Genomic DNA, 56,802 nt, shown 5'->3' on the forward strand with positions numbered 1-56,802 from the left:
ATCGTGAGTTTGGTATCCGGTACTGTGCTTGGGTGTGCATGCCAGATACGGGCCCTAGCAATTTCGGATCACATTGTTTTCTATCGTCAACGCTTTGCTCTGCTGTAGTTCGCTTAGAAGGCCCAAGAGCCAGGTGGTGTCTGATTTTCGGTCTGTACCTTTGAATGGCATGGCGGCCTGCAGGTAGGTGGTGTTTGCGCTCCAATCAACCAGTTGATCGAAATCAATCGATTGCCATTCCAACAGCTTGTATTTGATCAAAACCTTTAGACCATGTCTGTGGTGTTTTACAGGATTTTTAACAAAGTAATCGAGCTTGTTTCGCGCTCGCTCCAATGCTTCTTTTGTGTCTTGAAAGATAGGGCCATGTCCAGGAATGACTGTGAGCGGGTTCAGTTCTTCTATGAGGCTGAGTGTTTCAGCCACCTCGTCAAAGGCTGATATCCCTTCTAACTCTGGGAAAACAACGCCGAATCCGTTCTCCCAGAGTGCATCTGCGGAGATGAGAAGCCTGTGGTCTTCTTGGAAGAGGACGATGGAGTGTGGATCGTGCCCCTTGGCGGCGTGGATTTGCCAATCCAATGGCCCGAGCCTGATGGTTGTGCCTGGGGTTAACACGGCGTCGAAGTTAAATTGTGGGCAGTGCTGCCCTGTTGGTTCGTAGGTTAAAGCAACGGGGTTCCAGTCGGCGACATGGCTAGAGTGGCCTGGAGGAATAAGCGTTGTGGCGTTCGGGTACCGTTTCTGGAGCGCTGCATTTCCGCCGCAATGGTCACTGTGCAAGTGTGTATTGAGAATGAGGTCCAAGGGGTGGCCGCTTAATGCGTGATCCACCAACGCCAAGGTTTGCTCAGCATGCGTCCAGTAACCAGTGTCCACCAAGGCGGTGGGTCCATCGCCTTGAACAACGATATTGTTTGCTGACAGCCAGCCTCGCTCAACAACCGAAACGCCAGCAGATGCCAGTTGCTCGGGGATTGAAGGTGAACTTTTATTCAAGAATGTGTCCGCTGAAAGTTGGTGTTGAATATTTTGGTGATTACGATGCTGACCGAAGGGCTCGGCGCAAGATTTTCCCGACGTTCGTCTTGGGTAGTTCGTCGCGGAACTCGATGTGCTTGGGTCGCTTGTAACCGGTGAGGTTGTCGTGGCAATAACGGGCTACGTCCTCTTCACGCAGGGTCGGATCGGAACGGACAACGAACACCTTGACGGCTTCACCCTGCGTTTCGTCTGCGACGCCAATCGCCGCGCATTCGAGCACACCTGGGCACAAAGAGATCACGTTCTCAAGCTCGTTTGGAAACACATTGAACCCGGAGACGAGAATCATGTCCTTTTTGCGGTCGACGATTCGTGTGTACCCGTTTGTATCCATCACGCCGATATCACCTGTGCGCATGTAGCCATCGGAGGTGAAGGCTTGGGCCGTTTCGGCGGATTGGTTGAAGTAACCGGACATGACGTTGGGACCGCGAATACAGATCTCCCCTGCTGTGCCCAGTGTCACATCCAACCCCTGGTCATCTTTGATGGCAATGTCGATGCCCGGAAGGGGTAATCCGATGGTGCCAGTGAAATCTCGGTTGTTGACCGGGTTGTTGGTGCCGATGGCGCAGGTCTCGCTCATGCCCCAGCCTTCCACCATGGTGCTGCCGGTGACAGCCAGCCATTGCCGGGCCGTACCCTCGGATGCCGCCATGCCACCAGCCTGCGACAAAGCCAGGGATGAGAAGTCAAGTTGGCGGAACTGGGGGTTCTGCAGCAGCGCATTGAACAGGGTGTTGACGGCAGGGAGGATGTGAAAAGGCCGTTTCTTCAATGTGTCCACGAGTTTGGGGATGTCCCTTGGATTGGGAATCAGCGTCATGTGGGCGCCCCAGCGCATGTTCAGAAGACTGAGTGTGAGCGCGAAGATGTGGTACAGCGGGAGGGCCGCGATGGCGTTGGTCTTGCGCAGATCGTCCAAACGCTGCAGGGCTGGGTTGAACCAGGCCTCGGCTTGCAAGATTGCTGCGATGACGTTGCGGTGGGTGAGCACGGCGCCTTTGGATAGGCCGGTGGTTCCGCCGGTGTACTGTAAAAACGCTGTCGAATCCAGGGCGGCCTGACTGGGTTTAAGCGCTCGCTCGCCGCCCTCTTTGAGCGCTTGCTTGAAACCCACGATGGTACGGGGGCCAAGCGGGCCGCTCAGCGGCAGTTTGAAGGGGGGGACCATTTTGGCCAGGTGGCGCACTGCAAAACTGATCCATCGGCCGTACCAAAAGCCCAGTAAATCGCCGAGACTTGCCACCACGACATGCTGGATCCCTGTGTGAACGATGATTTCTTCGAGCGTGCCGGCGAAATTCTCCAAAATAACGATCGCTTCAGCGCCGGAGTCTTTGAGCTGGTGCTCCAGCTCACGAGCCGTGTACAGCGGGTTGACGTTCACCACGGTGTAACCCGCACGCAAAATGGCCGCCATGCTGACGAGAAACTGCGGCACGTTGGGCAACATGATGGCGACCCGGGCACCGGCCGACAGCCCTTTGGACTGCAGCCAGGCGCCTAGCGCGGCGCTGTGCGCATCCAGTTCGCCGTAAGACATCCACTGCTCCATGCAGACGGTCACCGGTTGAGCGGCGTTCTTCTTGAACGATTCTTCAAGCAGTGCCGCCAGGGATCGGTACTGCTCGGGATCTACCGTGTGCGGAACGCCGGGTGGGTAATGGGCTAGCCAAGGACGGTTCATAGGGCAGGGCGGGTGCGTTGATAACATCACCATTCTGGCGGGTGATCGTTGCATTCGGCACAGGGACGGCCCTAACACCATGTCACCGAAAGCACAGTTTGGCCTTGGCAGCCACCAGTTGCGGTTTCAGGCGCGCAGGAGTTCTGCTTGAAGCAGTCGTGATGCCGTTGCGGCATCGGCGTCAAACAAGGTGTCGATCCAGCGCCTTTCGCGTTGCTGAATCGCCGTCAGAAAACCCGTGGCGTCGCCCATGGTGGCGAAGGCGTCGAAGCCACGTTCCAGGAACTGCTGAAGGGCGAACAGGCCGGCGGCCTGTGCCGGGCGGCGCATCATCTTCAGGGCCATCCGCAAGGTAACCATGCGGGTGAGGCGCTGCAGCTCGGCGCCCATGTGCAGCACGACGGCCAACTGCCGATCGCGGTCGGCGTGCTGGCCGGTGAGGCGCCAGCATTGGATGTAACGCCGCTCGGCAGGTGTCGCCGGGTCTTGGTCCAGCCAGTGGTTGGCCAGTTGGTGGTCCAGCGTTTCGGTGAGCGCATGGGTTTCGGCCAAATCCACCGCCAGCTGGGCTACGGCTTCCGGGAATAGGCGTTCAATGGCGCTTGCGATGCGGCCAAATTGGCGGTCTCGCTCCCGGAAATCGTGCTCGCCGTACAGCTCTTCCAAAAAAAATCGGGTTGCCGGTGCATGGCGCGTATCGGCCAGGAAGTCGGTGTAAGTGGCGCGAAAGCGCGCAGCCTGCAGCTGCTTGACCTGGTGCACGGCTTGGGCAAGACCTGCCGCGCTGGCCTGTTCGCGCAGCTGCGAGACACGGGCCAGATGCACGCGAATGCGATCGGCGGCTTGGCTTGCTGTGGACATAAGGAGGTCAGTTTAGCCCGGTGCAGCCCGCAGGATTGTGGCAACCCTAGTGTGCGCGCTCTAGCCTGGTCACAAGACAAGCCACAAGAGGTGTCCCGCCAGGCAAAGCGTGGGATAGTCTGCCGATGGCACAGTTTCAGTCTCTTGAGAACTCGCGGTTGGCTAGCTTGCAGCAATGGGCGGTGTGCATGGCGGTGGTGGCGGCGGTCGCGTGGTGCGTGACTGTGTGGCTGCATTCGCCCGCATTGGCTTGGGCAGGGGTTGGGCTGCTGCTGGGCGGCTATGCGTTGGTGCTCGCGCTTGAACTGTTTGCTGTGGCTTGGGTGCACCAAAGCGACCCCGCCCCACGCCCGCGTTGGACCGATCTGGTGGGCGCGTGGTGGCAAGAGGTGCGAATGGCACCGAGGGTATTTGCCTGGCGCCAACCCTTTCGGTGGCGTCAATGGCCCGACACGGTCGCCACTGCGGACGACAAGCCGGCCAGCGAAATGGCTGCCGTGTTGTTTGTGCACGGGTTTGTGTGCAACCGGGGGTTTTGGCACCCCTGGATGCGCGAGCTGCGCCGAATTGGCGTGCCTTACGTGTCGGTCAACCTGGAGCCGGTATTTGGCAGCATTGATGACTATGTGCCCTTGATTGAAGCGGCGGTTCGGCGGGCAGAGGCCTTGAGCGCGCAGGCACCCCGGCTGGTGTGTCACAGCATGGGCGGCTTGGCGGCGCGGGCCTGGCTGGCCGCTGACGCTGCCAACGCAGCGCGGGTGCAACAGGTGCTGACCATCGGCACACCGCACCACGGCACCTGGCTGGGGCAGTTCAGCCACTTGCCCAATGGCCGTCAGATGCGGCTGCACAACCCTTGGCTGCGGGCGCTGGCTAGCACCGAGTCGCAACGGTCGCCTGGCGCCCCTTACCGCCAGTTCATCTGCTGGTATTCCAACACGGACAACATCGTGTTTCCCGCATCCACCGCCACCTTGCCCGGCGCCGACAACCGGCTGGTACCGGGCGCGGCGCATGTGGCCATGGCGTTTCACCCCAGGGTGATGCGCGAGTCGCTGGCCGTGCTGGCGTCGGGCGCCAGCTCGCCTTGCGCAGCAACGGCCTCGTAGAGCGGCGCAAAGTCGGGCGCCGTCAGATCAAACAGCTGGTCAAAGCTGTCGATTACAAAGTAGGTGGCTTGGTAGTCGTCAATTTTGTAGCGCGTGCGCATGCAGCGCAGCAGATCCAGCGCCAGGCGCTGAGGTTGCGCACTGGTGACGCTGTGCCGCAACTCGCCGCTGGAACTCAAAATGCCGGCCCCGTAAGCCCGCAGCCCCTCGGCTTGCTGAATCAGGCCGAACTCAATTGTGTACCAGTACAAGCGCGACAACAGCTCGCCCGCGCCCAGGTCGTGCGCCTTCAATCCGCCGGCACCGTAGCGCTGCACATAGTCGGCAAACACCGGGTTGAACAGCAGCGGCACGTGGCCAAACAGGTCGTGGAACACGTCCGGTTCGACGATGTAGTCGAACTCTTCGGGCTGGCGAATCCAGTCGGTGACGGGAAAGCGCCGGTCTGCCAGGAGCTGGAAAAACGGCCGCTCCGGGATCAGCCCCGGTACCGCTACCAGCTCCCAGCCGGTGGCTGGCTTCAGGCGCGCGTTGATGTCTTCAAAGCGCGGAATCTGGTCGCTGGCACCCAGCGAGGGCAGGGCCTCGATGAACGCATCGCAGGCCAGGCCCGGCAGCAGCGCGCTCTGCCGGGCAAAGAGCCGACGGTAGGTGTCGTGGTCAGCCTCGGTGTAGGCCGCCCAGTTTTGCGCGCAGGTGTAGTCGTCGCTGGCGCGCGCGTAGTCGCCGCGCGGGGGCCGGTCGCTGGCGCCGTACACCACAGGTTCAAAAGCCATCAGAGTCTCCAGGTATTCAAGCGGGGTGCCACACAAGACCTTCGAAAAGGGTGCAGGGCAAGGCGTGGCTGTGCAGACCGTGGCAGCGCCACGGCCAACAGCCGCAACGCGGCCATGCGCCCTTTCTCGAAGGTCAACCTTTCAGCACGCCGCGGCGCATCTGGTCCAGCTCGATGCTCTCAAACAGGGCCTTGAAGTTGCCCTCACCAAACCCCTGGTTGCCTTTGCGTTGAATGAACTCAAAGAAGATTGGGCCCAGCTGGTTTTCGCTGAAGATCTGCAGCAGCAGCTCACCCGGCACCCCGTCCACCAAGATGTTGCGCTGCTGCAGCGCAGCCACGTTTTCGCCGTGCCCGGGAATGCGCTTGTCCAGCAACTCGTAATAGGTGTCGCCGGTGTTGAGCAGCTTCACGCCGCTGAGCTCCAGCGCATCCACCGTGGCATACAGGTCGTTGGAACCCATGGCGATGTGCTGGATGCCTTCGCCGTGGTAGCGGTCCAGATACTCCTGGATCTGGCCCGACTTTTCATTGCCCTCCTCGTTGATCGGGATGCGGATCTTGCCGCAGGGGCTGGTCATGGCCTTGCTTTTGACACCGGTGGCTTGGCCTTCGATGTCGAAATAGCGCACCTCGCGGAAGTTGAACAGGCGCTCATAAAAACCGGCCCATTCGTCCATGCGGCCGCGGTGCACGTTGTGCGTCAGGTGGTCGATGTAGGTCAGGCCGTGGCCCACCGGGTTCAGTTCGGCACCCGGTAGCGGTTCGAAATCCACGTCAAAGAAGCCGATGTTGCCGATGTCGCCGTCTTGCGCGCCGTTCTTGCCGCGCCAGCGGTCAATGAAGTAGATGATCGAGTCGCCAATGCCCTTGATGGCCGGGATGTTCAGCTCGCCGGGGCCGGCGGTGTGGGCGTAGCCCCAGGCGCCCAGCGAAATCGCGCGCTCGTAAGCCGCCTTGGCGTCTTGCACGCGAAACGCAATGGCACACACGCTGGGGCCGTGCAAACGGGCAAAGCGCTGCGCAAAGCTGTCGGGTTCGGCGTTGATGATGAAGTTGATGCCGCCTTGGCGGTACAGCGTCACCGCCTTGTGGCGGTGTTTGGCAATCGGCTTGAAGCCCATGCGTTCAAACAGCGCGCCCATGGCCACCGGGTCGGGCGCGGCGTATTCGATGAACTCGAAACCGTCGGTGCCCATGGGGTTGGCCCATTCCGTGGCGGGGGTGTCGGTTGGGGTGGCGGCTGCGGGCAAGGCTGCGTTCATGCGTGTCTCCGTTATGAATCAAGGTGATCCGCCACTGTATCGGCGCAGGGCATCAAGATTCCAGCGTATGGAGGCGCTTCTTTTGCTCCAAATGCAGGAAACCGGCAAAATGCGGTTGATGCAAGCACTGGACAAGCTCGACCGCCACATTTTGCGCAGCCTGCAGGCCGACGGCCGGGCCACCTACGACCAGATTGCCGAGGTGGTGGGCCTGTCGCCCAGCGCCGTGCTGCGCCGCGTGAAGCGCCTCGAAGACAGTGGCGTGATCGACCGTTATGTGGCCTTGGTGAAGCCCGAAGCCGTGGGGCTGGGGCTCACCGCCTATGTGAACGTGCGGCTGGAGAAACACGCCGAGAGCGCCAAACGCAACCCCATGGACCAGTTTCGCGCCAGTGTGATGGGTTGGCACGAGGTGGTGGAGTGCGCCGCACTCACCGGTGAAATGGACTTTCAGCTGCGCCTGGTGGTGGCCGACATGGCCGCTTATTCGCGTTTCATGATGGACACCTTGCTCAAACACCCCAGCGTGCAGGACTGCAAAACCAGTTTTGTGATGGACCGCGTGAAAAGCACCACCGCTTTGCCGCTGTAAGCCGCATCCAGCGGTCATCAGTCACCCGCCCGTCGGGTTTGTCCGGGTTTAGAGAGGCTGGACCTTGTCGATATAGGGAAAACCCTTATATTTCAGGTCATGTTCAATTCAACCCCCTGGTTCAAGACGGCGTCAGAGGCAGAGGTGCTGGCCGCACCGCCTGCCGCAGCACCCGCCAACGATCCGTCTCCGCGTGCCGCGGGGGCCGCCACATCGGCGGGGGTGCCCATCCGGTCCATAGGCCCTGCTCAGCGGGAGCGCATTGCGGCCCACCTGCTGGCGCTGGAGCCACAAGACCGCTACCTGCGCTTTGGCTACGCCGCCAACGACGAGCAGATTCACCGCTACGTGAACCAGCTGAATTTTGACCGGGACGAGCTGTTTGGCATTTTCAACCGCAAGCTTGAACTGATTGCCATGGCGCACCTGGCCTTTTCGGCCGACCCGAAGTGCATCAGCTGCGCCGAGTTTGGCGTGTCGGTGGCCAAGAGCGCCCGTGGGCGCGGCTACGGTAGCCGCTTGTTTGAGCGGGCCGTGATGCACGCCCGCAACGAGGGTGTGAGCCTGTTGTTTGTGCACGCGCTGTCCGAAAACACCGCCATGCTCAAAATTGCCCGCAACGCCGGTGCGGTGATCGAGCGCGACGGCAGCGAAAGCGAAGCCCACTTGCGGCTCCCACCGGCCGACTTCGATTCGCGGGTGACCGAGCTGCTCAACGAGCACGTGGCACTGGGGGACTACCACCTCAAAGCGCAGGCAAAGCAGTTCTGGTCGGCGCTCGGTTTGCTGCAGGGCATTCGGCAGGGCGTGCGCGACGCGCGCGAACGCTACCGAGGCTGATAGCTTGAGCGGGGAGCCCGATCGCTGGACCTCTGCGTTTTGCATGAAGCCGGGGCCTTGCGGTATCCTTGCGCCCTGTCTTAACACTCTCATACCCTTCAGTGGCCGAATCCCCTCCCAGTAGTGGGCCGCAGCACAGCCTGCGGCATGTCGACAAACGTGGTTTCCTTCAAAAGCTCGCGGAATTCATCCATCCCGGGCCGGACTCCAAGGACGAGCTGATCGAAACCCTCGCCGAGGCCGAGGACAACGACATCATCAACGCCGAATCGCGGGTCATGCTCGAAGGCGTGATCCGCATGGCCGACATGACGGCCGGCGACGTGATGGTGGCCACCCCGCGCATGGATGTGCTCAACATCGAGGCGCCCTACGACGAACTCCTGCATATCGTGATCGACACCGCGCACTCGCGCTTCCCGGTGTTTGAGGGCGAGCGGGAAAACATCATTGGCATTTTGCTGGCCAAAGACCTGCTCAAGCTGCAGCGTGCGCCCGAGCTGAACATCCGCGCCCTGTTGCGCCCGGCCACCTTTGTGCCCGAAACCAAGGGTCTCAACGACCTGCTGCGCGAATTCCGTGGCAACCGCAACCACCTGGCCATCGTCATCGACGAGTTTGGCCGTGTGGCGGGCCTCATCACCATCGAAGACGTGCTGGAAGAAATCGTCGGCGAAATTGAAGACGAGTTCGATGTGGTGGAAGACGAGGGCGATATTTTTTCCCTGGCCGACAGCACCTGGCGCGTCAGTGGCGACACGCCCATTGAGCGCATCAACGAGTCGTTTGGCCTGAAGCTGCCCGAAGAAGACTTTGACACCATCGGCGGCATGATCGCCCACGCCATGGGCCATGTGCCCAAGCGCGGCGAGGTGCACGAGCTCGATGGCCTGCGCTTTGTGGTGTTGCACACCAAAGGCGGCGCGGTGAAGTGGTTCAAGGTCATGCCGGTCTCGGCAGAAGCCTGACCACGACCGTCTGCCCGCCCATGCGCAGCCTGTTCGGATCGCTGCACAACCCTTCGAGTTTTGAGCCGATGAGCCGGCGCCCGCCCGGGCGGCGCGCGCGCAGCGGCGGTGTTGTGTGGGCGCTGCTGTGTCTGGTGGCTGGTGGCCTGCAGGCGGCTGCGCTGGCCTGGCCCTTTCAGGGCTGGAGCCTGCCCGGCACCACAACCGGCCAGCCCAGCGGCTGGTTGCAAATTGCTTCGCTGGCCATGCTGGTGCTGGCCTTGCAGCACAGCGCTCGCCTGGGCAGTGCAGCCTGGCGGGGCTGGCTGTTTGCCACCGCCTGGCTGGTGGGCACTTTCTGGTGGCTGTTTGTGTCCATGCACACCTACGGTGGGCTCTCGGCCTGGCTGGCTGCGCTGGCCGTGCTCGCGTTGGCGGGGGCTCTGGCGCTGTATTACGCGGTGGCTGCTGCGCTCTTGTACCGCTGGGCACCGTTGTCTCGCGGCGCGCAGGCGCTGTTGTTTGCCGCCGTCTGGACGCTGGCTGAGCTCGCCCGTGGCCGCTGGCTCACGGGGTTCCCCTGGGGCGCAGGCGGTTACGCGCAGGTTGACCAGATGGCTGCCTGGGCTCCGCTGGTGGGCGTTTACGGCATGGGGTGGTTGGCGGCTGTGCTGGCCTACGCGCTGGCTTCGGTGGCGTCTGGGGCTTGGGCGGCTCTGGGCGACTGGTTGCTGAAGCCGACCCGCCGTGCGGTGCACCGTTCGGGTGTGCCGCCACTGGTGGCTACGCAAACCGCTTTTCAGTGGGCCCGCGTGGGGCGCGCTGCCCCGGCGGCCGTGCTGCTGCTGGCGCTGGTGTGGAGCGTGCTGGGCGGGGGCGAAGCCTGGCGGGCCCATGGGCAGCGCGATACCGCCAGCGCCGGCACGCTGCGGGTGTGGCTGCTGCAGGGCAACGTGGCGCAAGACGAAAAATTTGAAACGGGCACCGGGGTGGCGCAAGCGCTGGCCTGGTACCCGCAGCAAATGGGTGCCGCGGTGGCGGCGGCCAAGGCCGGCGCAGCCGATGCCCCGCAACTGGTGGTGGCCCCCGAAACCGCGCTGCCCTTGTTGCCGCAGCAACTTGGCCCCGAGTTTTGGCAGCCGCTGCTGGGCGGGTTGGCGCAGCCCGGCGTGGCTTCGCCGGTGCAGGTGCTGCTGGGCTTGCCGCTGGGGAGTTTTTCGCAGGGCTACACCAACTCGGCCTGGGGCTTGTCGCCGGCGTCGGCGGCCGTAGCGCGCGACCAACTGGCCCGCGCCACCGACCCACAAGCCCCGTTGAGCCTGGCGACGGATGGTTTTTACCGCTACGACAAGCACCACCTGGTGCCGTTTGGCGAGTTCATTCCGCCGCTGTTTCGCTGGTTTATTGACCTCATGCACATTCCGCTGGGCGACTTCAGCCGGGGCACGCTGGCACAGGCGCCCTGGGCGGTGGATGGGCAGCGCCTGGCTCCCAATATTTGTTACGAGGACCTGTTTGGTGAAGAGCTGGCCGCGTCGTTCCGCGACCCGGCCCAGGCTCCCACGGTGCTCGTCAACCTGAGCAACATCGCCTGGTTTGGCGACACGGTGGCCATTGACCAGCACCTGCACATTTCGCGGCTGCGCGCCCTGGAGTTGGGTCGGCCCATGCTGCGCGCCACCAACACGGGCGCCACCGCCGTGATCGACCACCGCGGCGTGGTGACCCACCAGTTGCCCCGGCTGACGCGCGACCGCCTCGAAGCCACGGTGCACGGCCGCAGCGGCACCACACCCTACGCCCGCTGGGCCGCCCAGTGGGGCCTGTGGCCGCTGTGGGTAGCGTGCCTGGCCGTGGTGCTGGTGTTTGCCGGCGCCCGCCGCCAGCGCACGCGTCTGCGGCGGGGCTGAGCGCGCGCCATTTGGCCGGGCCGGCGGCCCCGTAAAATCAGCGTTCTGTGCAGCAGGCCCGGCCGGGCCCGCTGTCTCCACACCAAGACCACTTCAGCCCGGGCAACGCCCTGGCCCCACGCGCATGTTGACCTTCCAGCAAATCATTTTGAAACTGCAGTCCTACTGGGACGCCCAGGGCTGCGCACTGCTGCAGCCCTACGACATGGAAGTGGGCGCGGGCACCAGCCACACCGCCACTTTCTTGCGCGCCCTCGGCCCCGAGCCCTGGAAAGCCGCCTATGTGCAGCCCAGCCGCCGCCCCAAAGACGGCCGCTACGGCGAAAACCCCAACCGCTTGCAGCACTACTACCAATACCAGGTGGTGCTCAAGCCAGCGCCGTCCAACATCCTGGAGCTGTACCTTGGCTCGCTGCAAGCGCTGGGCTTCGACTTGAAAAAGAACGACATCCGCTTTGTGGAAGACGACTGGGAAAACCCCACGCTCGGCGCCTGGGGCCTGGGCTGGGAAGTCTGGCTCAACGGCATGGAAGTGACCCAGTTCACCTACTTCCAGCAGGTGGGCGGCATCGACTGCCGGCCCATCACCGGCGAGATCACTTACGGCCTGGAGCGCCTGGCCATGTACTTGCAGGGCGTGGACAACGTGTACGACCTGGTCTGGACGAAAGCCGCCGACGGCACGGTGCTGAGCTACGGCGACGTGTACCTGCAAAACGAAAAAGAGCAGTCGGCCTACAACTTTGAACACGCCGACGCCGACTTTTTGTTCACCGCCTTCACCGCCCATGAAAAGCAGGCCAAGCACCTGATGGAGCAGCAGCTCGCCTTGCCCGCCTACGAGCAGGTGCTCAAGTGCGCGCACAGCTTCAACCTGCTGGACGCCCGCGGCGCCATCAGCGTGACCGAGCGCGCCGCTTACATTGGCCGCATCCGCAACCTGGCGCGTGGCGTGGCGCAAAGCTATTACGAGAGCCGCGAGCGGCTGGGCTTCCCCATGGCGCCGCGCGCCTGGGTGGAGCAAATGCCGAAGAAAGCCGCCTGAGCGCTGGAGAACCCCAAGATGACCACCCAAAACCTGCTCGTAGAACTTTTTGTGGAAGAGTTGCCGCCCAAGGCGCTCAAGAAGCTGGGCGACGCCTTTGCCGGTGTTCTGTTTGACCAGCTCAAGGCCCAAGGCCTGGCCGGCGCCGATTCGGCCGTAACCGCGTTCGCCTCACCGCGCCGCCTGGCCGCGCACGTCACCCATGTGTGGCTCAAAGCCGAAGACAAGGCCGTGCAGCAAAAGCTGATGCCTGCGGCCGTGGGCCTGGACGCCAGCGGCAACGCCACACCCGCACTGCTGAAAAAGCTGGCCGCGCTGGGGGCCGACGTGTCCGACCCGGCCGCCGCCTTGGCCGCGCTCAAGCGCGAAGGCGAAGGCAAGGCCGCCGCGCTGTTTTACGACAGCCTTGTGACCGGCGCCACGCTGGACACCGGCCTGCAAAAAGCGCTGGATGAAGCGCTGGCCAAGCTGCCCATTCCGAAGGTGATGAGCTACCAGCTGGAAAGCGACTGCGAGCTGCCGGGCTGGAGCAGCGTGCACTTTGTGCGCCCCGCCCACGGCCTGGTGGCGCTGCACGGCAGCACCGTGGTGCCGGTGAAAGCGCTGGGGCTCACCGCCGGCAACACCACGCACGGCCACCGCTTTGAAGCCGCGGTGGACCCCGTGGTGCTGGTCGACGCCGACCACTACGCCGAAACCCTGCTGCGCGACGGCGCGGTGCTGGCCAGTTTCAACGACCGCCGCTTCGCCATCGTGCAGCAGCTGGCCCAAGCCGCCGAGCGCCTGGGCCCGGGCTTTGAAGTGCTCATGGACGAAGCCCTGCTGGACGAAGTGACCGCCCTGGTGGAGCGGCCCAACGTGCTCACCTGCGGCTTTGATGCACAGTTTCTGGACGTGCCGCAAGAGTGCCTGATCCTGACCATGAAGGCCAACCAGAAGTACTTTCCGCTGGTGGACACCCAAGGCAAGCTGACCAACCAGTTTCTGGTGGTCAGCAACATCAGCCCCGACGACGCCAGCGCCGTGATTGGCGGCAACGAACGCGTGGTGCGCCCGCGCCTGGCCGACGCCAAGTTTTTCTTTGACCAGGACCGCAAGAAGACGCTGGCTTCGCGCGTGGAAGGCCTGGGCAAGGTGGTGTATCACAACAAGCTGGGCACGCAGGGCGAACGGGTGGAGCGCGTGCGCGCCATTGCCCGCGCCATCGGCCAGCAGCTGGGCGGCGATGCGCTGGCCCACAGCGCCGATGCCGCAGCCAACCTCGCCAAGACCGACCTGTTGACCGACATGGTGGGCGAGTTCCCCGAGCTGCAGGGCATCATGGGTGGCTACTACGCCCGCCACGACGGCCTGGGCGAAGACATTGCCTTCGCCATTGAAGACCACTACAAACCGCGTTTCGCCGGCGACGAACTGCCGCGCAACATGACTGGCGTGGTGGTGGCACTGGCCGACAAGCTGGAAACCCTGGTGGGCATGTTTGGTATTGGCAACCTGCCCACGGGCGACAAGGACCCGTTTGCGCTGCGCCGCCATGCGCTGGGTGTGATCCGTATGTTGGTCGAGAAAGACCTGCCGTTGAGCCTGGGCGCGCTGGTGGCCAGCGCGGTGCCTGCGTTTGGCAACAAGATCACCGACGCTACGTCTGCGCTGACCGATTTCATCTACGACCGCCTCGCCGGCAGCCTGCGCGAGCAAGGCTACAGCGCGCAGGAAGTGGACGCCGTGCTGGCTCTGCGCCCGCAGCGCCTGGCCGACGTGGGCCAGCGCCTGCAGGCCGTGCGCGCTTTCGCGGCGCTGCCTGCTGCAGCCGCGCTGGCGGCGGCCAACAAGCGCATCGGCAACATCCTGAAAAAGTCCGAAGGCGAGGGCGCTGCGGTGCAAGAAAGCCTGCTGGTCGAGGCCGCTGAGCAAGGCCTGTTTGCCGCCATGCAGGCCACCGTGCCCGCCGCCGACGCCGAGTTCGCCAACGGCGACTACACCGCTTCGCTCATGACGCTGGCCGCCCTGCGCGTGCCGGTGGATGCGTTCTTTGACGGTGTCATGGTCAACGCGGAAGACGCGGCCCTGAAGGCCAACCGCCTGGGCCTGCTGAAAAACCTGCACGAAGCCATGAACCGCGTGGCCGACTTGTCGCGTCTCGCCGCCTGACCGGCGGGCGTACCGCCACGTCCCCCTGAAGGAGCACCGTATGAAACTGCTCATCCTCGACCGCGACGGCACGCTCAACCGCAACCGCGACGACTACGTGGCTTCGCCCGACGAGTGGGAAGCACTGCCCGGGGCGCTGGAGGCGGTGGCGCGGCTCAACCAGGGCGGCTGGCGCGTGGTGTTGGCCACCAACCAGAGCGGCATTGGCCGGGGCCTGTTTGACATGGCTTCGCTCAACGCCATCCACACCAAAATGCACCGCCAGCTGGCCGTAGCCGGTGCCCGCGTGGAGGCGGTGTTTTTCTGCCCGCACGCGCCTGAAGACGCCTGCGCTTGCCGCAAGCCCGCGCCGGGGCTGTTTGTGCAAATCGGGGCGCGTTTCGGCGTGGATCTGGCCCGCGTGCCAGCCGCGGGCAACGCGGTGCGCCATGTGCAGGCGGCTGCGGCGGCGGGTTGCCCAACGCATCTGTTGCTCACCGGCCAGTCGGAAGCGCTGCGCCCGCGCAACGGCCTGGCACCCGACGCCAACCTCGTTCCGTCCATCCCCAGCCTCCCGCCCGGTACCCAGGTCCATGCCGATCTGTCCGCTTTTGCCGACTGGCTGCTCTCGCAGCCGACGGATTGACCCCTTGCATTGATGGCCTCCCCATGATCGTGATCAACTTCCTGCGTTCTGTTTTGCACCTGCTTTTCATGGCGGTCACGGTGGTGCCGTGGGCGCTGGCGGTGGTGGCCGTGGCGCCGTTTCTCAAGCCCGATCAGATCTACTGGATGTGCGCCCGCTGGCTCAAGCTGGCGGTCGATGGCGGTACGGTCATTCTGGGCATCCGCAACAAAGTCATTGGTTATGAAAACCTGCCGGTGGGCAGCACCGCGCCCGCCGTGTTGCTGGTCAAGCACCAGTCCACCTGGGAAACCTTTTGCATGCCCGCGCTCATGCCGCACCCGCTGGCCTATGTGTTCAAAAAAGAGCTGCTGCGCGTGCCGTTTTTTGGCTGGGCCATGGCCCGCATGGACATGATCCACATCGACCGCGCCGACGGCGCCCGCGCGTTCGTCAAAGTGGTGCAGCAAGGCCAACGCCTGCTGGACCGGGGCACCTGGGTCATCATGTTTCCCGAGGGAACCCGCATCGACCGGGGCCAGCAAGGCACCTACAAAACCGGCGGCACGCGCCTGGCCATCCGCACCGGCGCCCCGGTGATTCCGATTGCGGTCACGTCCGCCAAATGCTGGCCACGCAAGGCCTTCATCAAGAAGCCGGGTGTGGTGGAGTTTTCCATTGGCAAGCCCATTCCCAGCGCCGGCCGCCAGGCCGACGAGCTGATGGCCGAGGTGGAAGCCTGGATCGAGGCCGAAATGCGGCGCCTGGACCCGAGCGCGTACCCAGCTGAGGCCGCCAAGGTCTGAGCGCCCAGGTGCCATGAAGCGCCTGATGCAGCTCGCGCTGGACTTTCTGGGCGGTCCCGACCCGCTGCCCCCGCCCACCCGCGAAGCCGTGGCGGCCACGCCGTCCGCGGTGTGCCCCAAGCCCGACCCCACCGCGCCACCCGCCGAGCCGCTGAGCCAGGTGTTTCAGCCCGGCACCTGGCACCACCCCCGGGCCAACCGCCTGCTGGTGCTGGGCAGCTGTGAAGTGGCCTACGAATTCAAACGCGGCAAGCGCCGCACCATTGGCCTGTCGGTCGGGCCCGATGGCCTGAGTGTGAGCGCACCGCGCTGGACGCCGGTGGGCGAGGTGGATGCACTGTTGCACACCAAGGCCGCGTGGGTGCTGGAAAAACTGCAGCGCGCCCGCGAGCGTGCTGGCGAGCTGGCGCAGGCGCGCACCGTGTGGGCCAACGGCGCCGAGCTGGACTTTCTGGGCCAGCGCGTGCGCCTGGTGCTCGACCCCGCGCACGGCTTCACCCAGGTGGGCGCGGTGCTGGAGGCGGCCGCCGCCGAGCCGCCCGATGCCCTGGCCACGCTGCGCCTGGGGCTGGCCCACAGCGCCAGCGAAGCGCAGATACGCGACGCCGCCCAAGCCTGGCTCATGCGCCAGGCCAAACGCCTGTTCACCGAGCGGTTGGACCACTTTGCGCCGCTGCTGGGTGTGCGCTACGAAAAACTGCGCCTGTCCAGCGCCGGCACCCGCTGGGGCAGCGCCAGCGCCGACGGCACCATCCGCCTCAACTGGCGGCTCATTCACTTGAAGCTGGAAATGGTGGACTACGTGGTGGTGCACGAACTCAGCCACCTGCGCCACATGGACCACAGCCCCCAGTTCTGGGACGTGGTGGCCAGCATCCTGCCCGACCATCAGCAGCGCCGCCAGGCGCTCAAGCGCGCGGCCGTGCCCTTGGGTGAGTGAGCTCAGGCTGGACGGAATCGAAACACGCCGTCCTCACTCCGGCTGCGCACCAGCTGCCCGCCGTGCCACAGCCGGTGCAAATGCGCCACCGCCTCGCCCATGGCAAAGGTAGTCTGGTGCAGGTCGAGCGGGCGTTTGAACATCACGGGCAAGATGTCGGCGGCGCTGCAGGGCTGGGCCTCGCAGGCTTCGAGCACCTCGGCCAGGCGGTCGGCGTGGTGGTCTATCAGTTGCTGGATGCGTTCGTGCAGGCCGGTGAACGGCTTGCCGTGGGACGGCAGCACCAGTGTGTGGGCGGGCAGGGGCAGGTACTTGTCCAGCGAGTCCAGAAACAGGGTCAGCGCGTCGGCTTCGGGTTCCTGGTCGTACACGCTCACGTTGGTGGAAATGCGGGGCAGCACCATGTCGCCGCTGATCAGCACGCCCAGTGCTGGGCAGTGCAAGGCCATGTGTTCGGGCGCGTGGCCGTAGCCGCTGATGCAGTGCCAGGCGTGGCCGCCAATACTGAGTTGTCCGCCGTCCATGAGGCGGCGGTACTGGCGGGGCACGGCCGGAACCAGGTTGGGGTAGTAGCTGGCACGGCCCCGAATCTGGGCCAGTTGGTCGGCGTCGGTCAGGCCTTGCGAGGCAAAAAACGCGGCCGCTGCGTCGCCGCCAAAACCGGTGGTGCTGTGGCTGCCGATGCTGGCCATGGCGTGGTCGGTGGCGCTGATCCAGAGGCGGCAGTCGTCTTGCTCGGTGGTCCAGCGCTGGCACAGCCAGTGGGCCAGGCCAATGTGGTCGGGGTGCATGTGCGTCACCACCACCCGCAAAATGGGCAGGCCTTCCAGCTCGTGCTCAAACACGCTTTCCCACTGGGCTTTGGAGGCGTCGTGTGCGATGCAGCAGTCCACGGCGGTCCAGCCCTCGCGGCCTCCGTGGGTGTCGCGCAGCAGCCAGAGGTTGATGTGGTCCAGCGCAAACGGCAGCGCCATGCGCAGCCACTTCACGCCGGGTGCCACGGTGAGCGCACGGCCCGGCTCTGGCAGCGCATCCCCTTGGGGGTAGTGCAGGCGTGCTTCAAGTTGCGCTTTGTCTGGCTGCATGGGTGGGTGATTCCGGTAAGATGGCTCAGAGTGACGTTAACGTAAACGTCAAGATTCGGGCCATTCTACGGAGCGGTGCTCCAGCGCCCTGTCTGCAACCCGACACGACCCACCGAGCCCCAACAGCCCCCATGGCGACCCAGACGACTTTCACCATCAGCGACCTCGCGCGCGAGTTTGACCTGACCACGCGCGCCATTCGCTTTTACGAAGACATGGGGCTGCTGCAGCCGCAGCGCGAAGGCCCGGGTGGCCGCAACCGGGTTTACAGCGCGCGCGACCGCACCCGGCTCAAGCTCACGCTGCGCGCCAAACGCCTGGGGCTGTCGCTGAGCGAGGCCAAGGAAATCATCGAGATGTACGACAGCCCGCGCGACACCGGGCCGCAGTTGCGCAAGTTCTTGACGATTCTGGCCGACCACCGGCGCCAGCTGGAAGAGCAAATGGCCGACCTGGTGGCCAACCTGGACGAGGTGAAAGTGCACGAAAAAGAAGCGCGTGTTTTGCTGGCCAAACTGGACAAGGCGGGCAAAGCCGGTTGACCCGTTTGCGGTCTGCGTTCAACCGTCGACGTCTTCCGGCGCACCGAGCCACAGTACTTTGCCTTGCCCCGCGTCGTTGATGCGTTGCACCAGCGCCGCAGCGTGTGACTCGGGCACGCGCAGGGTGGCGCTCACCCCCTCGCCATGGGCCACGTCCAGCAGGCTGGCGCCGTGCGCGTCCAGCTCGCGGCGCAGCCAGCCCTCCAGCGCGTAGGGCAGCACGCAGCGCAGCGTCAGGTGGCGCACCACCGGTATTTTTTCAGCCTTCAGCAGCGCCTGCGCCACGCTGTCGGTGTAAGCCCGCACCAGGCCACCCGTGCCCAGCGGCGTGCCGCCGTAGTAGCGCACCACCGTGGACAGCACGCCTTCCAGGTCTTGGTGGCGCAACACCTCCAGCATGGGGCGCCCAGCGGTGCCGCCGGGTTCGCCGTCGTCGTTGGCTGCTGAATGCCCGCCCGCCATGAGCGCCCAGCACACATGCGTGGCGCTGGGGTGTTCAGTGCGCAATTGCGCCACACGGGCCAGCGCGGCCTGGCGGTCCGGGACCGATTCCACGCAGCCCAGAAAGCGGCTCTTCTTGATGATCAGTTCGCTGTGGACCGGGGCGGGCAGGGTGTAGGGCATGGGGCTTGAAGCATATCCGGCGGGCCGCCCCGTGCCTGTGCTCGCTGGTCATCAGGGTTGCCCCGACTTGCCGACCCGGCGGCGATTCGCGCATAATTGACGTTTACGTAAACGTCAACCAAGCCATGACCTCAGCCTCTACCGAACACGCCGCCCTGCGCCAGCGCGTGCAGTCCAGTCTGGACCGCCAGGGCATGATGCAGCAACTCGGCGTGCGCCTGCTGGCCGTGGCGCCCGGCACGGTGACGCTGGCATTGCCGTATTCGGACCGCGTGACGCAGCAGCAAGGCGGTTTTCATGGCGGTGCCATGGGCGCGCTGGCCGATATTGCGGGCGGTTATGCCGGCTTGACGGTGGCACCCGAGGGCATGGAGGTGACCACGGTGGAATACAAGATCAACTTCCTCGCGGCTTTTCAAGGTGGTGAGCTGCAGGCCACCGGGCGCGTGCTCAAGGGCGGCAAGCGCATCATCGTCACCATGGCCGACGTGGTGCATGTGGCCGCCGACGGCAAGCGCACAGATTGCGCGGTGATGCAGCAGACGCTGGTGCCGGTGCCCAAGACGTATTGATTTTTCTCGCGTGCGCTCTTGTTGAGGGCGCCCATATCCCAAACCCTTCAGGAAACACCCCATGAACAACCTGCCCGGCCTCAATTTTCAGCTTGGTGAAGACATCGACGCGCTGCGCGACGCGGTGCGCGATTTCGCGCAAGCCGAGATCGCACCGCGTGCCACCGAAATCGACCGCAACGATCAGTTCCCCATGGACCTGTGGCGCAAGATGGGCGACCTGGGCGTGCTGGGTATCACTGTGCCCGAAGCCGACGGCGGCGCCGGCATGGGCTACCTGGCGCACATGATTGCCATGGAAGAGATCAGCCGTGCCAGCGCTTCGGTGGGCCTGAGCTACGGTGCACACAGCAACCTGTGTGTGAACCAGATCAACCGCAACGGCACGCCCGAGCAAAAGGCCAAGTACCTGCCCAAGCTCATCAGCGGGGAGCATGTGGGCGCGCTGGCCATGAGCGAACCCGGTGCGGGCTCCGACGTGATCAGCATGAAGCTCAAGGCCGAAGACAAGGGAGGCTACTACCTGCTCAACGGCAACAAGATGTGGATTACCAACGGCCCCGACGCCGACACCCTGGTGGTCTACGCCAAGAGCGAGCCCGAGATGGGCGCGCGTGGCGTCACCGCCTTCCTGATTGAAAAAGGCATGCCCGGTTTCAGCATCGCGCAAAAGCTCGACAAACTCGGCATGCGCGGCAGCCACACCGGCGAGCTGGTGTTCCAGAACGTGGAAGTGCCAGCCGAGAACATCCTGGGCGGCCTGAACATGGGCGCCAAGGTGCTCATGAGCGGCCTGGACTACGAGCGCGCCGTGCTCACCGGCGGGCCGCTGGGCATCATGCAGTCGGTGATGGACAACGTGATTCCCTACATCCACGACCGCAAGCAGTTTGGCCAGAGCATTGGCGAGTTCCAGCTCATTCAGGGCAAGGTGGCCGACATGTACACCGTGCTGCAGGCGGGCCGCTCGTTTGCCTACACCGTGGCCAAAAACCTCGACTTGCTGGGCACCGAACACGTGCGCCAGGTGCGCAAAGACTGCGCTTCCGTCATTTTGTGGACGGCCGAAAAAGCCACCTGGATGGCGGGTGAGGGCGTGCAGATTTTTGGCGGCAACGGCTACATCAACGAGTACCCGCTGGGCCGTCTGTGGCGCGACGCCAAGCTGTACGAGATTGGCGCCGGCACGAGCGAAATCCGCCGCATGCTGATTGGCCGCGAACTGTTTGCCGAAACCTGCTGACCAGCTTCGCTGGCGCGGGCTTGTTCCACAATGGCGGCACCGTTTCAACACCACCTGATATTTCATGAGCGCATCGCTGCAAGACCTGTTTGACCACAACCGCGAATGGGCTGCGGCCATGGTTCGCGAAAAGCCCACGTTTTTCACCGACCTGCTGGCCCAGCAGAGCCCGCAGTACATGTGGATTGGGTGCTCGGACAGCCGCGTGCCGGCCAACCAGATCACCGGCCTGGCGCCGGGCGAGGTGTTCGTGCACCGCAACGTGGCCAACGTGGTGGTGCCGACCGATCTGAACTGCCTGTCCACCATCCAGTTTGCGGTGGACCAGTTGCAGGTGAAACACCTGATGGTGGTGGGCCACTACGGCTGCGGCGGCGTAAAGGCCGCGCTGAACGACACCCGCGTGGGGCTGGCCGACAACTGGTTGCGCCACATCAAGGACGTGCGCGACCGCCACGCTGTGTTGCTGGGCGCCACGCCGGCGGCGCACCGGGTGGAGGTGCTGTGCGAACTCAACGCCATTGAGCAGGTGATGAACGTGGCCCAGACCACCGTGGTGCAAGACGCCTGGAGCCGGGGCCAATCGCTCACGCTGCACGCCTGGGTGTACGCGCTGAGCGACGGCCTGCTGCGCGACATGCTGATGACGGTGGATGGCACCGGCGATCTGGACGCGATCTACCAGACCGCGCTGGCGGGTGTGGCCGCCAAACGCCGCGACGCATCGCTGTAAGACCGCCAGACCAGAAGATCCACAACGGGCGCCACTGCCCAAGCGGCCGACTGCCGCAGCCAAATTGACCTTTTTTTCAAGGAGATTTTCATGACTGTTCACACCGATCCCATCGTTATCGTTGGCGCCGCACGCACCCCCATGGGTTCGTTTCAGAGCGACTTTGCTTCCCAGTCCGCACACGACCTGGGCGGCGTGGCCATCCAGGCTGCGGTGGCGCGCAGCGGCGTGGACAAGGCACTGGTCGACGAAGTGTTGTTCGGCAACTGCCTGATGGCTGGCCAGGGCCAGGCTCCTGCGCGCCAGGCCGCGCTCAAGGGCGGCTTGCCGCTGTCGGCCGGCGCGGTGACGCTGTCCAAAATGTGCGGCTCGGGCATGAAGGCCACCATGCTCGCGCACGACATGCTGCTCGCCGGCAGCGCCACCGTCATGGTGGCCGGCGGCATGGAAAGCATGACCAACGCGCCTTACCTCATGCTCAAAGGCCGCGGCGGCTACCGCATGGGCCACGACAAAATTTACGACCACATGATGCTCGACGGACTGGAGGACGCTTACGAAGCCGGCCGCAGCATGGGCACCTTTGGTGAAGACTGCGCCGCCAAATACAGCTTCACCCGCGAACAGCAAGACGCCTTTGCCATCGCCTCCGTCACCCGCGCCAAAGCCGCTTCTGAGAGCGGCGCGTTTGCCAAAGAAATCGCGCCGGTGACGGTGAAAGACCGCAGCGGTGAGCGCGTGGTCAGCACCGACGAAGGCCCGGGCAAGGTCAAGCTGGACAAGATCACCAGCCTCAAACCCGCGTTCAAGAAAGACGGCACCATCACCGCCGCCAGCAGCTCGTCCATCAACGACGGCGCGGCCGCGCTGGTCTTGATGCGCGAGTCGACCGCCCAGGCGCAGGGCCTGAAGCCACTGGCCCGCATCGTCGGCCACGCCACCCATGCGCAGGAACCTAACTGGTTTGCCACCGCACCGGTGGGCGCCACGCAGAAGCTGCTCGCCAAGACCGGCTGGGCCGTGGCCGACGTGGACCTGTGGGAGATCAACGAAGCCTTTGCCGTGGTGCCCATGGCGCTCATGACCGAGCTGAGCATTCCGCACGACAAGGTGAACGTGAACGGCGGCGCCTGCGCACTGGGCCACCCCATCGGCGCCAGCGGTGCTCGCATCCTCGTGACGTTGCTGCACGCTTTGCAGGCGCATGGCAAGCAAAAGGGCGTGGCCACGCTGTGCATTGGCGGCGGTGAAGCCACCGCCATGGCCATCGAACTCTGCTGAAAGCACCACCATGCTGCTGACCGACGACCAAGTGATGATCCGCGACGCTGTGCGCGCTTTTGCCCAGGAACAGCTGTGGCCCAACGCTGCGAAATGGGACAAGGACCACCACTTTCCGAAAGACGTGCACAAGGGCCTGGCCGAGCTGGGCGCTTACGGTATTTGCGTGCCCGAGGCGTTGGGCGGTGCGGGGTTGAGCTACCAGACCCTGGCCATCGTGCTGGAAGAAATTGCCGCCGGTGACGGCGGCACCAGCACCGTGATCAGCGTGACCAACTGCCCAGTCAACGCCATTTTGATGCGCTACGGCAATACCCAGCAGCAAGCGCAGTGGCTGCGCCCACTGGCCGCCGGCCAGATGCTGGGCGCCTTTTGCCTGACCGAGCCGCACGTGGGGTCTGACGCCTCGGCGCTGCGCACCACGGCGGTCAAACAGGGCGACGAATACGTGATCAACGGCGTCAAGCAGTTCATCACCAGCGGCAAAAACGGCGATGTGGCCATCGTCATCGCCGTGACCGACAAGGGCGCGGGCAAGAAAGGCATGAGCGCCTTCATCGTGCCCACCAGCGCGCCCGGCTACGTGGTGGCGCGGCTCGAGGACAAACTGGGTCAGCACAGCAGCGACACCGCGCAGATCAATTTCGACAACTGCCGCATTCCCGCCGAAAACCTGATCGGCAGCGAGGGCGAGGGCTACAAGATTGCCCTGAGCGCACTCGAAGGCGGGCGCATCGGCATTGCTTCGCAAGCCATTGGCATGGCGCGCAGTGCGTTTGAATGTGCCGTGAAATACGCCAAGGAGCGCGAGAGCTTTGGCCAGCCCATTTTCAACCACCAGGCCGTGGGCTTTCGGCTGGCCGACATGGCGACCCAGATTGAAGCTGCCCGCGCACTCACGCACCACGCTGCCGCATTGCGCGACGCGGGCCAGCCGTGCCTGAAAGAAGCGGCCATGGCCAAGCTGTTTGCCAGCGAAATGGCAGAGAAGGTATGCAGCGACGCGATCCAGGTGTTTGGCGGCTACGGCTACGTGAGCGATTTCCCGGTCGAGCGCATTTACCGAGACGTGCGTGTGTGCCAGATCTACGAAGGCACGAGCGACGTGCAGAAGATTTTGATCTCCCGGGCGCTGTAGCCAGCCCCACCCCCGCGCCGCCTTCGGCGTCACCCCCTCAAGGGGGCGGCACTGGCGGCCCTGCAAAGCCGGTTCCGCGGTGCCCTCGGTTGAAGGCACGCGCCTCGATAAAGTTTTCGGAGCGCACGCAACGAATCCAATTTCATCCTCCGGCGCGGCATGCCTTCGCCCAGGATGCGGTGGAACCGGCTTTGCCGGGCCACTCGCATCGCCCCCTGGGGGGTGACGGCGAAGCCGGCGCGGGGGGTACCATATCCCCTATGAACATCATCATTTTGGGCGCGGGCCGCGTGGGCGAGAGCGTCGCCGAGAGCCTGGTTTCTGAGCAAAACGACATCACGGTCATTGACCACGACCCGGTGCGGTTGCGGTTGCTGGAAGACCGGCTGGACCTTCGCGGTGTGGTCGGCAACGGCATTCAGCCGTCGGTGCTGCGCGAAGCGGGCGCTCAAGATGCGGACATGCTGATCGCCTGCGCCGCAGCCGACGAGTCCAATCTGGTGGTGTGCAAGGTGGCGCACGATATTTTCAATGTGCCCAGCACCATCGCCCGGCTGCGCTCGCCGGAGTTCCTGGAAGGCGACGAGCTGCTGGGTAAAAACGGCTTTGCGGTGGACCATGTGATCTGCCCGGAAGAGTCGGTCACGCGCTACATCCACCAGCTCATCAGCTACCCCGAAGCCTTGCAGGTGCTGGAATTTGCCGACGGCCGCGCCAGCCTGATCGCCATGCGCGCAGCCCACGGCGGTGCGCTGGTGGGGCACACCATTGGCGAGTTTCGCGACCGCTTTCCCCACGCCGAAATGCGGGTGGTCGCGCTGTACCGGCTCGACACCGAAATGGAAGCCACCAAGACCACCCGCATTCTGGCGGGCGACGAGGTGTTCGTGCTGGCCGACACCCGCAAGATCCGCTACGTGCTGGGCGCCATTCACAACATCGACAAGCCGGTGCAGCGCGTGATGATCGCCGGCGGTGGCAAAGTGGGCTTGCGCCTGGCGCGCTCGCTGGTGGGGCAGTGCGAGGTCAAGCTCATCGAGCAGGACAAAAAGCGCTGCGAATACCTGGCCAGCCAGCTGCCGTCGAGCATGCTGATCCTGCATGGTGACGGCGCCGACGAAGACCTGCTGCTGGAAGAAAACGTGGGTGAGATGGATTTGTTTCTGGCGCTCACCAGCGACGACGAAGACAACATCATGTCGTCCATGCTGGCCAAGCGGCTCGGCGCGGGCCGCGTCATGGCGCTGATCAACCGCCGTGCCTACGCCGACATGATGCAGGGCAGCACCATCGACATTGCCATTTCGCCGGCCCAGACGGTGATTGGCGAGCTGCTGACCCACTTGCGCCGGGGTGACGTGGCTGCGGTGCACAGCCTGCGCCGCGGGGCAGCCGAGGCGCTGGAGGGCGTGGCGCGGGGGGATGTGAAAACCTCCAAACTGGTGGGGCGCCGGGTGGAAGAAATCAAGCTGCCCAAGGGCACGCGCATTGGGGCCATCGTGCGCGGTGAAGGCCGCAAGTCCGAGGTGCTGATGCCGCACCACGACACGGTGATCGAAACCGACGACCACGTCATCATCTTCATTCCCAACAAGCGCCTGGTGCGCGATGTGGAAAAGCTGTTTCAGGTTGGCGCCACGTTCTTCGGCTGAAGTCCATGCCCTTTTTGCGCATCTTCCCCGTGCTCGGGGTCATCGTCATGGTGTTCGCCCTCACGATGCTGGTGCCTTTGGGTGTCTCGGTGTGGACGCACGACGGGGCCGAGGCGGCCTATCCACTGGCTATGTTGGTCACGTTCGCCTGTGGGCTGCTGATGCGCTCGGCGGTCTGGAAAGTGGGTCGGCAACTGGAGCTGCAAACGCGCGACGGCATTTTGCTGGTGGGCTTGGTGTGGACGCTGCTGCCGCTCTTTGCCAGTCTGCCGTTGCTGCTCTATTTTTCGGGCACGGCCGCGCCGATGTCGTTTACCGACGCCTACTTCGAAGCCATTTCAGGGCTGACCACCACCGGCTCCACCGTGCTGGTGGGGCTGGACACCCTACCGGGCTCCATCAATCTGTGGCGCTGCTTTTTGCAATGGCTCGGCGGCATGGGCATTTTGGTGCTGGCGGTGGCCATCTTGCCCATGCTGGGCGTGGGCGGTAGCCAGTTGTTTCGGGCCGAGGCCACCGGCCCCATGAAAGATGCCAAGCTCACGCCCCGCATCACCGAAACCGCCAAGGGCCTGTGGAGCGTGTATTGCCTGTTGTCGCTCGCCTGTGTGCTGGCTTACTGGCTGGCTGGCATGACACCGCTGGACGCATGGACGCACATGTTTTCTACGCTGAGTCTGGGCGGCCTGTCGTCTTACGACAGCAGCTTTGGGCACTTTCAGTCGCCCGCGCTGGAATGGGTGGCCATTGTGTTCATGCTCATCGCCAGCTGCAACTTTGCCTTGTATTTCGTGGCCATCACCAAGCGCCAGCCCGGGCGCATCTGGCGCGATGCCGAGTGGCGCGGCTCCATGGGCTTGCTGGTGGGTTCGGGTGTCTTTGTGGCCGGCCTGCTGCTCTTCAAAGGCACCCTGAGCGACCCGGGCGAAGCGCTGCGCATGGCCTTGTTCAATGTCATTTCCATCGGCTCCACCACCGGCTACGCCACGGTGGACTACACCCAGTGGCCGGTGTTCGCGCCGCTGTACATGATCATGCTGTCGGGCATTGCCACCAGTGCAGGCTCCACGGGTGCTGGGATCAAAATGGCGCGCATGGTCATTTTGGTGAAGCAGGCCCGACGCGAAATGCGCCGCATCGTGCACCCGCGTGCTGTGCATCCGGTCACGCTGGGCGGCCACACGGTTGAAAACAGCACTATTTTTTCGGTGCTGGGCTTCATGCTGGTTTATGGGGGCACCATCATTGGCCTCACCATGGTGTTGCTGTTGACCGACATGCCCTTTGACACGGCGTTCACCGCCATCGTGGCGAGCGTCAACAACATGGGGCCTGGGCTCAACGAAGTGGGGCCTGCGGGCAATTTTGCAGGGCTCACCGACTTCCAGACCTGGATATGCTCAGCGGCCATGCTGTTGGGGCGGCTGGAAATGCTGTCCTTCCTGGTGCTGTTCACGCCGGGTTTCTGGCGCAAATAACTTCAAACATGTACAGCTTGCTGCCTGTTCTCTCGGTACTGTCGCGCATTCTCGTGGCGTTTTCTGCGGCCTTCCTGGTGCCGCTGGCCTGGGCTTGGGCTCTGGATGCGGACCACCACACCCTGGTGTGGGCGAAGGGCTTTGGCCTGACGGCGGCCAGTGGCCTGCTGCTGTGGTGGGCCACCCGGCGGCACCGGCGTGAACTCATGCCCAAAGACGGCTTCATGCTCGTCAACCTGGTGTGGCTGGTGCTGCCGGCGTATGCCGCCTTGCCGCTGATGTTCACCGTGCCCGACATCACCTGGACCAAGGCCTATTTCGAGGCCATGAGCGCGCTCACCGCGACCGGGGCCACAGCGCTCGCCGGGCTGGACGACTTGCCCGTGTCGGCCAACGTCTGGCGCTGCTTTCTGCAGCTCATTGGCGGCCTGGGCATCATGCTGCTGGTGGTGGCGGTGTTGCCCCTGCTGGGGCTGGGCGGCTTGCAGCTCTACAAGGCCGAAACGCCGGGCCCCATGAAAGACACCAAGTTCACGCCCCGCATTGCCGAGACGGCACGCGGCCTGTGGGGCGTGTATTTCCTCTTTTCAGGGGCTTGTTTTCTGGCCTACCGCTGGGCTGGCATGAGCTGGGCCGACGCCTTCATGCACATGTGCACCACCATGGGCCTGGGCGGTTTTTCGTCTTACGACGCCAGCCTGGGCCATTTCAATTCACCCGCCGTCGAGTGGGTGGCCGTGGTGTTCATGGCGCTGGCCGGCATCAGCTTCATGCGCTATTTCATCGTCTTGCGCAACCGTTCGCTGCGGCCGTTGACCAGCGACCGTGAGATCCGGACCTACTTCGGCGTGCTGCTGGGCTCCATTGCGGTGATTGCGGTGCTGCTGGCAGCACACAACGTGTACGACAGCTTCCCCGAGGCGTTGCGCGCCAGCGCATTTCATGTGGTGTCTCTGGCTACCACCACCGGGTATTCGGCCACCGACTATTCCTTGTGGCCCGTTTTTGCCCCGGTGTTGCTGCTGTTCCTGGGGTCCTTTGTGTCTTGCGCGGGCTCCACCGGCGGCGGCATCAAGATGGTGCGCATGATTTTGCTCATCAAGCAGGCGCGGCGTGAGCTGGTGCGCATCATCCACCCGCGCGTGGTGAACCCGGTCACGCTGGGGGGCGGTGTCATGCCCATGTCGGTCATGACGGCGGTGCTCGGTTTCATGCTCATTTACGGCGCCACCATCATGGGGTTGACCATGGTGCTGCTGTTCACCGGGCTGGACATCGTGACCGCCTTTTCAGCCGTGGTGGCCACCGTGAACAACATTGGCCCCGGTCTGGGCGAGGTCGGCCCGGCTGGCAATTTTGGTGGCCTGCATCCCTTTCAAATCTGGGTGCTGACATTTGCCATGCTGCTCGGCCGCCTGGAGCTGCTCACCGTGTTGGTGCTGTTCACGGCGCATTTCTGGAGGAAGTAGAGGCTCACCCCCGCGCCGCGCCCAAGGGCGCGTCACCCCCTCAAGGGGGCGATGCCTGCGCCCCGGCAAAGCCGGTTGCAAGGCATCCTGGGTTGAGGCACTTGCTCCGGCTGCGGGCTTGTTTTTCGTTTGCTTCTGCGTTTGGTTATTCAACAGGAGACTTTCATGCCGATCACCAAAGGATTCCGGGCGCTGGTGGACGAAGCCACCGCGCAGATCACCACCTACACCGTGGCGCAGGTGCGCGAGCGCCTGGTAGCGGGCGATGCGCGCTTGCAGGTGGTGGACATACGCGACCCGCGTGAGCTGGAGCGCGAGGGCACTGTGCCAGGTGCTTTGCATGCGCCGCGGGGCATGCTGGAGTTTTGGGTCGACCCCGAGTCGCCCTATTTCAAACCGGCGTTCGGCGACGAGAGCAAGGAGTTCGTGCTGTTTTGTGGTGCGGGTTGGCGCAGTGCGCTGGCCACCAAGGCCTTGAAAGACATGGGCATGACCAACGTCGCCCACATCGACGGCGGCTTTGCCGAATGGCTCAAGCAAAGCGCACCAACCGAATCGCTGGAAGCGCACAAGGCGCGCAGCAAGGCGACCCGCGCGTGACGCGGGCATGCCCTTGCGGGCGGGTGGATGCGCGCGGAAAAGCCTGTGCGTTCACGGCCTGCTGCGGCCGCTTTTTAGGCCAAGACACCCCCGCGCCCGACGCTGAGAGCCTCATGCGGTCGCGCTACACCGCCTTTGTGCTGGGCCGCGTGGAGCATCTGGCCGCCACCTGGCACGCCAGCACCCGGCCTGCCGACTTGGCGCTGGAGCCCGGCGTGAAATGGCTGGGGCTGGAGGTAAAAAACCACCGCGCCATGGATGCTGACCATGCCGAAGTTGAGTTTGTGGCGCGCTCGCGGCTGGGCGGGCGCGGGCAGCGCTTGCACGAGACCAGCCGTTTTGTGCGCGAAGGCGGACGCTGGTTCTATGTGGACGGAGACCTGAAGTGAGCGAACTGTTTGAGGCGGTGTTGTTTGACTGCGATGGCGTGCTGGTGGACAGCGAACCCATCACCAACGGCGTGTTGCGCCAGATGCTGAACGAGGCTGGCTGGGCTTTGAGCCAGGCCGAGTGCATGGACATCTTCATTGGCAAGGCGGTGCGCGACGAGCGCCAGCGCATCGAGGCGGAAACCGGCTGCCCGCTCACCGAAGACTGGATGCGCGCCTTTTATGCGCGGCGCGACCAGCGCCTGCGCGCCGAACTCCGGGCCATGGACGGCGCGCTGCAAGCCGTGATGGCGGCGCACGCGCACACGGCGGGGCGCATTGCTTGCGCTTCTGGCGCCGACCGGCCCAAGGTGGTGATGCAGATCGGCATGGCGGGCATGGCGCCGTATTTTGAAGACCGCATCTTCAGCGGGCACGACATGCCACGCTCCAAACCTGCGCCCGACGTGTACCTGGCCGCCGCCGCCCACCTGGGCGCCAACCCGGCGCGCTGCCTGGTGATTGAAGACACGGCCACCGGCGCACGCGCCGGGCTGGACGCCGGCGCCACCGTGTGGGGCTATTGCCCTGAAGGGCATGGCCGCGCGTTTGCCGGCTTGCCGGTGGCTCGGGTGCTGCACCACCTGGACGAGCTGGCCTGCTTTTGGCAAGCTTGAATGCAACAAAAAAGGGCCCGAGGGCCCTTTTTTGTTGGGGTGCAGCGCGTCAACCGCCGCCGTACATCTGCTGCGGCAGCCACAAGATGATTTGCGGGAACATGAAGCACAGCGCCACCATGGCCATTTGCAGCAGCACGAACGGGATCACGCCGATGTAGATGTCGCGGATGGTCACGCCCTTGGGTACCGCGCCCTTGAGATAGAAGAGTGAGAAGCCCACCGGTGGTGTGAGGAACGAGGTTTGCAGCATCAGTGCCACCAGGATCAGGAACCAGGTCATGTCGAGCCCGGCCAGTTTGATCACGGGAGCCAGCAACGGCAAGATGATCAGCACGATCTCGAACCAGTCGAGGAAGAAGCCGGCAATGAACACCACCAGCAGCACCACCAGCACCAGGCCGGTGGGGCCCAGGCCCAGGCCTTTGAAGAACTCGGCGATCAGCTCGTCGCCGCCGATCAGGCGCAGCACATAGGCAAACACCGTGGCGCCAATGAAGATGGCGAAGATGAAGCAGGTGGTGAGCGTGGTTTCGATGCCCACCTGGCGGATGACGGACCAGCTCAGCTTGCGGTTGGCTGCGGCCAGCAAGATGGCGCCAAAGGCCCCCAGACCCGAGGCTTCGGTGGGCGTGGCCACGCCGAAGAAGATGGAGCCCAGCACCAGCAGGATCAGGCCAAACGTGGGCAGCGTGGACAGGAAGGCGATGCCCACCTGGCGGGCGGTCAGCTTCTCGGCGTCGGCCGGGCGTGGTGGCACCAGGTCGGGGCGAACGAAGCCGACGATCACCACAAAAATCATGTACAGCAGGCCCAGCGCCACGCCGGGAATGAGCGCGCCCATGAAGAGGTCGCCCACCGAGACCGACACCTGGTCGGCCATGAGCACCAGCATGATGGACGGTGGAATGAGAATGCCCAGCGTGCCCGAAGCCGCCACCACACCCGAGGCCAGCGCCTTGTTGTAGTTGTTTTGCAGCATGATGGGCATGGACAGCACAGCCAGCAGCACCACAGAAGCGCCCACGATGCCGGTGGACGCGGCCAGCAAAATGCCGATGACGATCACCGTCAGGCCCAGGCCACCGCGCAGGCCGCCAAACACCTTGACGAAGTTGCGCATCATGGTGTCGGCCACGCCCGAGCGGTCGAGCATGAGGCCCATGTAGACAAACATGGGCAACGAGACCAGCACCCAGTTGGACATGATGGCGTCAAACCGGTCGACCACCCCCGAGAACTTGGCCCAGCTCGTCATGAGGAAGGTGTCGAAACCGAAGCTGTCACCCAGAAAAATGCCCAGGGCGGCAAAACCCAGCGAGAGAATGCCCAGCAGCCAGGCCACCGGGTAACCGGTGAACAGCGCCAGGATGAAGGTCACCATCAGACCGATGGCGAGGAATTCGTAAAAAGGCAGCACGTGTCTTCCCTTTGTTATGCGTTGTGGGTGGTGAAGAGCGCGGCCCAGACCCGGGTCAGCCGGCTGATGGCGGCCAGGGCGAGCAACACAAACGCGGTGATGAGGAAGGACTTGATGAACCAGCGGTAAGGCAGGCCACCGGGCGCAGCAGACACCTCATTGAGCTCGTAAGACGACCAGAAAAACGGAATGGCGTACCAGATCACCATGCCGCAAAAAACGAGCAGACCTGTCAGGCCGAAGAGTTCGATCCATTGGCGGGTGCGCTGGGTGAAGCGCTCGGCCAGCACGTCAATGCGCACATTGCGTTCCTTCACCTCGGTGAACGAAATGCCCAGCATGAAGCCAATGGCGTAGAGGTGCCATTGCAGCTCTTCCATCATGATCGAGCCGGCACCGAAGACGTAACGAGCGATCACCTGGACCACGATCACCAGTACCAAAACCAGCCACAAGGCCGAGGCAAGCTCGCCGAACCAGGTGATGACCCGGTCGGCAGCCCGTGAAAAAGCGGTGGTGGGAAGGGCAAGGCCCGAAGGCCCTGCTTCCAGCGGGGCAGCGTTGTGCGTCATGTTCTTCATTCCAAAATCCTTCTAAGCGATCAACGCTGCCAATCTCATCAATACCTTACTTGTAGTCGCGGGGCAGGTAGCCCAGATCGTGCCACTTGCGGTTCTTGTTCTGGAAGGCCGACATGCTGTCGTACACCTTCTTGAACATCGGGTCTTTGGCCGACTCTTCAGCGATGACTTCTTTGGATGCCTTGGCGAACGCGTCCAGCATGGTCTTGTTGAACTGGTGCAGCTTCACGCCTTCCTTCTCAAACTTGACCAGCACGTCGCCCTGTAAGGCTTCGGCCTTGGACATGGCGATGGTCACACCGGCGGTGCAGGTGGTCTCGATTTGCGCCTTGGTCTGTGGCTTCAGCTTGTTCCAGGCGGCCATGTTCACATAGAGGAACTGGTTGGTGGACGGCTGGTGCCAGCCTGGCAGGTAGTAGTTCTTGGCCACTTTGGCAAAGCCCAGCTGGTCGTCCACGGTGGGCAGCGAGAACTCGGTGCCATCCAGCACGCCTTTTTCCAGCGCCTGGAACAGCTCGCCACCAGGCAGCATGGTGACCGAGGCCCCCAGCTTCTGGTAGATCTTGCCGCCCAGTGCGGCGGCGCGGAACTTCAGACCCACGAGGTCGGCGGGGGTCTTGATTTCCTTGCGGAACCAGCCAGCCGCTTCGGGGCTGATGGAGCCGCAGAAGATGGGGTACACGTTGTGGGGCTTGAAAGCTTCTTTCAGCAGCGCGTCGCCGCCGCCGAAATACATCCAGGCAGAAAACTGGGGCGTTTCCATGCCGAAAGGCAGGGCGCCAAAGATGGCCGAAACCGGCACTTTGCCCAGCTCGTAGCCCATGAAACTGTAGCCAGCCTCCACCTTGCCGGAGGACACGGCATCAAAAATGCCCAGCGCAGGCACCAGCTTGCCGGGTTCAAACACCTGCAGGTTGACCGTGCCGCCGGAAACTTTCTTGAGCTGGTCCGAGACCCAGGGCATGGTGTCGCCCAGCGCGGTCAGGTTGGAGCCGAAGGACATGGGAATGCCCCAACGCACGTTTTCCTGGGCGGTGGCGGGCAGGCTGATGGCGGCCATGGAGGCGGCAAGGGCCAGGGCTTTCAACTGGTGTTTCATGTTGGAAATCTCCGTAAGTTTTCGAAAGACGCAAGAGCAGACCGCAAGTGGCTTTTCAGCCGTCGAGAAGCCTCGCTTTCGCATGGGCTCAAGCCCCGGTTCGGGCCATTTGCCGCAGAAACGGCATGGCCCAAGCAATCCCGCTTGAGGCCAGTTAGTAGAACCGCTCAACCGAATATTTTGGGCATACCTTGGCTAAGGATTTACCCTAGGCGCCTGTTTTTGGCGGCTTTTTTCGGCTTGAGGGACGGTTCCGCCAGGGGTTTGCGATGCGTTTTTTGGGGCGGATTTTTCGCCCTGTTTTTCCCCGGTTTTCAGAGTGAAAAGCACGGTGCCTGGTGGCAAACACCAGCCCATGGGCATAGCGTCAGCGCGTGAATGATTTTTGTTGGGCGTTTGAAGAAGTTTCATGCCCCAGGGCCGCATTTGAGTCGTGCTGGCGACACTCGGCTGGCGTGAGACCTGTCCAAGCCTTGAAAGCGCGCATGAAGCTCTTCTCGTTTTGGAAGCCGGTGGCCTGCGCCACCTGTTTGATGGGGCGGTTTGTGCGCTGCAGCAGTGTCAATGCGAGCTGTTTTCGCACCTCGTCTTTCAGCGTTTGCAATGAGGCGCCTTCTTCTTTCAGTTGGCGGTGCAGCGAGCGGGCTGACAGGCCCAGCCGCGCGGCCAGGTCGTTGGCGTTGTGGGCGTCCAGCGGCTGGCTCATCAGCACCTGGCGCACGCGTGGCACCAGCAGCCGGTCGCGTCGGTAGGCGCGCACGGTCAGGGGCAGGGCGCGTTGCAGCATCTGGTTCATCGCTGCCTCGTCTCGCTTGAGCGGCAGCGCCAGGTAGCGCGCGTCAAAGCGGATGGCGGCCGGGCCTGCGCCAAAGTCGGTCGGGCCGTCAAACAGCACGCCATAGGCTTCGGCGTGGGCCGGTGGCGCAAAAGGAAACTGGGCGCCCAGCAGCGGCAGGCGCGAGTCGATGAACCAGCAGGCCAGGCCGTGGATGTTGCGCAGCATGGAAACCAGGCAAAACTCGCGCAGGGCGCCGCCCGGGGCGATGGGACCCGCCGTGCGGTGCTCGGTGATGGAGATGCTGGCGACCGACTCCGATGTGGTGACCGCCAGCGTGATGTCGTTGGCCAGCAGGCTGTGGTGGCGGCACCAGCGCTTGAGCGCCACGCCCAGCGTGGGCGATGAGAGCGAGGCGCGGGCCAGCAGGCCGTAACTGCCCCAAGGCAGCGGGCGGGCAAACCAGCCCAGGGCTTCGTCGTTCAGTTCGCGCATGGCAGCGCCCGACACCGCCTCCATTTGCGCCGCCGTGATGCGCGAGCCTGCGTCGTTCAGCAGGGCTGGCGCAATCTGTGCCTGGGCCAAGGCGTGTGCCGGGCTTTTTCCTTGCTGCGCATAGGCCGCCGCGATGGCGTTCACAAACGCAATGGGCGTCGCGGCCTTGGTTGGGCGTTGGTCGGCCACGGGCAGGGGTTGCGATGAAGCCGCAGGGTTCGGGTTTGCCATGGGTACCAGTGTGCCCGCAACGTGGCACGATTTGCAACCATTCTGGCAAGTCGGTTGCTGGCCAAGCTCCTATGCTTGCGCTTTGTGCCCGGCGTGAACCGGGGCACAGCCCCAGAGGAGACACCACCCATGAGCGAGACCGGTTTTGGCGCTGCACCCCTGGTGCGCAGCCAAGCGCAAGGCGCCACCGACGTGCCGCTGATCGAGCAGACCATTGGCGCGTTTTTTGACGCCATGGTGGCGCGCCAGCCCGAGCACGAGGCGCTGGTGAGCGTGCACCAGGGGCGGCGCTACACCTACCGCGGGTTGCAACAAGCCGCGCACCAGCTGGCTAGCGCCCTGCTGCGCCAAGGCTTGCAGCCGGGCGACCGCGTGGGCATCTGGTCACACAACAACGCCGAGTGGGTGCTGATGCAGCTGGCCACGGCGCAGGTGGGCCTGGTGCTGGTGAACATCAACCCGGCCTACCGAACTTCGGAAGTGGAGTACGCGCTGAACAAGGTGGGCTGCAAGCTGCTGGTGACCATGGCGCAGTTCAAGACCAGCGACTACCTGGGCATGCTGCGCGAGCTGGCGCCTGAGTGGGCGCATGGCCAGCCGGGCGCGCTGCAAGCGCAGCAGCTGCCAAACCTGCGCACCGTGGTGTGGATCGACGAAGTCGGGCAGGGCAATGATGAGCCCGGGCTGCTGCGCTTCTCGGCGCTGCTGGCGCAAGGCGACGCCAGCGACCCGCGCGTGGCGAAGGTGGCGGCCACGCTGAAGGCCACGGATCCGATCAACATCCAGTTCACCAGCGGCACCACCGGCTTCCCCAAGGGCGCCACGCTGACGCACCGCAACATCCTGAACAACGGTTTTTTCATTGGCGAGTGCATGCAGCTCACGCCGGCCGACCGCCTGTGCATCCCCGTGCCGCTGTACCACTGCTTCGGCATGGTGCTGGGTAACCTGGCCTGCTTCACGCACGGCTCGACCATCGTCTACCCCAACGACGGATTTGATGCGCTCACCGTGTTGCAGACGGTGCAGGACGAACGCTGCACCGGCTTGCACGGCGTGCCCACCATGTTCATCGCCGAGCTGGACCACCCACGTTTCAAAGAGTTCGACCTGTCCACGCTGCGCACCGGCATCATGGCCGGCTCGCCGTGCCCCACGGCCGTGATGCAGCGCGTGGTGAGCGACATGCACCTGTCGCAAATCACCATTGCCTATGGCATGACCGAAACCAGCCCGGTGAGCTGCCAGAGCAGCACCGACACGCCGCTGGACAAGCGCGTGTCGACCGTGGGCACGGTGCAGCCGCACCTGGAGGTCAAGATCGTCAACCCCGACAGTGGCGAGGTGGTGGCACCGGGCCAGTCGGGCGAGCTGTGCACGCGCGGCTACTCGGTCATGCACGGTTACTGGGACGACCCGGCCAAGACCGCTGAGGCGATTGACGCCGAGGGCTGGATGCACACCGGCGACCTCGCCACCATGGACGCCGAAGGCTACGTGAACATCGTCGGCCGCATCAAAGACCTGGTGATCCGCGGCGGCGAAAACATCTACCCGCGCGAGATCGAAGAATTTTTGTACCGCCACCCCGCCATTCAAGACGTGCAGGTGGTTGGCGTGCCCGACGTCAAATATGGCGAAGAGCTGTGCGCCTGGGTCATCGTGAAGCCCGGCCAGACGCTGGACGAAGACGCGGTGCGCGCCTTTTGCAAGGGTCAAATCGCCCACTACAAAGTGCCGCGCCACATCCGGTTTGTGGACGCCTTTCCCATGACCGTGACCGGCAAGATCCAGAAATTCAAGATCCGCGAAGCCATGAAGGACCAGCTCGGGCTGGCCGAACAAAAAACTGCCTGAACCAGAGAACGCCATGCCTGCACTCGACACGAAACTCAATGCCCGCTCCGCCGACTTCCAGGCCAACGCCGCCGCCATGCGCGCGGTGGTGGACGACCTGAAGGCGCAAATTGACAAAGCCACCTTTGGCGGTGGCGAGGCCGCCCGCGCCAAACACACCGCGCGCGGCAAGCTGCTGCCGCGCGACCGCGTGCAGATGCTGCTGGACCCGGGCACGCCGTTTCTGGAGCTGAGCCCGCTGGCGGCAATGGGCATGTACCCGGACCGCGACGGCAGCGACAGCGCGCCCTGCGCCGGTGTCATCGTGGGCGTGGGCCGCGTGAGCGGTGTGGACTGCATGATCGTCTGCAACGACGCCACAGTGAAAGGCGGTACCTACTACCCGCTGACCGTCAAGAAGCACCTGCGCGCGCAGGAAGTGGCGCAGCAAAACTGCCTGCCCTGCATCTACCTGGTGGACAGCGGCGGCGCCAACCTGCCGAACCAGGACGAGGTGTTCCCCGACCGGGACCACTTCGGCCGCATCTTCTTCAACCAGGCCAACATGAGCGCGCAGGGCATTGCGCAGATCGCGGTCGTCATGGGCTCGTGCACGGCGGGCGGCGCCTATGTGCCGGCCATGAGCGACGAGACCATCATCGTCAAGAACCAGGGCACCATCTTCTTGGGTGGCCCGCCGCTGGTGAAGGCCGCCACAGGCGAGGTGGTCACCGCCGAAGACCTGGGCGGTGGCGACGTACACACGCGCCTGAGTGGTGTGGCCGACCACCTGGCGCAGAACGACCTGCACGCGATTGCGCTGGCGCGCCAGGCGGTGAAGAACCTCAACGCCCGCAAGGTGCCACCGATCACCACCATCGACCCGGTGGCGCCGCTGTACCCGGCCGAGGAGCTGTACGGTGTGATCCCGACCGACACCCGCAAGCCGTTTGACGTGCGCGAGATCATCGCCCGCATCGTCGACGGCTCGGACTTCGACGAGTTCAAGTCGCGCTTCGGCACCACCCTGGTCTGCGGCTTCGCGCGCATCGAAGGCATGCCGGTCGGCATCATTGCGAACAACGGCATCCTGTTCAGCGAGTCGGCGCTCAAGGGCGCGCACTTCATCGAACTCTGCTGCCAGCGCAAGACGCCGCTGGTTTTCCTGCAGAACATCACCGGCTTCATGGTCGGCCGCAAGTACGAGAACGAAGGCATCGCCCGCAACGGCGCCAAGATGGTTACCGCCGTGGCCACCGCCGCGGTGCCGAAGTTCACCGTCATCATCGGCGGCAGCTTCGGCGCCGGCAACTACGGCATGTGCGGCCGCGCCTACAGCCCGCGTTTCCTCTGGATGTGGCCGAACGCACGCATCAGCGTGATGGGCGGCGAGCAGGCCGCGAGCGTGCTGGCCACCGTGAAGCGCGACGGCATCGAGGCCAAGGGCGGTCAGTGGAGCGCGGAAGAAGAAGCCGCGTTCAAGGCGCCCATCAAGGAGCAGTACGAGGTGCAGGGTCACCCGTATTTCGCCACCGCTCGCCTGTGGGACGACGGCGTGATCGACCCGGCCGACACGCGCCGTGTGCTGGCGCTAGGCCTGAGTGCGTCGCTGAACGCCCCGATCCCCGAGACGAAATTCGGCCTGTTCCGCATGTGAGCACCGGCATGGACCCGATCGCCCATTTCACCCGACAGGCGCGTTACCACGTCTGGGCTACGCACCGTTTGCTCGATGCCGTCTCGCGCGTGTCCGACGACGACTACAAGCGCGACGTGGGTCTGTTCTTCAAGAGCATCCACGGCACCTTGAACCACCTGCTGGTGGGCGAGCACCTGCTCTGGTACGCGCGCTTTTCCAAGGGCGCTTCGCCGCTGCTGGGGCTGGACACCGAAGTGGAGCCCGACCGCGAGCGCCTGGGCCAGGCGCTCAAAGGCGGTGCCGCCAACTGGGAACACCTGATCACCACCTGGCCCGCCGAGCGGTTTGACGCGCAGTTGGACTACAAGACCATGAAGGGCGTGCCGCAGTCGCTGCCGTTTGCGGCCACGCTGGCGCATGTGTTCAACCACGCCACCCACCACCGCGGCCAGATCACCGCCGCGCTCACCGCGCTGGGCCAGCCCGCGCCCGAGCTGGATTGGGTTTACCACCTTCAACTGGAAGCCCAGAAACCATGAGCACAGCATTGACCATCGCGGTGCAGGACCGCATCGCCCGCATCACGCTGACCCGGCCCGAGGTGCGCAACGCCTTCAACGACGCCGTGATCCAGGAACTCAAGGCCGCGTTTGAAACCGTGGGCGCGCGCGATGACGTGCGCGCTGTGGTGCTGGCCGCCGAGGGCCCGGCCTTTTGCGCCGGGGCCGACCTGAACTGGATGCGCCGCATGGCGGACTACACGCGCGATGAAAACGTGGCCGACGCAGGCCAGCTCGCCGCCATGCTCAAAGCCATCTACGAATGCCCCAAGCCCACCATGGCCGCCGTGCAGGGCGACGTGTTCGCCGGCGGTATGGGTCTGGTGGCCGCGTGCGACATGGCGGTGAGTGTGGACAGCGCCACTTACTGCCTGAGCGAAGTAAAGCTGGGCCTGATCCCGGCCACCATCAGCCCCTACGTGATCCGCGCCATGGGCGCGCGTGCCGCGCACCGCTATTTCCTCACAGCCGAGCGCTTCAGCGCACAAGAGGCGCACCGCATCGGTTTCGTGCACGAACTCGTCAACGGCCCCGAGGCGCTCACGGCCAAGGTGGACGAGCTGGCCCAGGCCCTCTGCAACGCCAGCCCGGCGGCGGTGCGTGCCTGCAAGCGCTTGGTGCTGGATGTGGCCGAGCGAGAGATCAACGCCAGCCTGATCGCCGCCACCGTGGAAGGCATTGCCGACATTCGCGCCAGCGAGGAAGGCCGCGAAGGCGTTCAGTCCTTCTTGCAAAAGCGCAAGCCGGCTTGGCTGTAAGTTGAGCCAGCACCACCCGACAGGAACCGCTCTTGGACACGCTCTGGACCTCCGCCGTCAACTGGCTGCACAGCGTGGGCATCCACCTGGGCACCGGTGCGCCCGTGGGTGCCGGGGTGGGCGAGGCTGCCAGCCGGCTCGACATGCCCAGCCTGCTGGCCCTGGCCGCCGCGCTCGGCTGGGCCAGCGGTTTCCGGCTCTATGCGGTGGTGTTCATCGTGGGCATGGCGGGCTGGATCGGCTGGATGCCGCTGCCCGAGGGCCTGCAGGTGCTGCAGCATCCGGCGCTGCTGGCCACCAGCGGCGCGCTGTTGTTTGTGGAATTTTTTGCCGACAAGATCCCCGGCCTGGATTCGCTGTGGGACATGGTCAACAGCGTGATCCGCATCCCCGCTGGCGCTGCGCTGGCCGCCGGGGCGCTGGGCGCTGATGGCAGCACCATGGCCCTGGTGGGTGCGCTGCTGGGTGGCAGCCTGGCCGCCACCGCGCAGGCCGCCAAGACCACCACGCGCGCCGCCATCAACACCTCGCCCGAGCCGTTTTCCAACGTGTTCATGAGCTTCGTGGAAGACGGTCTGGTCATTGCCATCGTCTGGCTCGCCAGCAACCACCCGCTTGTCTTCGCCGGTGTGGCCGTTGTGGCTGTGCTGTTGATGTGGTTCATCACCTGGACGCTGTTCCGTTTCCTGCGCGCGGTGTTCCGCCGGGCGCAATCTTTGTTTTCTTCTGCTACCGCTTAGGACTCCTCATGTTCACCAAAATCTTGATCGCCAACCGCGGTGAAAACGGCCGCACCGCGGACGTTTCATCACATTGCATGGCACGCGCAGCGTGTGCAGGCGATTTCACCGCGGGAGTTAGCCATGTTTAACAAAATCCTCATAGCCAACCGCGGTGAAATCGCCTGCCGCGTTGCCGCCACCGCCCGCCGCATGGGTGTGCGCACCGTGGCCGTGTATTCCGACGCCGACGCCAGCGCCAAACATGTGGCGGCGTGCGACGAAGCGGTGCACATCGGCGGCAGCGCGCCCAAAGACAGCTACCTGCAGTGGCAGCGCATCCTGGACGCGGCCAAGGCCACCGGCGCGCAGGCCATCCACCCCGGCTACGGTTTTTTGAGCGAAAACGAAGCCTTTGCCAACGCCTGCGCCGAGGCCGGCCTGGTGTTCATCGGCCCGCCCGCATCGGCCATCCAGGCCATGGGGCTGAAAGCCGAGTCCAAGCGCCTGATGGAAAGTGCCGGCGTACCGCTGGTGCCCGGTTACCACGGCGCCGACCAGGACCCGCACATGCTGCAGCACGAGGCCGACCGCATCGGTTACCCGGTGCTGATCAAGGCCAGCGCCGGTGGTGGCGGCAAGGGCATGCGCGCGGTGGAAAAGGCCGAAGACTTTGCCGCCGCGCTCGCTTCGTGCAAGCGCGAAGCCATCAACAGCTTCGGCAGCGACGCTGTGCTGGTGGAGAAATACGCCCAGCGCCCGCGCCACATCGAGATCCAGGTGTTTGGCGACACGCACGGCAACTGTGTGTACCTGTTTGAACGCGACTGCTCGGTGCAGCGGCGCCACCAGAAGGTGCTGGAAGAAGCGCCCGCGCCGGGCATGACGCCCGAACTGCGCCAGCAAATGGGCCTGGCCGCCGTGGCCGCGGCGCGCGCCGTGAACTACGTAGGCGCGGGCACGGTGGAGTTCATCGTCGAGCAGCCGCCCGAGGGCGGCATGCGCTTCTACTTCATGGAAATGAACACGCGCCTGCAAGTGGAGCACCCGGTGACCGAGGCCATCACCGGGCTGGACCTGGTGGAGTGGCAACTGCGCGTGGCCAGCGGCGAGCCGCTGCCGTTGAAGCAGGAGCAGCTGCACATCCATGGCCACGCCATCGAAGCCCGCATTTGCGCCGAAACGCCGGACAACCAGTTTCTGCCCGCCACCGGCCGGCTCGACGTGTACCGCAAGCCCGCCTGCACCAGCTTCGAAAGAGGTGACGTGCGCGTGGACGACGGCGTGCGCGAGGGCGATGCCATCAGCCCGTTTTACGACTCCATGGTCGCCAAGCTCATCGTGCACGGCCGCACCCGCGCCGAGGCGCTCGCCAAGATGGATGCCGCGCTCGCGCAGACCCGCATCGTCGGCCTGTCCACCAACGTGCAGTTCCTGCGCCACGTGGTCGCCAGCCCTTCGTTTGCACAGGCCAACCTGGACACGGCGCTGATCCCGCGCGAAGCGGGCGTGCTGTTCAACCAAGACAAGGTGGGCCGCAACCTGGCCGTGGCCGCCGCCGTGGCGCAAACCCTGCTGACCGAACGCGCGAGCGAAGGCAAAGACCCGTTTTCGCGCCGCGACGGCTGGCGTCCTTACGGCCTGACCGTGCGCCGTTTCGACTTTGAATACCAAGACGAAGCCCTGCAGGCCAGCCTCACCTACTTGCACGACGGCGCGCTGCAACTCGCCTTTGGCGAAACCGCTGGCGTGCTGGCGCTTGATCCGCTGCCTGCGGACACCGGCACGCTGATGGACTTGCACTTCATGGGCCAGCGCCAGACCGTGCAGACCTGGCAGCGCGACGAGATCGTGCACATTTTCTGTGCGCTGGGCGCGGTGCAAATCACCGAAATAGACGCCCTGGCCCACGCCGGTGAAGCCGCCGCCGACGTGGGCCGCCTCACCGCGCCCATGCCAGGCAAGGTGGTGAGCTTCTCGGTGAAGGCCGGTGACGTGGTGAAAAAGGGCCAACCGCTGGCGGTCATGGAAGCGATGAAGATGGAGCACACCATCGCCGCACCCGCCGACGGCACCGTGGCCGAGCTGCTGTACGCGCCTGGCGATCAGGTGGCTGAGGGCAGCGAGCTGCTGAAGATCCAGACGGATTGATGGCTCATCTACGTTCGCCCTGAGCCTGTCGAAGCCCTTCGACAGGCTCAGGGCGAACGGCCTCACGCCAAAGCCGTGTTGCGTACCGCCGTTAAGCTCGCTGCATGAACATCATTTTTTGCTGCACCGACACCAAGGCCGAGCCTTGGCTTGCCGGCCTTCGCGCCGCGTTTCCCGGGGCTTCTGTGAGCGTGTGGGAACCCGGCGCACCGCAGGCCGACCACGCGGTGGTCTGGGCGCCACCGCAACAGTTTCTGGACGAGCAACAGGCGCTCAAGGGTCTGTTCAACATTGGCGCTGGGGTGGACGCGCTGCTCAAGCTGCGGCTGCCGCCGGGCGTGAAAGTGGTGCGGCTGGATGACGCGGGCATGTCGGTGCAGATGGCCGAATACGTGTGCCACGCCGTGATTCGCCACTTCCGCGAATTCGATGGTTACGAGGCCGACGTGAAAGCGGGCAAGTGGTCGTACCGCAAGCCGCGCGACCGGCAGGATTTCCCGGTCGGTGTGATGGGGCTGGGTGTGCTGGGCGAGCGCGTGGCCAAAGCGCTGCGGGTGTTTGACTTCCCGGTGCATGGCTGGAGCCGCACCCCCAAGGCCATTGAAGGCGTGATGACCTACAGCGGTGAGGTGGGTTTTGAGACCTTCCTGTCGTCCAGCCGGGTGCTGGTGAACCTGCTGCCGCTGACCGCCGATACCCAAGACATTCTCAACCGCGACACGCTCGGCAAACTGAAACCTGGCGGCTACCTGATCAACGTGGCGCGCGGCGCGCACCTGGTCGAAGCCGACCTGCTCGCGCTGCTGGAGAGTGGCCACCTGGCCGGTGCCATGCTGGACGTGTTCCGCACCGAGCCGCTGCTGGCTGAACACCCGTTCTGGCACCACCCCAAGATAACAGTCACCCCGCACACGTCTGCACGCACGTTGCGCGATGAAAGCATCGCGCAGATCGCGGGCAAGATCCGCGCGCTCGAGGCGGGCCAGCCGATTGCAGGCGTGGTGGATCCCGTGCGCGGTTATTGACGACGACCCTCACCCCAGCCCTCTCCCGCTGAGCGGGAGAGGGGGTAAAGCCCTTCGGAGACCTCCATGACCAACCCATCAAAAGTCCGCCTCATCGACGTCGGCCCGCGCGACGGCCTGCAAAACGAAAAGCAGCCGGTGCCCGCCGCGGTCAAGATTGAGCTGGTGCACCGCTTGCAGGCGGCCGGCCTGAAAGAGATTGAAGTCACCAGCTACGTCAGCCCGAAGTGGGTGCCGCAGATGGCCGACAACCACGAGGTGATGCAAGGCATCACGCGCGTGCCGGGCGTGCGCTACTCGGTGCTCACGCCCAACCTCAAGGGCTTCGAGGCGGCCCTGCTCGACCAGCCGGACGAGATCGTGGTGTTCGGCGCCGCCAGTGAGGCCTTCAGCCAGAAGAACATCAACTGCTCGATGGCCGAGAGCATCGAGCGTTTCGCGCCGGTGGTGGAAGCGGCGCTGGCGGCAGGTATTGCGGTGCGCGGCGCCATGAGCTGCACCGTGGGTTGTCCGTACGAAGGCGACATTGCGCCCGAGCGCGTGGCGTATCTGGCGGGGCTGATGAAAGGCATCGGCGTGCAGCGCGTGGATGTGGCCGACACCATCGGCGTGGGCACGCCCAAGCGCGTGCAGGCCGCCATCGAGGCGACGCTCAAGCATTTCGACATCGACCACATCAGCGGTCACTTTCACGACACCTACGGCCAGGCGCTGTCCAACACGCTGGCCGCGCTGCAGCTGGGCGTGTGGAACTTCCAGTCGTCGGTGGCCGGGCTGGGCGGCTGCCCTTACGCCAAGGGCGCCACGGGCAACGTGGCCACCGAAGATGTGGTCTATCTGCTGCACGGCATGGGCATTGAAACCGGGATTGACCTGGACGCACTGGTGGACGCCGGCCAGTTCATCAGCGACCACCTGGGCCGCCCCAGCGGCTCGCGCGTGGCGCGGGCCTTGCTGGCCAAGCGCCAGGGTTGAGCGCGATGGACCTGAACGTCTGGCTCGCTTTTTTCGCCGCTTCCTGGGTCATCGCCATTTCGCCCGGCTCGGGCGCGGTGCTGTCCATGAGCCACGGCCTGGCCTACGGTGTGCGCCAGAGCAGCGCCACCATCGCAGGCCTGCAGCTGGGGCTGGCGGTCATTTTGTTGATCGCGGGCGTGGGTGTGGGAGCGCTCTTGCTGGCGTCGGCCACCGCGTTCACGGTGGTCAAGGTGTTGGGCGCGGCTTACCTGATATGGCTCGGCCTGAAGCAGTGGCGTTCGCCCGTGGACGCGCAGGCGCCCGCCGCTGGCACCGCGCTGGTGAAGCACCCCGGCTTGCCCACGGTGCGCGAGCGGGTGTTGACCGGTTTCATGACCAATGTGACCAACCCCAAAGGCATCGTGTTCATGGTGGCGGTGTTGCCGCAGTTCATTGACCCCAACCGCCCGCTCTGGCTGCAGTTGCTGATTCTGTTGGTGACGTCGATCGGGGTGGACCTGGTGGTGATGCACGGCTATGCGTTTTTGGCCTCGCGCGCGCAGCGCTGGCTGGCCACCGCCAAAGCCCGGCGGGCACAAAACCGCGTGTTTGGCGGCGTGCTGATGGCCATGGGCGCCAGCCTGATCATGGTGAAACGCGCCGGCGCCTGACCCCACGCCACCCGGGTTGGTAGCGCCCCGCTACCATTGCCGCCCATGAGTGAAGCAAATTTGACCCTCACAGAACAGCCCGCCGGCGTGCAGCGCGTCACTGCCGAACTGGCTGCATTGGGCCATCCCCACGCCCCCGTGATGCTGAGCGACGCCGCACGCACCGCACAGCAGGCGGCCGACGCGCTGGGCGTGTCCTTGGGTCAGATCGCCAAAAGCATCATCTTTCGCCGCAAAAACCACCCGGCCGGTGACGACGTGGCCGTGCTCGTCATCACCTCGGGCGACCTGCGCGTGGACGAGAAAAAGGTGCAGGCCATCGTGTGCGCAGCGGGTGGCAAGCTGGGCCGTGCCGATGCCGAGTTTGTGAAGACCAAGACGGGTTTTTCCATTGGCGGTGTGTCGCCGCTGGCGCACGCCACCCCGCCAGTCACGCTGATCGACGACCAGCTGTTCCGTTTCGACGAAATCTGGGCCGCCGCGGGCCACCCGCACGGCGTGTTTCGCCTGAGCCCGAGCGACCTGCAAACCCTGACCGGCGCGCCCGTGCACGATGTGACCGCACCACCGCCCGCCCAGCCCACCCCAACATGACCACCCCACTGATCAACCTGCGCGATGCGCGCGAGCACCACCCCGGCCCTGGCGTGCCGTCACCGTGCGTGTCCATTTGCGAACTGAACGAACGCGACGGCAGCTGCAAGGGCTGCTACCGCACGCTGCAGGAAATTGCCGCCTGGAGCGCGCTGAGCGACGCCGACAAGCTGGTGGTGTGGGAACGCATTGAAGCGCGCCAAACCGCCTGACGAAAGCCAGCCCATGAGTACCGACACCCTGCACGACATCGCGTTTTATTACGACCCGATTTCCCCTTACGCCTACCTCGCGTTTGAGCGGCTGCCCGAAGCGCTCATGGGCCACAGCGTGTGTGTGCGCTACAAGCCGGTGCTGTTTGCGGCGTTGCTCAAGGCCAATGGCCAGCTGGGCCCGGTCGAAATACCCGCCAAGCGCGACTGGACCTACCGCCAGGTGAGCTGGCTGGCGCAGCACCACGGTGTGCCGCTGGATTTGCCCGCGGCCCACCCGTTCAACCCGCTGGCGCTGCTGCGCCTGGGGCTGGCCACCGCCACCGACGACGCACCCGGCGAGACCAACCGCTACGTTACCGGGCAGCTGTTTCACCACGTGTGGCGCGGTGGCCAGAGCGCCACCGACGCCACCCGGCTCGGCGCTTTGCAAACGCTGCTGCAAGACCACATGGCGCAGCGCCACAAACCCTGGCCCGATGCGCAGTGGCCTGACAGCGAGGTGGTGAAGCAGCGCCTGCGCGCCAACACCGACGAAGCCTTGGCGCTGGGGCTGTTTGGCGTGCCCGCGCTGGTGGTGAATGGCCACACCTTCTGGGGCCTGGATGCCTTGCCCATGCTGCGGGCATACCTGGACGGTGATGCGTGGTTTGCGTCCGGCGCCTGGGACGCCGCCGCTCGCCTGCCGGTGGGTGTAAGGCGCAGCTGACGGGCCATTCACGCAGGGAAGGCGTCTGCCAGCGACAGCACATGCCCCATGCCTGCCGCTTCATAGCCTTTCAGCGCCGCCACACGCGACACAAATGCGGGCGACTGCAGTACCGCCAGCACAGGCTGTATTTCAGCGCGCACAAGAGCCTCGGTGGGCAGTGCAAAAAAATAGCGCTCTTTCAGCAGCGGAATGAAATGCAGGCCGAAGCGGTGTGCGGCGGTCTGCACGCCCATGCCCACGTCGGCCATGCCGCTGGCCACAAACGCTGCCACGGCCGCGTGGGTGAGCTCGGTGTTTTCAAAGCCGCTCACCTGGCGCGGCGCAATGCCGTGGCGCTGCAGCAGCAACTCGGTCAACACACGGGTGCCCGAGCCCTCGGGGCGGTTCACAAAACGCAGGTCGCGCCGCTTCAGGTCGTCCAGCCCACGAATACCCAGCGGGTTGCCCGGCGCCACAAACAGGCCCTGGGTGCGCACCGCCAAGTGCACCAGCTGGTGGGCGCCAGGGCGCAGCAGTTGCAGGTAGCGCTGGGCGGCGGCCTGCTGAAATTCGCCCAGCGGCACATGAAAGCCCGCTAGGTCGCAGTCGCCTTGCGCCAGAGCCGCCACCGCCTCCAGGCTGTTGCGGTAGCGCAGTTCCACCGCCACCCGCCGCGTGGCCAGTTGCTCGCGCAGGGCCGCCACCGCAAAACCGTGGCTGGCGTGCAGCCGGGGCACCGGGTGGGTTTGGTGCCGCACGCGGCCCAGCTCGCCTTCCAGCTCGGCGGCCAGCGATTCCAGCAGCGGCTGCAGGCGCGCGCCAATGCGGGTGTCGGCCCAGATGAGTTGTTGACCCAGCGCGGTAAGTGCCGAGCCGCGGCCCCGCCCGCGTGTCAACAGCGGCTGGCCCAGCAGGGTTTCGGCCTGTTGCAACAGCCCCCATGCGTGCCGGTAAGACAAGCCCACCTCGCGCCCGGCCTGGGCGATGCTGCCCGACGACTGCACGGCGGCCAGCAACTGCAGCAGGGCGTTGGCATTCAGGGCTTCGGCGCCTTCGTGGCCGATGTGCCATTGGGGTTGCAGGGTGATGCGCAGCATGGTGGGGAGTGGTTTTGTGTTCTGGGTGTGCGCTGACTTTATGAAATTATGAACATATTTAAACCGGCGCCCGGTGCTACGCTGAAAACATGTCAAGCACACCCCATGAGCCCACTGCTGGCCGCACGCCCCAGGTCATTCCTATTCGCGCCGTTGAGCCCCCCCGCGCCCGCCCGCGCTACGCACCCAAGGGCCGGCAGGTGTCGCCCGCGGCCCGCGAGCGCGTGGCCGCGTTGTGCGCGGGGCTGGAGCCCCGTGCCGACCTGCTGATCGAGCACCTGCACCGCCTGCAAGACGCCGAGCGCGCCCTGCGCCACGGCCACCTGGCGGCACTGGCCGAGCGCCTGCGCCTGAGCCAGGTGGAGGTGTTTGAGGTGGCGAGCTTCTACCACCACTTCGAGGTGGTGGACGACGATGCCCCGGTGGCCGCCACCGTGGTGCGGGTGTGCACCAGCCTGTCGTGTGCCATGGCGGGTGGTGACAGCTTGTTGAGCGATTTGCAGGCGCGGCTGGCAGGCAACGCTGCCGTGCGGGTGCAGGCCGCGCCGTGCATCGGCCAGTGTCACCAGGCGCCTGCGGCGTGTGTGGGCCAGCGCCAGCTGCCCCATGCCAGCGTGGACGCGGTCAACGACCTGCTGGCGCGCGGCGAAACCGGAGCGCGCCAGCTGCCCGAGCCGGTGGCTTCTGAACTGCCGCAATTGCAGCGCCTGCTGTCTGGCGCGCTCACGCCCGACGAGGTGCTGGCCGAGCTAAAGGCCTCTAACCTGCGCGGCCTGGGTGGTGCGGGTTTTCCAGCCTGGCGCAAATGGGAAACCGTGCGCGCGCAGCCCGGGCCGCGCTACATGGTCGTCAATATCGATGAGGGCGAAGTCGGCACCTTCAAAGATGGCCATGTGCTCACCAGCCTGCATGGCGGCGCGCCGCAGGTTGTAGAGGGCATGCTGATCGCCGCGCTGGTGGTGGGTGCTGAGCGCATCTGGCTGTATTTGCGCGACGAATACCACGACGCGCGGGGCCTGCTGGCGCGCGAGTTGGTGGCGCTGCGCATCCGGTTGCAGGGCCTGGCGGCGCAATACCCTGGCTACACACCGCCGCAGATCGAGCTGCGCCGGGGGGCGGGCGCCTACATCTGCGGGGAAGAGTCGGCGCTGATCGAGTCGCTGGAAGGCAAGCGCGGCCTGCCGCGCCTGCGCCCGCCCATCGTGGCCACGCACGGCGTGTTTGGCCGGCCCACGCTGGCCCACAACCTGGAAACGCTCTGGTGGCTGCCCGACATTGTGGCCAAGGGCGGTGCCTGGCTGGCGGCGCAGGGCCTGCGCGGGCGCAGCGGATTGCGGCGTTTCTCGGTCTCGGGCCGCGTGCGCCAGCCCGGCGTTTACCTGGCGCCGGCGGGCATCACGCTGCGCGAGCTGGTGGAGCAGCACGCCGGCGGCATGGCCGAGGGCCATACGCTCTACGCCTACTTGCCCGGTGGCGCTTCGGGCGGCATTTTGCCGGCGGCGCTGGCCGATGTGCCGCTGGACTTTGACACCCTGGCCGAGCACGGCGCGTTCATCGGTTCCATGGCGGTGGTGGTGCTCGGCCAGCACGACACGGCGCGCGGCGCTGCGCTCAACCTGATGCAATTTTTTGAACACGAGTCGTGCGGCCAGTGCACGCCGTGCCGCGCCGGCACCACCAAGGCCGTGGCGCTGATGCAGGCCCCGGTGTGGGACGCGTCTCTGCTCGGCGAGCTCTCGCAGGTGATGCGCGACGCCTCCATTTGCGGCCTGGGCCAGGCCGCGCCCAACCCGGTGGACGCGGTGCTGCGCTACTTTGCACACGAAGTGAACGGCAGTAACGCCAACGCCACCGACTCCACCGCCGCTGAGGTGACCGCATGAATGCCGCAGACCTGTCCGAAAATCAGGCCCCTGTGGCCTTCACGCTCAACGGCCAGCCGGTGGAAGCTGCGCCGGGCGAAAGCCTTTTGAAGGTGGCGCAGCGCGTGGGCGTGGCCATTCCCCACCTGTGCCACACCGATGGCCTGCGCAGCCCCGGCAACTGCCGCGCCTGCGTGGTGGAGGTGGCGGGCGAACGCGTGCTGGCACCTTCGTGTTGCCGCTCACCGCAGCCAGGCATGGTGGTGTCCACCCAAAGCCCGCGCGCCATCGCCGCCCAAAAGACCGTGCTCGAACTCTTGTTGTCTGACGCGCCCAACACCCAGGCGCTCAAGCACGACAGCGAGCTGGCCCACTGGGCGCAGGTGGCCGGCGCTCAGCCCGGGCGTTTCCCGGCGCGCGCGCCGGTGCCGTCAGACACCAGCCACCCGGCCATGGCGGTCAACCTGGACGCCTGCATCCAGTGCACGCGCTGCATCCGCGCCTGCCGCGAGACGCAGGGCAACGACGTGCTGGGCCTGGCGTTTCGCGGCGGCCATGCGCAGATCGTGTTTGACCAGGGCGACCCCATGGGTGCCAGCACCTGCGTGGCTTGCGGTGAATGTGTGCAGGCCTGCCCCACCGGTGCCATTGCCCCCGCCAATGGTGCGTACGCCAAGGCTTCGCAGCAGCAGGTGGATTCGCTCTGCCCGTTTTGTGGCGTGGGCTGCCAGCTGACCTACTTTGTGTCCGACGGAAAGATCGAACACGTAGAAGGCCAGGCCGGCCCGGCCAACGAAGGCCGACTGTGTGTGAAAGGCCGTTTTGGTTTTGACTACGCCCACAGCCCAGAGCGCTTGACCAAGCCGCTGATCCGCCGCTCCGACGCACCCAAAGACCCGCTCAACGTGATGCGCCGCGACTGGCGCGAACTGTTCCGCGAGGCCAGCTGGGACGAAGCGCTGTACGCTGCTGCTGCCGGCTTCCAGCGCGCAATGCTCAGTACCACCGCGCGCGGGCGCCTGGGGCCGGTGGCGGGCTTCGGTTCGGCCAAGGGCACCAACGAAGAGGCCTACCTGTTCCAGAAACTCATCCGCACCGCGTTTGGCACGCACAACGTGGACCACTGCACCCGGCTGTGCCATGCCTCCAGCGTGGCCGCGCTGATGGAAGGCCTGGGGTCGGCCGTGGTCACCAACCCGCTGCGCGATGTGCAGCACGCCGACTTCGTGCTCATCATCGGCGCCAACCCGGCGCAAAACCACCCGGTGGGTGCCACCTGGATCAAGAACGCAGTGAAAAAAGGCACGCGGCTGGTGCTGGCCGACCCGCGCCGAACCGAGCTGGCCCGCATCGCGTGGAAGCACCTCGGCTTTCAGCCGGGCACCGACGTGGCCTTGCTCAATGCGATGCTGCACACCATCGTTTTTGAAGGCCTGGCGAACACCGCTTACATCGAGCAGCACACGCTGGACTTTGCCCAGCTCAAGGCCCATGTGGCCGACTTTTCGCCCGAAGCCATGGCACCGGTGTGCGGCATCGACGGCGCCACCTTGCGCGAGGTGGCCCGCGCCTACGCCACCGCAGGCAACAGCATGATTCTGTGGGGCATGGGCGTGAGCCAGCACACCCACGGCACCGACAACGCGCGCTGCCTCATCGCCCTGTCGCTCATCACCGGCCAGATTGGGCGCCCCGGCACCGGCTTGCACCCGCTGCGCGGGCAAAACAACGTGCAGGGCGCGAGCGACGCGGGCCTGATTCCCATGGTGTTGCCCGACTACCAGCGCGTGAGCGAGCCCACCGTGCGCGCCCAAGCCGAACAGCTCTGGGGTGTGCCGCCCGGCACGCTGGGCAGCGAGCCCGGCCTGACCGTGGTGGAAATCGTCAACGCGGCTTTTGACGGGCAGATCCGCGCCATGCTGGTCCAGGGCGAAAACCCCGCCATGAGCGACCCCGACGCGACCCATGCCCGCGAGGCCCTGGCCCGGCTGCAGCATCTGGTGGTGCAGGACATCTTTTTGACCGAGACCGCCAGCCTGGCCGACGTGGTGCTGCCCGCCACCGCCTGGCCTGAGAAAACCGGCAGCGTGACCAACACCGACCGCTGCGTGCAGCTCGGCCGCAAGGCTGTGCCGGCGCCCGGTGAGGCGCGGGCCGACGCCTGGATCACCGAACAACTGGCGCAGCGCCTTGGCCTGGGCTGGGCCTACGCCGTGGCGCCCGACGGCACGGCCAGCGCGCAAGCCAGCGAAGGCGTTGGCGCCGTGTTTGAAGAAATGCGCGCGCTCATGCCCAGCATCGCTGGCCTGTCGTGGGCGAGGCTGCAGCGCGAGGGCGCCGTCACCTACCCGGTGGCCCACGAAAACGATCCCGGCCACGCGGTGGTGTTCACCGACCAGTTCCCCACGCCCACCGGCAAGGCCCGGCTGGTGCCCGCCGCGCTCACGGCGCCGGCCGAAACGCCCGATGCCGACTACCCGATGGTCCTCATCACCGGGCGCCAGCTGGAACACTGGCACACCGGCAGCATGACGCGGCGCAGCCAGGTGCTGGACGCGGTGGAGCCCGGCCCCGTGGTCAGCCTGCACCCCGACACAGCCGCCCGCAGCGGCCTGGCCGCAGGCGACAACGCCCGGGTGCAATCGCGCCGTGGCAGCGTGGTGCTGGCGGTGCGGCTGGACCAGGGCATGCCACCCGACACCGCGTTCATCCCGTTTGCCTACGCCGAGGCCGCCGCCAACCTGCTGACCAACCCCGCGCTCGACCCGGTGGGCAAGATCGCAGAGCTGAAATACTGCGCGGTCAAGGTGTGTGCGGCCACCGTCTGAGTCAGCTGGCGGGCCGTCTCTTGATACGTCTCAAGCCCCCCGCGTCCCTGGACCGGTAAGATGTTTCTTCGTGGTGGCCGGGCGTTCAACCCCGCTCGGTCACCGGTCATGCCTTCACCCATCCGGAGATCCGCCATGTTCAAAAAAATTCTCGTGCCCACCGACGGCTCCTCGCAAGCGGCCCTCGCGGCCAGCACCGCTGCACAACTGGCCAAAAGCCAGGGCGCCCAGGTGATTGGCGTGTACGTGATCGACCCGTTTCCCTACATCGGCATTGGCGATGCGTCGGCCGTGGGTCTGCAGGCCTACCTGACCGAAGCCAAGGCCGCTGCAGGCCAGGCGCTGGACGCGGTGGGCAAGGTGTGTGCCGCCGAAGGCGTGGCCTTTGCCGGCGACACCATTGAGCGCAACGTGGTGTACGAAGGTATTCTGGAAACCGCAGCAGCCGAAGGCTGTGACCTGGTCGTCATGGGTTCCCACGGCCGCCAGGGCATCAAGGCGCTCATCCTGGGCAGCGTGGCGCAAAAAGTGCTCACACACGCCAAAGTGCCGGTGCTGATCGTCAAGTCCTGAGCGGTAGAGCCCGCGCGCGGCACAGTGGCGAGGCGCCGGAGCCCGCAAGGGGTCCTCGCACCTGTGGAGCGTGGGCCCTTTTCTTCAGCGCCGAAACCGCCCAGAGGCGTCCACGATGGACAGATCAGCGAAATCCAGACCGGTGTGGTTGCTGGCGCTGTAGCTGATCGACAGTCCGCCCATGTTGAAATTGCGAATGGACTCCAGCGCGTCGCGCAGCGCGGTTGGTGTTGGGTTGGGGCCGGCACGGCGCAGGCCTTCCACCAGCACCTTGGCTGCGGCGTAGCCTTCCATCATGGCGGGCGACACGCCGTCCAGCCCCTTGGCTTTGGCCAGGTCCATCGCTTCCTTGATCAGCGGAAAAGCCACCGAACGTTCGTTGGGGAACACCTGGGTCACGATCACGCCGCGAGCGTGTTCGCCCAGCAGCTTGATGAAGCCATCGGACGCGTTGTTGGACAACGTGACCACCTGCGCCCGTGAGCCTGCAGCGCGCACCGCTTTCACCGCGTTGGCGGTGTTGCCAGCAGAGCCGATCACCATCACCGCCTGCGCGTTGCTTTGGTGGACCCGAGGGGCCAGCGCAGAAAAGTCGGGCTTGTCGCGAGGAAACTTCGCTTGCAGCACTGGTTTCAAGCCTGCCTTGTCAAACCCCTTGAGGGCACCCGCAGCCGAGTCGGCACCAAAGGAGTCGTCGGTTTCCAGCAAGGCGATGCGGGTGATGCCGATGCTGGCCAGGTGCTCGATGGCCTTGGCCGCTTCGCGCTGGTAGGTGGCGCGCACGTTGAACACCCAGGGGTTGACCGGCTCGTGCAACACCATGGCGCCGGTGCTGGGGCCCACCAGCGGCACCTTGAGCTCGGCCAGCAGGGGCAGCAGCGCTTGCGAGTGGGGTGTGCCCCGGTTCAGAAACAGCGCCAGCACGCCGCGCTGGGTGACCAGCTCGCGGGCCACCTCGACCGTCACCTTCGGGTCGAACTTGTCATCCACCGAAATCAGCTCCACCTGTTGGCCGTTGATGCCGCCCCGCGCATTCACCGCATCCAGGTAGAGCTTGGCGCCGTCGGTGTTTTCTTTCACGCCCGCAGCCACCGAGCCGGTAAAGCCCGAAGGCTGGCCAATGCGCAGCTGGGCCCATGCGGGGGTGCTCAGGGTGAGGCAAAGGGCCAGGCCCGCGGCCAGCGATGCGACCCCCGAGGGGTTTGTTCTTGTCATGTTTACGTCTCCAACGATAGAACCAGTTTAGGAAGGACTCCTTGTCGTGAAATTGTGGATATGACGTACAGGGCCGCTGGGTTGGCTGCGGCTCCGTAGAATGTTTGGCTCCCCCACTGGAGCCTCTGCATGTCCGACGCTTTCCCGCCCGCCGATCCCTCAGTCGCTGCCACCCCGTCTTCATCCGTTGCGCCTGGCGACGCCGATGGCAACCGCTCTGCCGAAGGCGGCACCGGGCTGATCCGCATCCGCGGCGCCCGCCAGCACAACCTGAAGAACATCGACCTCGACATCCGCACCGGCGAGCTCACGGTGGTCACCGGGCCCAGCGGCTCGGGCAAGTCCAGTCTGGTGTTTGACACGCTGTTTGCCGAAGGCCAGCGCCGCTACGTGGAAACCTTCAGCGCCTACGCGCGCCAGTTTCTCGACCGCATGGACAAGCCGGCCGTGGACCGGGTGGACGGCGTGCCGCCCGCGATCGCCATCGACCAGACCAACCCGGTGCGCAGCTCGCGTTCCACTGTTGGCACGATGACCGAGCTGAACGACCACCTGAAGCTCTTGTTCGCGCGCGGCGCCGATCTTTTTGACCGCGACACCGCGTTGCCAGTGCGGCACGATTCGCCGGAGTCGATCTATGCCGAGCTGCAGAAGCGCTGTGTGGGATTCACCGCCGGGCCGCCCCAAGGTGAATCAGCCCTCTCGGGGGGCAGCGAACCACGCGCAGCGGGGAGCGTGGGGGCAAATGGTTCCGATCCAAGGTTGGTGGTCACGTTTCCAGTCGAATTGCCTGCCAGCACCACGCCCGAAGAAATCGAACAATGGCTTTCCGCCAGCGGCTACACCCGCGTGCAGGCCGAGCGCACCGTGCAGCGTGCGGCACCCGCACCCGATGCGAAGACCGCCAAAACCACCAAGTCCAAAGCGGCCAAGGGCGCCGCCGCCAGCGAAATGGTGAAGGTGCTCGACGTGGTGGCCGACCGCTTCCGCATCGGCACAGCCGAGCCCGCGCGCGTGATGGAAGCCATCGAAGCAGGACTCAAGCGGGGCAGCGGCAAGCTGATGGTCTATGTGTTGCCGGAAGAGGGCGCTGAACACATTTGGAAGTTTTCAACCGGCCTGCATTGCCCCGAAAGCGACATCCGCTACACCGACCCCGCGCCGTCGATGTTTTCGTTCAACTCGGCCGTGGGCGCCTGTGAGGCCTGTCGGGGCTTTGGCCGCGTCATCGGGGTGGACTACGGCCTGGTGATTCCCAACGACAAACTCACGCTGCGTGGCGGCGCCATCAAGGTGTTTCAAACGCCGGCCTGGAAAGAGGCGCAAGACGACCTGATGCGGCACGCCGAAGCGGCGGGCATTCCACGCGACACGCCCTGGAACAAGCTCACGCCCGAGCAGCAGCATTGGGTGAAAACGGGCTCGCCCAACTGGAACGGCAAGTGGAACCAGCACTGGTTTGGTGTGGACCGCTTCTTTGAATACCTGGAAAGCAAGGCCTACAAGATGCACATCCGCGTGCTCTTGTCCAAGTACCGCAGCTACACCGAATGCCCCAGCTGCGGCGGCGCACGCTTGAAGACGGACAGCCTGTTGTGGCGCATCGGCACCAAAGCCCAGGCCGACGCGGTGCTGCCGCCCGAAAAACGCTATTTGCCCAAGGGCGTGAAATGGTCGCGCGCGCAGCTCGAAACCTTGCCCGGCCTGTGCCTGCACGACCTGATGCTGCTGCCGCTGGACAAGCTGCGCGTGTTTTTTGCCGCACTAGACAAGACGCTGGTCCCGGCGGGCTCGGACCTGGCCGGTGCCGGCCAGGCGCAGGCGGTGCGCCTGCTGTTTGAAGAAATCAACACCCGCATCCGCTACCTGTGCGAGGTCGGTATTGGCTACCTCACGCTGGACCGCCAGAGCCGCACTTTGAGCGGTGGCGAGGTGCAGCGCATCAACCTCACCACCGCGCTCGGCACCTCGCTGGTGAACACGCTGTTTGTGCTGGACGAGCCGAGCATTGGCCTGCACCCGCGCGACATGGCGCGCATCAACGAGGCCATGCTGCGCTTGCGCGACGCGGGCAACACGCTGGTGGTGGTGGAGCACGACCCGGCCGTGATGCTGGCCGCTGACCGCCTGATCGACATGGGCCCTGGCCCGGGCGAGCGCGGCGGGCAAATTGTGTTTGACGGCACGCCCGAAGCCATTCGCAGCGCCGACACGCTGACCGGCGCCTACCTGGGCGCACGCAAAACGGTGGGCATGGGCTTCAAGCGCATGGTGACCGACAGCACGCACCGGCTCATTTTGGAAGGCGCGCGCGAGCACAACCTGCAAAACGTGTCGGTTGAATTCCCGCTGCAGCGCCTGGTCGTGGTCACCGGTGTGTCGGGCTCGGGCAAGTCCAGCCTCATTCAGGACGTGCTGGCCCCCGCGCTGCTGCGCCACTTCGGCAAGTCCACCGACGCGCCCGGCGCACACGACCGCCTGCTGGGCGCCGACCACCTGAGTGAGGTGGTGTTTGTGGACCAGTCGCCCATTGGCAAGACCGCACGCTCCAACCCGGTGAGCTATGTGGGCGCCTGGGACGCCATCCGCGCGCTGTTTGCCGACGCCCCGCTGTCGCGCCAGCGCAGCTACACCGCCAGCAAGTTCAGCTTCAACAGCGGCGACGGGCGCTGCCCCACCTGCGGCGGCTCGGGCTTTGAGCACGTGGAAATGCAGTTCCTGAGCGACGTGTATTTGCGCTGCCCGGACTGCGACGGCAAGCGCTACCGGCCC

General features: G+C 65.1%; 51 protein-coding genes (1 of these 51 cut by a window edge). 38 read left to right on the forward strand and 13 right to left on the reverse strand.

All coding sequences use genetic code 11. The annotated features are described in order from the left end of the window. Positions 1-54: 54 nt before the first annotated feature. From AC0GNR_RS09095 to AC0GNR_RS09105, 3 genes are all read right to left on the reverse strand, one after another. Positions 55-999, reverse strand: a complete 945-nt coding sequence (locus AC0GNR_RS09095; protein ID WP_472900641.1) for an MBL fold metallo-hydrolase — start codon at positions 997-999, stop codon at positions 55-57. A 40-nt stretch (positions 1,000-1,039) separates the two neighbouring features. Continuing rightward, a complete protein-coding gene (locus tag AC0GNR_RS09100; RefSeq protein ID WP_472900642.1) occupies positions 1,040-2,734 on the reverse strand; it encodes an AMP-binding protein in 1,695 nt (564 codons plus the stop codon). A 126-nt stretch (positions 2,735-2,860) separates the two neighbouring features. Next, positions 2,861-3,595, reverse strand: a complete 735-nt coding sequence (locus AC0GNR_RS09105; RefSeq protein WP_472900643.1) for an FFLEELY motif protein — start codon at positions 3,593-3,595, stop codon at positions 2,861-2,863. A 125-nt stretch (positions 3,596-3,720) separates the two neighbouring features. Here AC0GNR_RS09105 and AC0GNR_RS09110 point away from each other — a divergent pair, with 125 nt between their 5' ends. After that, positions 3,721-4,704, forward strand: a complete 984-nt coding sequence (locus AC0GNR_RS09110) for an esterase/lipase family protein (protein ID WP_472900644.1) — start codon at positions 3,721-3,723, stop codon at positions 4,702-4,704. Here AC0GNR_RS09110 and phhA read toward each other — a convergent pair. Continuing rightward, positions 4,626-5,480, reverse strand: a complete 855-nt coding sequence (phhA, locus tag AC0GNR_RS09115; protein ID WP_472900645.1) for a phenylalanine 4-monooxygenase — start codon at positions 5,478-5,480, stop codon at positions 4,626-4,628. The two genes, AC0GNR_RS09110 and phhA, sit on opposite strands and share 79 nt — an antisense overlap. A gap of 133 nt (positions 5,481-5,613) precedes the next feature. Continuing rightward, positions 5,614-6,744, reverse strand: coding sequence for a 4-hydroxyphenylpyruvate dioxygenase (gene hppD / locus AC0GNR_RS09120; protein WP_472900646.1), 1,131 nt, complete (start codon positions 6,742-6,744; stop codon positions 5,614-5,616). Between the two features lie 118 nt (positions 6,745-6,862). On the opposite strand from hppD, the gene AC0GNR_RS09125 reads away from it, so the two are divergent. The 9 genes from AC0GNR_RS09125 to AC0GNR_RS09165 all read left to right on the forward strand — a co-directional run bounded on the left by AC0GNR_RS09125 (position 6,863) and on the right by AC0GNR_RS09165 (position 16,579). Then, positions 6,863-7,336: an Lrp/AsnC family transcriptional regulator gene (locus tag AC0GNR_RS09125; RefSeq protein WP_472900647.1), complete on the forward strand. Its 474-nt coding sequence runs from the start codon at positions 6,863-6,865 to the stop codon at positions 7,334-7,336. 99 nt (positions 7,337-7,435) lie between these two features. Next, entirely contained in the window at positions 7,436-8,176 is a 741-nt protein-coding gene (locus AC0GNR_RS09130) for a GNAT family N-acetyltransferase (protein ID WP_472900648.1), read from the forward strand. Positions 8,177-8,277: 101 nt separating this feature from the next. Beyond that, the gene (locus tag AC0GNR_RS09135; RefSeq protein ID WP_472900649.1) at positions 8,278-9,144 is read left to right on the forward strand and encodes an HlyC/CorC family transporter; all 867 of its coding nucleotides are present in this window, start codon (positions 8,278-8,280) and stop codon (positions 9,142-9,144) included. Positions 9,145-9,164: 20 nt separating this feature from the next. Next, positions 9,165-11,033 (forward strand): apolipoprotein N-acyltransferase, encoded by a 1,869-nt coding sequence (gene lnt, locus AC0GNR_RS09140; RefSeq protein WP_472900650.1) that lies wholly within the window; start codon positions 9,165-9,167, stop codon positions 11,031-11,033. A gap of 124 nt (positions 11,034-11,157) precedes the next feature. Further along, a complete protein-coding gene (gene glyQ, locus AC0GNR_RS09145) occupies positions 11,158-12,078 on the forward strand; it encodes a glycine--tRNA ligase subunit alpha (RefSeq protein WP_472900651.1) in 921 nt (306 codons plus the stop codon). Between the two features lie 18 nt (positions 12,079-12,096). Beyond that, positions 12,097-14,229 carry a glycine--tRNA ligase subunit beta gene (gene glyS / locus AC0GNR_RS09150; protein WP_472900652.1) on the forward strand — a complete coding sequence of 711 codons (2,133 nt, stop codon included), beginning with the start codon at positions 12,097-12,099 and terminating at the stop codon, positions 14,227-14,229. 40 nt (positions 14,230-14,269) lie between these two features. Further along, entirely contained in the window at positions 14,270-14,854 is a 585-nt protein-coding gene (gene gmhB / locus AC0GNR_RS09155) for a D-glycero-beta-D-manno-heptose 1,7-bisphosphate 7-phosphatase (protein ID WP_472900653.1), read from the forward strand. 23 nt (positions 14,855-14,877) lie between these two features. Then, the gene (locus AC0GNR_RS09160) at positions 14,878-15,639 is read left to right on the forward strand and encodes a lysophospholipid acyltransferase family protein (protein WP_472900654.1); all 762 of its coding nucleotides are present in this window, start codon (positions 14,878-14,880) and stop codon (positions 15,637-15,639) included. A gap of 13 nt (positions 15,640-15,652) precedes the next feature. Then, positions 15,653-16,579: a M48 family metallopeptidase gene (locus AC0GNR_RS09165; protein WP_472900655.1), complete on the forward strand. Its 927-nt coding sequence runs from the start codon at positions 15,653-15,655 to the stop codon at positions 16,577-16,579. A gap of 2 nt (positions 16,580-16,581) precedes the next feature. Here the strand turns inward: AC0GNR_RS09165 and AC0GNR_RS09170 are convergent, their stop codons facing one another. Next, positions 16,582-17,664: an MBL fold metallo-hydrolase gene (locus tag AC0GNR_RS09170; protein WP_472900656.1), complete on the reverse strand. Its 1,083-nt coding sequence runs from the start codon at positions 17,662-17,664 to the stop codon at positions 16,582-16,584. Positions 17,665-17,795: 131 nt separating this feature from the next. On the opposite strand from AC0GNR_RS09170, the gene AC0GNR_RS09175 reads away from it, so the two are divergent. Continuing rightward, positions 17,796-18,206 carry a MerR family transcriptional regulator gene (locus AC0GNR_RS09175; RefSeq protein WP_472900657.1) on the forward strand — a complete coding sequence of 137 codons (411 nt, stop codon included), beginning with the start codon at positions 17,796-17,798 and terminating at the stop codon, positions 18,204-18,206. A gap of 18 nt (positions 18,207-18,224) precedes the next feature. On the opposite strand, the gene AC0GNR_RS09180 is transcribed toward AC0GNR_RS09175, so the two are convergent. Further along, positions 18,225-18,830, reverse strand: a complete 606-nt coding sequence (locus tag AC0GNR_RS09180) for an IMPACT family protein (protein WP_472900658.1) — start codon at positions 18,828-18,830, stop codon at positions 18,225-18,227. Positions 18,831-18,955: 125 nt separating this feature from the next. Between AC0GNR_RS09180 and AC0GNR_RS09185 the strand changes: the two genes are divergently transcribed. The 11 genes from AC0GNR_RS09185 to AC0GNR_RS09235 all read left to right on the forward strand — a co-directional run bounded on the left by AC0GNR_RS09185 (position 18,956) and on the right by AC0GNR_RS09235 (position 30,041). After that, positions 18,956-19,402 carry a PaaI family thioesterase gene (locus AC0GNR_RS09185; protein ID WP_472900659.1) on the forward strand — a complete coding sequence of 149 codons (447 nt, stop codon included), beginning with the start codon at positions 18,956-18,958 and terminating at the stop codon, positions 19,400-19,402. 61 nt (positions 19,403-19,463) lie between these two features. Further along, complete coding sequence (locus AC0GNR_RS09190; RefSeq protein WP_472900660.1) at positions 19,464-20,645, forward strand: isovaleryl-CoA dehydrogenase; 1,182 nt, start codon at positions 19,464-19,466, stop codon at positions 20,643-20,645. 64 nt (positions 20,646-20,709) lie between these two features. Continuing rightward, complete coding sequence (can, locus tag AC0GNR_RS09195; protein ID WP_472900661.1) at positions 20,710-21,378, forward strand: carbonate dehydratase; 669 nt, start codon at positions 20,710-20,712, stop codon at positions 21,376-21,378. A 90-nt stretch (positions 21,379-21,468) separates the two neighbouring features. Further along, positions 21,469-22,659: an acetyl-CoA C-acyltransferase gene (locus AC0GNR_RS09200; RefSeq protein WP_472900662.1), complete on the forward strand. Its 1,191-nt coding sequence runs from the start codon at positions 21,469-21,471 to the stop codon at positions 22,657-22,659. Positions 22,660-22,669: 10 nt separating this feature from the next. Further along, positions 22,670-23,797, forward strand: coding sequence for an acyl-CoA dehydrogenase family protein (locus AC0GNR_RS09205; RefSeq protein ID WP_472900663.1), 1,128 nt, complete (start codon positions 22,670-22,672; stop codon positions 23,795-23,797). Positions 23,798-24,057: 260 nt separating this feature from the next. Then, positions 24,058-25,449: a Trk system potassium transporter TrkA gene (gene trkA, locus AC0GNR_RS09210; RefSeq protein WP_472900664.1), complete on the forward strand. Its 1,392-nt coding sequence runs from the start codon at positions 24,058-24,060 to the stop codon at positions 25,447-25,449. Between the two features lie 5 nt (positions 25,450-25,454). Next, positions 25,455-26,927 carry a TrkH family potassium uptake protein gene (locus AC0GNR_RS09215; RefSeq protein WP_472900665.1) on the forward strand — a complete coding sequence of 491 codons (1,473 nt, stop codon included), beginning with the start codon at positions 25,455-25,457 and terminating at the stop codon, positions 26,925-26,927. A gap of 8 nt (positions 26,928-26,935) precedes the next feature. After that, complete coding sequence (locus AC0GNR_RS09220) at positions 26,936-28,396, forward strand: TrkH family potassium uptake protein (RefSeq protein WP_472900666.1); 1,461 nt, start codon at positions 26,936-26,938, stop codon at positions 28,394-28,396. 165 nt (positions 28,397-28,561) lie between these two features. After that, positions 28,562-28,996 carry a rhodanese-like domain-containing protein gene (locus AC0GNR_RS09225; RefSeq protein ID WP_472900667.1) on the forward strand — a complete coding sequence of 145 codons (435 nt, stop codon included), beginning with the start codon at positions 28,562-28,564 and terminating at the stop codon, positions 28,994-28,996. Next, positions 28,993-29,385: a YchJ family protein gene (locus AC0GNR_RS09230; protein WP_472900668.1), complete on the forward strand. Its 393-nt coding sequence runs from the start codon at positions 28,993-28,995 to the stop codon at positions 29,383-29,385. Before AC0GNR_RS09225 ends, AC0GNR_RS09230 begins: the two co-directional genes overlap by 4 nt. Next, positions 29,382-30,041: an HAD family hydrolase gene (locus AC0GNR_RS09235; protein ID WP_472900669.1), complete on the forward strand. Its 660-nt coding sequence runs from the start codon at positions 29,382-29,384 to the stop codon at positions 30,039-30,041. Before AC0GNR_RS09230 ends, AC0GNR_RS09235 begins: the two co-directional genes overlap by 4 nt. A gap of 49 nt (positions 30,042-30,090) precedes the next feature. Here the strand turns inward: AC0GNR_RS09235 and AC0GNR_RS09240 are convergent, their stop codons facing one another. From AC0GNR_RS09240 to AC0GNR_RS09255, 4 genes are all read right to left on the reverse strand, one after another. Further along, the gene (locus tag AC0GNR_RS09240) at positions 30,091-31,461 is read right to left on the reverse strand and encodes a TRAP transporter large permease (RefSeq protein ID WP_472900670.1); all 1,371 of its coding nucleotides are present in this window, start codon (positions 31,459-31,461) and stop codon (positions 30,091-30,093) included. 14 nt (positions 31,462-31,475) lie between these two features. Then, positions 31,476-32,033, reverse strand: coding sequence for a TRAP transporter small permease subunit (locus tag AC0GNR_RS09245; RefSeq protein WP_304753465.1), 558 nt, complete (start codon positions 32,031-32,033; stop codon positions 31,476-31,478). A 55-nt stretch (positions 32,034-32,088) separates the two neighbouring features. Next, complete coding sequence (locus tag AC0GNR_RS09250) at positions 32,089-33,141, reverse strand: TRAP transporter substrate-binding protein (RefSeq protein ID WP_472900671.1); 1,053 nt, start codon at positions 33,139-33,141, stop codon at positions 32,089-32,091. A gap of 367 nt (positions 33,142-33,508) precedes the next feature. Then, positions 33,509-34,642 (reverse strand): AraC family transcriptional regulator, encoded by a 1,134-nt coding sequence (locus AC0GNR_RS09255; RefSeq protein WP_472900672.1) that lies wholly within the window; start codon positions 34,640-34,642, stop codon positions 33,509-33,511. A 129-nt stretch (positions 34,643-34,771) separates the two neighbouring features. On the opposite strand from AC0GNR_RS09255, the gene AC0GNR_RS09260 reads away from it, so the two are divergent. The 12 genes from AC0GNR_RS09260 (at position 34,772) to AC0GNR_RS09315 (ending at position 46,473) form a co-directional block, all read left to right on the forward strand. Next, positions 34,772-36,499 carry an AMP-binding protein gene (locus tag AC0GNR_RS09260; protein ID WP_472900673.1) on the forward strand — a complete coding sequence of 576 codons (1,728 nt, stop codon included), beginning with the start codon at positions 34,772-34,774 and terminating at the stop codon, positions 36,497-36,499. Between the two features lie 13 nt (positions 36,500-36,512). Then, a complete protein-coding gene (locus tag AC0GNR_RS09265) occupies positions 36,513-38,135 on the forward strand; it encodes a carboxyl transferase domain-containing protein (RefSeq protein ID WP_472900674.1) in 1,623 nt (540 codons plus the stop codon). An 8-nt stretch (positions 38,136-38,143) separates the two neighbouring features. Then, positions 38,144-38,656 (forward strand): DinB family protein, encoded by a 513-nt coding sequence (locus AC0GNR_RS09270; RefSeq protein ID WP_472900675.1) that lies wholly within the window; start codon positions 38,144-38,146, stop codon positions 38,654-38,656. After that, positions 38,653-39,435, forward strand: a complete 783-nt coding sequence (locus AC0GNR_RS09275; RefSeq protein ID WP_472900676.1) for an enoyl-CoA hydratase/isomerase family protein — start codon at positions 38,653-38,655, stop codon at positions 39,433-39,435. Before AC0GNR_RS09270 ends, AC0GNR_RS09275 begins: the two co-directional genes overlap by 4 nt. A 32-nt stretch (positions 39,436-39,467) precedes the next feature. Then, positions 39,468-40,175 carry a DUF4126 domain-containing protein gene (locus AC0GNR_RS09280; RefSeq protein ID WP_472900677.1) on the forward strand — a complete coding sequence of 236 codons (708 nt, stop codon included), beginning with the start codon at positions 39,468-39,470 and terminating at the stop codon, positions 40,173-40,175. 123 nt (positions 40,176-40,298) lie between these two features. Beyond that, positions 40,299-42,305, forward strand: a complete 2,007-nt coding sequence (locus tag AC0GNR_RS09285) for an acetyl/propionyl/methylcrotonyl-CoA carboxylase subunit alpha (RefSeq protein ID WP_472900678.1) — start codon at positions 40,299-40,301, stop codon at positions 42,303-42,305. Between the two features lie 104 nt (positions 42,306-42,409). After that, entirely contained in the window at positions 42,410-43,330 is a 921-nt protein-coding gene (locus tag AC0GNR_RS09290; RefSeq protein WP_472900679.1) for a 2-hydroxyacid dehydrogenase, read from the forward strand. A 66-nt stretch (positions 43,331-43,396) separates the two neighbouring features. Then, positions 43,397-44,305, forward strand: coding sequence for a hydroxymethylglutaryl-CoA lyase (locus tag AC0GNR_RS09295; protein ID WP_472900680.1), 909 nt, complete (start codon positions 43,397-43,399; stop codon positions 44,303-44,305). A 5-nt stretch (positions 44,306-44,310) separates the two neighbouring features. Continuing rightward, complete coding sequence (locus AC0GNR_RS09300) at positions 44,311-44,958, forward strand: LysE family transporter (protein WP_472900681.1); 648 nt, start codon at positions 44,311-44,313, stop codon at positions 44,956-44,958. A 45-nt stretch (positions 44,959-45,003) separates the two neighbouring features. Next, on the forward strand, positions 45,004-45,552 hold the full coding sequence (locus AC0GNR_RS09305; protein ID WP_472900682.1) for a YbaK/EbsC family protein: 549 nt from the start codon (positions 45,004-45,006) through the stop codon (positions 45,550-45,552). Further along, positions 45,549-45,764, forward strand: a complete 216-nt coding sequence (locus AC0GNR_RS09310) for a DUF1289 domain-containing protein (RefSeq protein ID WP_472900683.1) — start codon at positions 45,549-45,551, stop codon at positions 45,762-45,764. The genes AC0GNR_RS09305 and AC0GNR_RS09310 overlap by 4 nt, the downstream gene beginning before the upstream one ends. Before the next feature lie 28 nt (positions 45,765-45,792). Next, positions 45,793-46,473, forward strand: coding sequence for a DsbA family protein (locus tag AC0GNR_RS09315; protein ID WP_472900758.1), 681 nt, complete (start codon positions 45,793-45,795; stop codon positions 46,471-46,473). An 8-nt stretch (positions 46,474-46,481) separates the two neighbouring features. Here AC0GNR_RS09315 and AC0GNR_RS09320 read toward each other — a convergent pair whose 3' ends face one another. Beyond that, positions 46,482-47,552: a substrate-binding domain-containing protein gene (locus AC0GNR_RS09320; protein ID WP_472900684.1), complete on the reverse strand. Its 1,071-nt coding sequence runs from the start codon at positions 47,550-47,552 to the stop codon at positions 46,482-46,484. Positions 47,553-47,641: 89 nt separating this feature from the next. On the opposite strand from AC0GNR_RS09320, the gene AC0GNR_RS09325 reads away from it, so the two are divergent. The 3 genes from AC0GNR_RS09325 to AC0GNR_RS09335 all read left to right on the forward strand — a co-directional run bounded on the left by AC0GNR_RS09325 (position 47,642) and on the right by AC0GNR_RS09335 (position 52,815). Further along, complete coding sequence (locus AC0GNR_RS09325; RefSeq protein ID WP_472900685.1) at positions 47,642-49,435, forward strand: NADH-ubiquinone oxidoreductase-F iron-sulfur binding region domain-containing protein; 1,794 nt, start codon at positions 47,642-47,644, stop codon at positions 49,433-49,435. Beyond that, positions 49,432-52,242 carry a formate dehydrogenase subunit alpha gene (fdhF, locus tag AC0GNR_RS09330; protein WP_472900686.1) on the forward strand — a complete coding sequence of 937 codons (2,811 nt, stop codon included), beginning with the start codon at positions 49,432-49,434 and terminating at the stop codon, positions 52,240-52,242. Before AC0GNR_RS09325 ends, fdhF begins: the two co-directional genes overlap by 4 nt. A gap of 135 nt (positions 52,243-52,377) precedes the next feature. After that, positions 52,378-52,815: a universal stress protein gene (locus tag AC0GNR_RS09335; RefSeq protein WP_472900687.1), complete on the forward strand. Its 438-nt coding sequence runs from the start codon at positions 52,378-52,380 to the stop codon at positions 52,813-52,815. An 84-nt stretch (positions 52,816-52,899) separates the two neighbouring features. On the opposite strand, the gene AC0GNR_RS09340 is transcribed toward AC0GNR_RS09335, so the two are convergent. After that, on the reverse strand, positions 52,900-54,030 hold the full coding sequence (locus AC0GNR_RS09340) for an ABC transporter substrate-binding protein (RefSeq protein ID WP_472900688.1): 1,131 nt from the start codon (positions 54,028-54,030) through the stop codon (positions 52,900-52,902). 129 nt (positions 54,031-54,159) lie between these two features. Here AC0GNR_RS09340 and AC0GNR_RS09345 point away from each other — a divergent pair, with 129 nt between their 5' ends. Further along, positions 54,160-56,802, forward strand: partial view of an excinuclease ABC subunit UvrA gene (locus AC0GNR_RS09345; RefSeq protein ID WP_472900689.1) — the 5' end (the start) only. 3,516 nt of this gene lie beyond the right edge of the window; the window shows 2,643 of its 6,159 coding nt (coding positions 1-2,643); its start codon is at positions 54,160-54,162; its stop codon lies off the right edge, out of view.

The sequence above is a fragment of the Hydrogenophaga sp. LT287 genome (assembly GCF_055702805.1).

Bases quoted from the DNA above. Each gene is read 5' to 3' on its own strand.
- AC0GNR_RS09250 (WP_472900671.1), bottom strand. From the start codon at position 33,141: ATGAAACACCAGTTGAAAGCCCTGGCCCTTGCCGCCTCCATGGCCGCC.
- AC0GNR_RS09225 (WP_472900667.1), top strand. From the start codon at position 28,562: ATGCCGATCACCAAAGGATTCCGGGCGCTGGTGGACGAAGCCACCGCG.
- AC0GNR_RS09290 (WP_472900679.1), top strand. From the start codon at position 42,410: ATGAACATCATTTTTTGCTGCACCGACACCAAGGCCGAGCCTTGGCTT.
- AC0GNR_RS09295 (WP_472900680.1), top strand. From the start codon at position 43,397: ATGACCAACCCATCAAAAGTCCGCCTCATCGACGTCGGCCCGCGCGAC.
- AC0GNR_RS09160 (WP_472900654.1), top strand. From the start codon at position 14,878: ATGATCGTGATCAACTTCCTGCGTTCTGTTTTGCACCTGCTTTTCATG.
- AC0GNR_RS09220 (WP_472900666.1), top strand. From the start codon at position 26,936: ATGTACAGCTTGCTGCCTGTTCTCTCGGTACTGTCGCGCATTCTCGTG.
- AC0GNR_RS09305 (WP_472900682.1), top strand. From the start codon at position 45,004: ATGAGTGAAGCAAATTTGACCCTCACAGAACAGCCCGCCGGCGTGCAG.
- AC0GNR_RS09200 (WP_472900662.1), top strand. From the start codon at position 21,469: ATGACTGTTCACACCGATCCCATCGTTATCGTTGGCGCCGCACGCACC.
- AC0GNR_RS09125 (WP_472900647.1), top strand. From the start codon at position 6,863: ATGCAAGCACTGGACAAGCTCGACCGCCACATTTTGCGCAGCCTGCAG.
- AC0GNR_RS09275 (WP_472900676.1), top strand. From the start codon at position 38,653: ATGAGCACAGCATTGACCATCGCGGTGCAGGACCGCATCGCCCGCATC.
- AC0GNR_RS09105 (WP_472900643.1), bottom strand. From the start codon at position 3,595: ATGTCCACAGCAAGCCAAGCCGCCGATCGCATTCGCGTGCATCTGGCC.
- glyQ (WP_472900651.1), top strand. From the start codon at position 11,158: ATGTTGACCTTCCAGCAAATCATTTTGAAACTGCAGTCCTACTGGGAC.
- AC0GNR_RS09165 (WP_472900655.1), top strand. From the start codon at position 15,653: ATGAAGCGCCTGATGCAGCTCGCGCTGGACTTTCTGGGCGGTCCCGAC.
- AC0GNR_RS09180 (WP_472900658.1), bottom strand. From the start codon at position 18,830: ATGCCCTACACCCTGCCCGCCCCGGTCCACAGCGAACTGATCATCAAG.
- trkA (WP_472900664.1), top strand. From the start codon at position 24,058: ATGAACATCATCATTTTGGGCGCGGGCCGCGTGGGCGAGAGCGTCGCC.
- fdhF (WP_472900686.1), top strand. From the start codon at position 49,432: ATGAATGCCGCAGACCTGTCCGAAAATCAGGCCCCTGTGGCCTTCACG.
- can (WP_472900661.1), top strand. From the start codon at position 20,710: ATGAGCGCATCGCTGCAAGACCTGTTTGACCACAACCGCGAATGGGCT.
- lnt (WP_472900650.1), top strand. From the start codon at position 9,165: ATGCGCAGCCTGTTCGGATCGCTGCACAACCCTTCGAGTTTTGAGCCG.
- AC0GNR_RS09215 (WP_472900665.1), top strand. From the start codon at position 25,455: ATGCCCTTTTTGCGCATCTTCCCCGTGCTCGGGGTCATCGTCATGGTG.
- AC0GNR_RS09255 (WP_472900672.1), bottom strand. From the start codon at position 34,642: ATGGCAAACCCGAACCCTGCGGCTTCATCGCAACCCCTGCCCGTGGCC.
- AC0GNR_RS09110 (WP_472900644.1), top strand. From the start codon at position 3,721: ATGGCACAGTTTCAGTCTCTTGAGAACTCGCGGTTGGCTAGCTTGCAG.
- AC0GNR_RS09335 (WP_472900687.1), top strand. From the start codon at position 52,378: ATGTTCAAAAAAATTCTCGTGCCCACCGACGGCTCCTCGCAAGCGGCC.
- AC0GNR_RS09265 (WP_472900674.1), top strand. From the start codon at position 36,513: ATGCCTGCACTCGACACGAAACTCAATGCCCGCTCCGCCGACTTCCAG.
- phhA (WP_472900645.1), bottom strand. From the start codon at position 5,480: ATGGCTTTTGAACCTGTGGTGTACGGCGCCAGCGACCGGCCCCCGCGC.
- AC0GNR_RS09310 (WP_472900683.1), top strand. From the start codon at position 45,549: ATGACCACCCCACTGATCAACCTGCGCGATGCGCGCGAGCACCACCCC.
- AC0GNR_RS09320 (WP_472900684.1), bottom strand. From the start codon at position 47,552: ATGCTGCGCATCACCCTGCAACCCCAATGGCACATCGGCCACGAAGGC.
- gmhB (WP_472900653.1), top strand. From the start codon at position 14,270: ATGAAACTGCTCATCCTCGACCGCGACGGCACGCTCAACCGCAACCGC.
- hppD (WP_472900646.1), bottom strand. From the start codon at position 6,744: ATGAACGCAGCCTTGCCCGCAGCCGCCACCCCAACCGACACCCCCGCC.
- AC0GNR_RS09175 (WP_472900657.1), top strand. From the start codon at position 17,796: ATGGCGACCCAGACGACTTTCACCATCAGCGACCTCGCGCGCGAGTTT.
- AC0GNR_RS09205 (WP_472900663.1), top strand. From the start codon at position 22,670: ATGCTGCTGACCGACGACCAAGTGATGATCCGCGACGCTGTGCGCGCT.
- AC0GNR_RS09185 (WP_472900659.1), top strand. From the start codon at position 18,956: ATGACCTCAGCCTCTACCGAACACGCCGCCCTGCGCCAGCGCGTGCAG.
- AC0GNR_RS09260 (WP_472900673.1), top strand. From the start codon at position 34,772: ATGAGCGAGACCGGTTTTGGCGCTGCACCCCTGGTGCGCAGCCAAGCG.
- AC0GNR_RS09325 (WP_472900685.1), top strand. From the start codon at position 47,642: ATGTCAAGCACACCCCATGAGCCCACTGCTGGCCGCACGCCCCAGGTC.
- AC0GNR_RS09285 (WP_472900678.1), top strand. From the start codon at position 40,299: ATGTTTAACAAAATCCTCATAGCCAACCGCGGTGAAATCGCCTGCCGC.
- AC0GNR_RS09270 (WP_472900675.1), top strand. From the start codon at position 38,144: ATGGACCCGATCGCCCATTTCACCCGACAGGCGCGTTACCACGTCTGG.
- AC0GNR_RS09130 (WP_472900648.1), top strand. From the start codon at position 7,436: ATGTTCAATTCAACCCCCTGGTTCAAGACGGCGTCAGAGGCAGAGGTG.
- AC0GNR_RS09190 (WP_472900660.1), top strand. From the start codon at position 19,464: ATGAACAACCTGCCCGGCCTCAATTTTCAGCTTGGTGAAGACATCGAC.
- AC0GNR_RS09340 (WP_472900688.1), bottom strand. From the start codon at position 54,030: ATGACAAGAACAAACCCCTCGGGGGTCGCATCGCTGGCCGCGGGCCTG.
- AC0GNR_RS09245 (WP_304753465.1), bottom strand. From the start codon at position 32,033: ATGACGCACAACGCTGCCCCGCTGGAAGCAGGGCCTTCGGGCCTTGCC.
- AC0GNR_RS09300 (WP_472900681.1), top strand. From the start codon at position 44,311: ATGGACCTGAACGTCTGGCTCGCTTTTTTCGCCGCTTCCTGGGTCATC.
- glyS (WP_472900652.1), top strand. From the start codon at position 12,097: ATGACCACCCAAAACCTGCTCGTAGAACTTTTTGTGGAAGAGTTGCCG.
- AC0GNR_RS09100 (WP_472900642.1), bottom strand. From the start codon at position 2,734: ATGAACCGTCCTTGGCTAGCCCATTACCCACCCGGCGTTCCGCACACG.
- AC0GNR_RS09170 (WP_472900656.1), bottom strand. From the start codon at position 17,664: ATGCAGCCAGACAAAGCGCAACTTGAAGCACGCCTGCACTACCCCCAA.